Here is a 56394-nt window from a genome sequence, read left to right on the forward strand (position 1 = left end):
TGGATGTAAAAAAAATAAAGTCCTTAAGCTGCTGTCTTGAATCAACTTTTTCAATGGAAATCATAACAACCTTAAAACTGTTTATTCACGAAAAAATACAATAAACGGGCTAATGCTACAGATTAACCCGTTTATTGCCGTATTACCCCGACAAATCTATAAATGAGGAAATAGATAATGGATAAAAACAGAACCCTTTCCTACTCGGTTATTTTTCACTTTCAGCTTAAGCGCTTTTAGCGCTACCCGGAACAATAGCGTGAATATCTCGCAAATAATGCATCATTATTTAAGACAGTGTCATTACCTGGCCATGCCTTATACGACATTCAATATGTTACAGAAATTATCCGAATTGACATGGCTATTTTTACCACTAAATGCGTTTAACGACACACCTATAAAACTAACCATACACATTTAAAAAACTAAGCGTCATAATAATCCCACAATATTAACCGGGAAGACTTTCATGTACAGGGATTATCCGGCCAATCGAGATATTATTATATCAATGGGCCTCTCCCCCACACATCGGTATGCGGTTGCGCACCTGCGGATATAGGTATCCGTGTAAAACTCGCGCGAGGCCTGCGGGAGGTTAACTATTAAAATTACAATTGAATACATATTTTAATCTAAAGTCACTTTAGACACATTATTGCGATTTTTTTACAAAGACCTCTATTCCCCGTAGCTATCTGTACTTTTTGGCGGTTTTTAATCTATGGCTTTATCGTATATATCGGAAACAAGTTCAATCCATTCTCTTCCCATGCGCCATGCTGACTTTTCCACTCTGGTCGAGGCGTTAGACTACGCCGCCGGGGGAAGTACCGGGATGAATTTTTACGACAGGCGTAATCAGCTGGCAGATGTGCTGGAATATCGGCGGCTCAGGCAGCGAGCTATCACTGATGCACGGCGTCTGCTGTCGCTGGGCCTGAAAAAAGGCGATCGCGTCGCGCTGATGGCCGAAACCAGCGCGGGTTTCGTCGAAGCCTTCTTTGCCTGTCAGTATGCGGGCTTAGTGGCAGTGCCGCTGGCTATCCCGATGGGGATGGGCCAGCGTGACTCTTACATTACCAAGCTTCAGGGCTTACTCAAAAACTGCCAGCCCGTCGCGATTATCAGCAGTGAGGAGTGGCTGCCGCTGATCCGTTCTGCCAGTGCGGATACCCCCGGTATCCATACCCTCAGCAATGGTGACCTCGCAGCCCTGCCGGACAGGGATATCGCGCTGCCGCCCCCTTCACCGGAGGATATTGCCTATCTGCAATATACCTCTGGCAGCACGCGCTTTCCGCGTGGCGTGATCATTACCCACCGGGCAGTGATGGCGAATCTGCGGGTCATCAGTCATGACGGCATCAAATTACGCGCGGGTGACCGCTGCGTTTCGTGGCTGCCGTTCTATCACGATATGGGACTGGTGGGCTTTGTGCTGACCCCGGTCGCCACCCAGCTTTCCGTTGATTATCTGCGTACGCAGGATTTTGCCATGCGGCCCATGCAGTGGCTGAAGCTGATCGGTAAAAACCGCTGTAGCGTATCTGTCGCGCCGCCTTTTGGTTACGACCTGTGTTTACGGCGGAGTAGCGACAAGGAGCTGGCCAGTATTGATCTCTCCAGCTGGCGTGTGGCGGGCGTCGGGGCCGAACCCATTCCTGCACTGCTGCTCGACCAGTTTGCGCAACATTTCAGTAAAGTGAACTTCGACCGTCGCGCGTTTATGCCCTGTTACGGGCTGGCGGAAACCACGCTGGCGGTCAGTTTTTCTCCGGCCGATGGCGGGACACAAGTGGATGAAGTCGACCGGGGTATTCTGGAATATCAGAGCAGGGCCGTCGCGCCAGGCGAAAAAACCCGGGCAGTGTCGACCTTTGTTAACTGCGGCAGTGCGCTTCCGGGCCACCGTATCGAAATTCGTGATGAAGCGGGTCAGGCCCTGCCTGAGCGTGAAGTCGGCCATATCTGTATCTCCGGCCCCAGTTTAATGAGTGGCTACTTCCAGGATGCCGCCTCACAGCAACGAATACAGGAGACAGGCTGGATGGATACCGGTGATTTAGGCTATCTGCTGCAGGGCAACCTCTTTGTCACGGGCCGCAAGAAAGACCTGATCATCATTCGCGGTCGCAATATCTGGCCCCAGGATATTGAATATGTCGCCGAACAGGAGCCGGAGATTCATTCCGGCGATGCGATAGCCTTTGTCACCCCGCAGGATCGGGAAGAAGGGGCACGCATTATCTTACAAATCCAGTGCAGGTTCAGTTCCGAAGCGCGCCGGGAACAGATCGTTCACGCGCTCACCGCCCACATTCAAAGCGAATTCGGCGTCGCCGTCGAGATTGAACTTCTGCCGCCGCACAGTCTTCCGCGCACCTCCTCAGGGAAACCTGCCCGTGCCGAAGCCAGAAAACGTTACCTCAGGGCGCTGGGGGCTTCCGTCAGCCCACGGGCAGAGCTGGCAGGCCAGACGCCATGACCTCTACGGTGGCGTTAACCGGAGCAACAGGCTTTATCGGCAGACATATTGCCGACAACCTGCTGGCGCGGGGATTGACTGTCAGGGCACTGACCCGCCGCCCTCAACGCCCCATGGATAATCTGACATGGATTACTGGCACGCTGGAGCAGAGCTGGGCTCTGAATGAGTTAGTGCGCGGTGCTGACTTTGTGGTGCACTGTGCCGGGAACGTGCGCGGACGCCGGGAGGACGCCTTTATGCAAACCAATGCCTGCGGCAGCCAGCGACTGATGCAGGCGGCGAAAGCGAGCGATTCATGTCAGCGTTTTTTGCTGATGTCGTCTCTGGCAGCGCGCCACCCTCACCTCTCCTGGTATGCCCATTCAAAATATGTCGCCGAGCAGCGCTTAACCCGCATGGCAACCGGGATTGCCCTGGGTATATTTCGCCCAACGGCGGTGTACGGACCGGGAGATAAAGAGCTGAAACCGGTTTTTCGCTGGCTGCTGCGCGGGCTGCTCCCGCAAACCGGGCCTGCGGATGCGCGGCTTTCCTTTCTTCATGTCAGCGATCTGGCAAACGCCGTGAGTCAGTGGTTGACGGCCCCCCGACCTCCAGAGGGCCCTTGTGAACTCTGCGATGGCGTTGAGGGAGGCTACAGCTGGTCATCGTTACAGGCAACCGGCGCAAAGGTGCGTCAGGGTTCCGTGCGACGGATCGGCATCCCTCTGCCGCTGCTGAAGGTGATGGCCGATCTCAGCACGCTGGCCAGTTGTTTAACCGGCAAAGCACCGATGCTGACCCGCAGCAAAGTCCATGAGCTGACCCACCAGGACTGGTCTGCAAACAATTTGCGTTTATCTGAATATACCGGTTGGTTACCCACGGTGACGCTGGAGCACGCTCTGCGTGCAGGACTCTTTTGATACTGTGAATAAAGGGAAGTTGAGGATTTTATGCTGAATCAAAACGCGGTAATGGACTATATCCTGGCATGTTTACGCGGCATGGTGGCCAGTGACGTTGACATAGAACCAGACAGCGATCTTGTTGACGAGCTGGGTCTGGAATCGATCAGGGTAATGGATCTGCTGATGATGTTAGAGGACAGGTTTGATATCCCTATCCCTATCAATATATTGCTGGATGTCAGGACTCCGGTACAGCTGCGGGATGCGTTACTCCCCTTCCTGGAGAAAACCTATGGGCCTTTATGATCGCTTTGCCCGTCTTAATCATCACCGGGAACAGTTCCAGTCCAGTGGCCTTAACCCGTTTGGCACTTGCATTGATGAAGTTTACTCGGCAACCGAAGGCCGCATCGGGAATAACCGGGTGGTGCTGGCCGGAACCAATAACTATCTTGGCCTGACATTTAATCCGCAAGCCATTGCACAAGGCCAGGCCGCGCTGGCGGCCCAGGGGACGGGGACCACCGGCTCACGTATGGCAAACGGCAGCTATCATTCGCATCTGGCACTGGAGCGCGAGATTGCCGCCTTTTTTGATCGCCCCACCGCCATCGTTTTTCCAACGGGCTATACCGCTAACCTGGGCATCATCAGCACCCTGGCCGGACATGACGCCGTGGTGTTACTGGATGCCGACAGCCATGCCAGCCTCTATGATGCCTGTGCGCTCGGAGGGGCAACGATCATCCGCTTTCGCCACAACGATGCCCGCGACCTGGAGCGCCGCATGGTGCGCCTGGGTGAGCGTGCGCGCGAGGCGATCATTATCGTTGAGGGCATTTACAGCATGCTGGGAGACGTGGCGCCCCTGGCAGAGATCGTTGACATCAAACGCCGTCTGGGTGGTTATCTTGTGGTGGATGAAGCTCACTCGTTCGGCGTGCTGGGTGCCACTGGCCGCGGGCTGGCTGAAGCTCTGGGCGTTGAGCAGGAGGTGGATATTATCACCGGCACCTTCAGCAAAAGCCTGGCGTCAGTCGGCGGGTTTGCCGTCGGTGCAGAGGCGATGGACGTTCTGCGCTACAGCAGCCGCCCTTATATCTTTACCGCCTCATCCTCGCCCTCGGTTATCGCCTCAGTGCGTTCGTCGTTAAACACCATTGCGCATCATCCTGAGCTGCGGGAAACCCTGTGGAATAATGCCCGCCGTCTTTACAACGGGCTGGAACGCCTGGGTTACGCGCTGGGGGCACATATCAGCCCGGTGGTACCGGTCATTATCAGCTCGAAAGAGGAAGGCCTGCGCCTGTGGCGCGCGCTGATCGAACGCGACGTTTATGTCAACCTGGTTCTGCCGCCCGCCGCACCGGCAGAGATGACGCTGCTGCGCTGCAGCATCAATGCCGCCCACAGCGAAGCGCAAATCGACAAAATTATTCAGGCCTTCGCCGATCTGAAACGCTGAACAATCCGCAGACTCTGCGCGGCGGCTCTCCGCTTTACCGCTGAGCCGCTTGCGCCCTCCTGCTCTCCGTGTCTCAGTGCTGCCGGTCAAACCGGTACACCAGTGCCACCGCCAGCAACAGCAACAGCACGGGCGGACCCAGGGTGGTGAGCACCACATTGAGGGAAAGCAATAGCCCGAGGTTAACGATGATCTGATCGCTGATATAGGTCACCAGCCCCACAATTACGCCGGTGGCCAGACGGCTGCCCATGCCCGGCGAACGGGGAATGCTGAACGTAAACGGGATCGCCAGTAAAATCATCGCCAGCGTTAACACTGACCGTCCCAGCTTCTGCCACAGCGCGATCTGAAATTCCGTGCCGGGCTGGTTAGTATCATGCAGGTAATGAATATAGCGGCGAAGCTGTCCGATCGAGAAGCTGGCCGCTGGCAGGGTCAGCTCTTTCAGGCTGATGCGGGTGAACAGGGATCGCCACGGCAGGGTTGCCCGCACCGTGACCGTCTCTTTCTGGTTCAGCCACTGCTTTTGATTCACGCCGTGCAGCATCCACATGCCGTTGCCCAGCACAGTGGCCTTCTCCGCATAGATATAGGCCGCCAGCGTCAAATCAGGCCGGTAGTAGAAAATTTCCACCCCCACGGGTTGATGGTGCTTGTCCAGCCTTCTGACCGTGGCAAATTCATTTTTATCTCTGGCCCACAGGGCATTATTGACGCCCTCACCGTCATCATCCAGCGCCGCAGCGGCGCTTTTCAGCGTCATCGCTCGCTGCTGTAACGGTGAGGCCACCCACTCATCGAGCACACCAGAAGCGAGTGTTAACATCACCCCGGCGGCCACGATAGCCATGGCAATACGCAGGACAGAAAAACCTGCCGTTCGCATGGCGGTTAACTCCAGGCTTTTCGACAACTGCCCCAACCCGACGATGCCGCCGAGGAGCGCGATAAAAGGCCCGAGGTCGACCAGACTACGGGGTAATGTCATCAGAACCACCGCCACGGCCTGTGTCCAGCGATAACCGCCGGGGCTGACGTCATCAAGCTCATTGATCAGGTTAAACGTGGTAAACAGCGGGATCAGGAGTCCTGCCGCGGCGGCAAAGCCGATAAACACGTTGCGGACGATATAGCGGCTGAATATGTTCATCGGAAGCGTGCCGGCAGCAGCGCCAGATCGCGGGCGATAAGAAGTACGACACCTGCCAGCATCACCAAAGGCACACACCACACGCCAGGAATCAGCGGTAACGCGCCATTGGCTACCAGGGTGCGGGAGAGATTTCCTCCGTAAAAGATCGCGGTAAACACCGCGGTCAACGGTAATAACGTGGTAAAGCGCCCCTGCCGGGGTTTGATGCGACTCAGCGACACCGCTAACAACGCCATCAGCACGGCGCTGACTCCCCGGCTCTGCCGCCACTGGCGCTCAGCCTGATCTGCGGGGTCCTGCGAGCCGGCGAGCGCGGTAAGAGAGGCCGACTTACGCCGGGTATTGTTACTCTGGGGCATCGGCGCCAGCTGCAGATTAAGGTGACGATATATCGTTTCGCTGTCCTCGCTACCCTGATGATCGAGAGTGTATGAGGTGCCGGACTGCAGCAGAACCGAGGGACTGGCGGGTGAAGGATCGGTGACGCTGACCGTCCTGGCGCGGTATACGCTGCTTTTCATCCCGGATGAGGTGTAAATAAGGACATCGGACAGGATATGGGTGATGGGATCAATGCGTGCCGCCAGCACCATTCTGCCACTGTCATTCACATTAAACCGTCTGGCCACCAGCCGTTGCGTATCCAGTTCGGACTGCGACTGCTGTTCAAGCTGATAAATCTGCCCGTAGGCCCAGGGCCTGGCGTACATCGACAGCAACATCACCATCAGACCCAGCGGCACGGCAAGCAGCATCGCCGCCTTATACAGCCGCAGCGGGCTGACACCGGAGGCAAACATCGCAGTGATTTCTGCATCGCTGTAAAGCTGACCCAGCGTAACACCGACCGCGACATACAGTCCGACAGGCAGCAGCATTTCAAGTGCGATCACCACTTTGTAGAAGACAATGTCGAACACAACCGTCAGGGCTAATGTACCGTTGGCCGCATCGGTCAGATAGCGCTGGGCTGAATAGCTGGCAAAAATAAAAATAAGAAAGCCCAGCAGAGTCGCCACTAACCGGTGAGTTTGCATCAGAATGTAGCGTTCAATCAGCAACATAAACCGCACGCCTTTTGTCATTATTGCTGCTGATCGAGCAAATGATGCACCTGCTCAATCACCCGGGTGACCTCATCCTGTGTCAGGGCACCATCCTTCACCCACTGTATACGTCCCTGCGCATCCAGCACCAGGATGGTTGAACTCTGCGGTTGCACCTGCCACGCGCGCCGGGCGAGGCCATCGCTGTCGATAATGAACTGTGCCCAGGGATAACGTCGTTTATTCTTCTCTATCTTTCTGCGCACAAAAAAGCCGGAACCGGGGATAACATCATCCGTATTAACAATGGTCGTCGGCTGGAAGCGGTCGGCCGGAAACATGGCGCCCTTAATGGCCTGGATCAGCAGTGCGTTTTTATTTTTTGCCGACGTGCGTCCGGCAATGTACTGCACCACGCGAATTTTGCCCGCCAGATCTGCACTCTTCCAGGGCACATAGCGGATCTGTCCATGTTCCAGTCGCAGCTCCCCTTTATCTGCAATGAGAACGGCGGGGACACGGTGTCCGATAGCGAAGCTGTGCGCGGCGGCCAGTACCGGCAGTAACAGACCCAGAATGGGCAGAAATCTGCATAACCTCATCGTGCTTCCTTTCTGACGGATATTACTGACCGGCACCAAGCGGATAGCGTTCAATAAAGTGTTCCAGCCGCTGGCGGATACCCGCATCCAGGGGCTCGGGAGCGTTATAATCACGCTGTCCCGCCAGGTTACCGGACACCATTTCATCGTGTCGATCACCCATTAAACCGTTTATCGCGGCTAAGTATCGCGAGATCTGCCGGGCCGCCAGATCATCAGGGTCAAGGGCACGCCGGGTGTCATAATAGGACACCTGCTGACTGACTATTTTTCGCACGGCGTGAAACTCCCGTCCTGTCAGCCTTGGCTTTGCGATGAATGCCTGTAACTTTCGCATCTCCTGTTGGCAACAGGCGATAAAGTCACTTTCACCGGTCAGGGGAAAATGACGCAGCGCGTGATCCACCCACCGCCAGACCGGCGTGCTCAGACAGACGCTCAGTATCCGCCCATAAAAAGTAACATGGCTTATGTTTTCGTTACGGAACGCATCCTGAAAACGTCCGAGGAAGACGGTGGTTTTGCTCAACCCCGCGCTGCACACGTGTTGCTGACCATAGAGCCGCTGAGCAAAGCGCAGATGCTTGTAACGGGAGCGAATATATTTGTACTGCCTGCGCTCCTGCTCTGACAGTGTTTCCCCCTGCACGACGCGGGTGACAAGACTCAGTAGCTCTGCCCGCGTAAAACCTTCCTGCCAGTATTGCAGGCACAGGGCGTAATTATCACGGATGCTCTCTGCGGAACAGGAGAGATCGATTGCCTGTGGCAGGCTGACACTGTCATCAACACAATCGTCCTCGTCCACTGCCGTAAACAGTAAATCGACGGTCTCAGGAGGATACTTACGCCACAGTTGTCTGGTGGTCATGGGGAACGTCTCCGGGCTGGCTAAAATGGAGTAAATGGCGATGGCGGTAAGCACGCAGCGTAGGAATGAATGACAACAGCACGTCCAGGCACTGTCCTCCTGCATAGCCAGATGCGGCCCCGTACACACCAAAGAAGTGCGATAATCCGACCAGCAGCACCATACTGGCGACGGAAGAGATCGCCTGTGCTACGAGAAAAGCACGCTGTTTTCCTGCCATCAGCAGGAGTGACTCCTGGGGAAAGCCCATCATCGACACGACAACGGCAAAGAGCATCACCTGAATTAAGTCACAGGCTGCAAGATACTGTTGGCCAAACACGAGGGTGACTAAGGGTTTACCGACCATCAACACGACCAGCGCCACCACAAGCCCGACGCCCCCTGCTAACAACGCTGATTTCAGCGCCAGCCACCAGGGTCTTTTGGTACGTGGGTCCAGTCGCATAATCTCGGGGTAAAAGCTTTTTTCCATCAGACTTGCTGGCGCGCTGGTGGCCGATAAAAAGGTCATCGCGATTTTAAACAGTCCTGCCGCGGCAGGCCCTGACACAATCCCCACTAACACCGTGCTGCCGGAGTTTCGCGCCGCCCAGATGGAGTGAGCAATATTCGTTGCCCAGACAAATCCCCAAGCCCCGTGCAGATTCCGGGCAGCATGCAGTAAACGGGGCCGGAAAGCGCGATGAATGCCCCGGCGACGCAGTTCGCGGGCAGCAAACCACCAGTAGAGCATCCCCCCCATCAGATCAGAGACATACCAGGTCAGCATAAAACCGGCAAAGCCAAAATCCCCTGTGTAAGAGATCACGCTGCCTGCTGCCCGCAGAAAGGGCCGGATCGCCTGTTGGATCGCAATCAGATCGAAGCGGTCGAGCGCCCGTAAAATGCCGGTGGGCGTGGATGCCGCCATGGAAGGGATCAGCGTGCAATAAACGATTGCCAGCCAGAAGCTGTGCGCATCCAGTCCTAACGCGTGTGCGAGGAAGGGAAGCAGCAGCATACCTCCGACAACGGCAGCAGCACCGCTGGCAATATCCAGTCCCAGCGAAAATGAAATTACCTCGCGAAACTGCGGCACGTTATTGTTCGCTAAAGCGGGCGTGCCGTACTGCACCACTAACTGCCACGTCTGAAATTTCATGACGTCGCTTATCGTTTTCGCATAGGACTGAATAACCACCAGCACACCAAACATCGCCGGTGACATCCCCTTTCCTGCACAGGAAAGGGCCAGCAAGCCCAGCAACGCGCTGGCAACATTACCTGATCCTAAATACGCCGTATTGCGCAGAATAGTGCGAAAAACACCATCCGAAAACCCGTTTTTCATGGTAGTAAACCAGCCATATTCACAAAGCCCGAGAGACCGTGAATGATATTTAACGCATCAATAAAAAGAGTAGCCATTAAATGTCACTAACTGAAACATCAATAAATCGTCGCTTCAGAATGATCGTTAAAATTGGAATGGGAATAAAACACGCCGATCACGCTGAAAATAAAATCGCACTAAAAAACAAACATTATGAATGTTGGTGCTCATGGGCAATTTCCAACACGGCATTCAGCGAAGCTCTTAATATTTCGTCATAAGGTTTTCGTGAGTCCAGTTCCAGAACAGAAGCGTGATTGTAATGAATGTGCTCCATGACAGAAATTTTATCCTGCAGCTCATCATAATCGTGGTCGGGCTTACGGGAAAAAGCGGTATCAATATCAATATCGAGTCGAATAACTAACTGAGGACGATATAACGCCATTTCCTGATATAACCGCTTTTCACGTTCCGCCAGCCGTGTCATCAGCCAGCCCTTTACCCGCTCGACACCAATGCCGGGGCCGTCATAATGAAAACCCGAAATCTCAGCCTGTGGGTAACGATCGCTGATAACCATCACCCCGCTATTTGCCAGGCGCTTAACCTTGCGCAAATTTGCCCGGCGGCGCAGCGAAAAACCGTACATGATCAGGGCGGCCCACAGCGCAGGCGAGCGCGTACTCATACTTTGGGTCCGGGAAGACTTCGCCGCCAGACGCCGCTCAAGCCAGATACCAATGAACGGCAGCCGCTTTATTTTGTCGCCGTCTTCTCCTGAGATGAGCCCTAAATAACGCCGCTCTGTCCTGCAATACTTTTTCATGCTTTTCGCTAAGTCAGCGGTTAATGTTGATTTTCCGGTACCGTCGCAGCCAACGACGGCCACCAGCCCGGCAATATATGTTGGAGGGGTACTGTTTTCGTTCTGCACGTTATCGTCCACCGCTCACATCAGAATTCATCATCATCACATACCCGATGGAATGAGGACGAAAGGGAGCTTTGTACTGCCTGCCGCGAGGCATGAAAGATCTTATCGGCAGGATCACAGCCATTTAAATCCACAATATGCGCTCCATTGAAAGTCAGCTGAGGGATGACCGCCGTTTTTTCACGCAGTACGCTACGTGGATGGTCAGGCTTGCGTTGGTGTGCTGTCTCTGCATCAATATTCAACCTGATTAATAGCACCGGAGGATAAGAGGCCATCCACTGATACATTTTTTCCTCCCGCTTTCGCAGTGCACGCACCCATAAGCTGCCCCCCTCTGTTTTCGCCAGCTGCGGACCGTCAAAGCGAAACCCGGCAACCTCGGTCTGAGGATAACGGTCGGTAAAGAGTAAATACCCCTTTTTACACATACGTAACATCCGGCAAAATTTATAGGTTCGCCAGCATGAAAGTAAATAGATCACCAACGCCGTCACCGCACCGGGGGGGATCGCTGGTTTATCATGAATACGGCGGGCTTTAGATTTTAAATAGCCCCCAAAAGGAGCCCCAATAAGTGGAAGGTGAGTTATCCATTCTGCGATATGGCCTGACGACTGCCCAAGATACAATAATTTTGTGGGTTCATCGGCAGAAAAATATTGGGTCAGACAGGAGGCCAGTGTTGATTTCCCTGCACCATCACAACCGGCGATAGCAATAACTCTTACAGGGGCATGATGGGGAAATGCGGTCTGTTGATTCACACAAAAACCATTAAGAAAAAAATGAATAAGTGAATGATAATTCACTTTCCCCGGGTGACATTTGCGGTAAAGTGCGGTGGCATTGCGCTTTTATGAATTCATGGCATTTAAAAAATTTGGCGTTGAGGAAAAAATAAGATCAGCGTATTTTTGCGCCATGAATTTAAAAAGAGCCTTTGTATGCAATCGAAAACCCCACCGCTCATCGCGATTATTGGCAGCGATGGTTCGGGAAAGTCCACCGTCTGTGAGCATTTAATTCATTATATTAATAAATACGGTCCGGCCGTCAGAGTTCATCTGGGAAAGCAGGCAGGTAACGTTGAGCGTTCGGTCATTAAGCTGCCGCTGCTCGGGCATATCCTGGATAATGCCATCAAGCGTAATAAAGTCATTGCGGCTAAAAAGCTCCCCGGCCCGGTACCCGGCCTGGTTATTATGTGTTTTGTCCTCCGTCGTCTGTGGCGTTTCAGATATATGCTGGCCTGCCGTCAGCGGGGGCTGATCGTATTAACCGACCGCTTTCCCCAGGTACAAATTCCCGGCACTTACGATGGCCCGGTATTTCCGGCACATGTGCCGGGAGGTCGCTTTGTCCGCTGGCTGGCAGATCTGGAGCGGCGTGCTTTTCACTGGATGGCAAAACAAAAACCGGACTTAGTCATCAGGCTTAATGTTGACCTTGATGTCGCCTGTGCCCGTAAGCCCGATCATAATCCTGAATCACTGGCAAGAAAAATTGCCGTCACACCGCAGCTGACATTCGAAGGCGCTCAAATGGTGGATATTAATGCCAATCAACCCCTGGCTGAGGTGCTTAACCTGGCCCGGCAGGCCGTGACTGTACTGATGCACTCGCGTGGATATCCGGCGATCCACGACGAAAAACAATAAACGATGCCCCCGCTCACCCATGGAACAGCAACAAGTAGCGGCCTGTATTGGAGCGCTGATTTATGGCTGCAAACTCTCCCGGCCCCGCTAACGATATAGCTCATTATGATGCAGAAGAGTGAGAGTGGCTTTAAGCGGCATAAACCTGATCAGGGCTAAGTTTTTATGCAGATTACTCAATTTAATTGCCTGCTATTAATTTCATACGGACTTGTTTAGTGGGTTATAACCCTGAAAAATATTCCAGGAAACATCTGAATAATCCACAATACCCCTGTCTTGTTACAAGCTGAAAAATAAATAGCACCCTGCTTACAACAATCCAAAAACACCTTTTTTAACATTATTATCAACAACTTAAAATAACATTAATATTATTAAATTGTTTGTACCTATCAATAAAAATGATGAAACTTGCAGGGACACCCGGCTATATCTGTTGAGATGGTTTATAATTACCCGGCACGCGAAAATAAGTGAGTCTTGAGAAAACTTATCTGGAGGTATTTTTGTCTATTTCTGATGAAGATGATAAACAGCATGTTGTAATCGGTGAGGCTGCCATGAATCTTATCTTCAGCAGGGAGGAAGTCAGTCTTGGATCTCTCATTAATCAGTTACAGAGTATGGCACGAGCAGAAGAGGATGAAGATCGTCTGTTGAGGATCAACGAAGCACGTACATGGTTGCTGGAATACAAAAAAGGCCGGACAACCCCGCTTGCGGGCAACCACTGGCTGGCCTCTCCTGGCCACCAAAACGATCCGGTCAGCAAAGAGTCTGACATCACCATGAACGTTTACAGCGATACCGATAAACCGAAACGCTGAACCGGGCTTTTGCCCTACAGGCCGGTGTCATGACATCGGCCTGACTCGTAAAAAACATCGCAGCCCTACCCACCCGTTCTGAAATTCAGAGTTTTTTACCTTTTACTCCTCACGGAGGCAGGTATTATCTCTGCCTGCCTATCCCGTAACCCGATGATATTAAACATTTAGCATTTTTTGCACAAATCTACGCGGGATCAGAATTCACTATTTCTGTACAAATCATTTATAGATGTATAACTTTAGTGCGGAAATTTTGACTTAATGAACTTTACGACTGAGGGACATTCTTATGCGTCAGGACGGTTCCAACCCGAAGATTGAAAATGACATCAGCCGTTATTTTAGCGAGGCAGTGATGCCTTCTCAGCAGGAAACGCTTGGCCAGATTGTGGTTGAGATCCTGCGTTCAGGCCGTAACCTTAACCGCAAGTCTATCTGTTCAAAGCTGCTGACGCGCCTTGAGCTGGCATCAGGCCCTGAGCAGGAACGGCACTATCAAGAACTGATTGGCTTACTTTTTGGCCGCAGTGACTGAGTTTTAAAGCAATTTTTGCTGATTGAACACTTATAAGTGCGCATTACGTCACGACTCAGTCCGACAATCTGACCATCCCTGCCTCCAGTATTCGCTGTTTGATGGCATCAGGATGCAGGTTTCTGCGGGTATTTAGCTCTGCCCGCATCACTGATTCAGAGAAGTTGGTATGTACAGAAACGAAGACGAAGAACTACTTTCCGATATTATTTTAGGCGAAGCCGTTATGGTATTGCTGAAAGCCGATGCGGCCATCAGCAGTTCAGCCCTGATCCGTCAGTTACAGTCGATGGCAGCAGCAGAAAAAGAGCTGTACCGACAGCGCGCCTGCAGACGGGCAATTGCTGAGGTGAGAAATTACCAGGCGCCCGAGCGTCATAGCGATACCCGGGAAATTCGTGACAGGGATAATGTCACCCATCTTTTTACCAGTGAAGGTCCGGCAGACGGAACAAAAAAACACTGATGGTTCTGACTGGATGTACTACGCTCAATCCAGGGCGTTGTGCTATCGCGTTTATCTGACAATATCGGCGTCACTGGCTGTACCTCAAGAACGTGATTAAACCGCCCGAAGGCACTGCCGATGAACAGTTGTTATACTTTTAGACTCAACGTATACCGCCTTGCCTGCATTGCGGAAAACATATTTTGCTGGCCCAGAGCATTTTTTCTATTTTTTACAAGGTCATTATCATGCAGCAGATGTCATCAGAATCCGAAATCCTGAGTTACTTCCAGGGTGGCGGTGAGAAGTTTTCGCAAGAAGCTCAGGTTCTTGGTGCTGTGATAAAGGAGCTGGCGACCGGGGGCAGACATGTCAACAATAAAGCCATTATTCTCAAGCTTATTGAGAAGCTGGAGACCACGTCGGACGTTATCCAACTCGACGTTTATCGCCAGGTACTCGAAGTGGTGGTTGGCATGACCCCCGATGACGCATAACCCGTTTGTTTAAAGGGAATAGTTTATTTCATGATGACGCACACCTGACTTTGCTGCAGGTGTGCTGTACTTTCCGGCGTTATTTCAAAATATGAAATTGAACTGGCTGGGCAGTAAAAAAATGTGATTTATGTCTGCCAGATGACACGTGCTTTCACTGGCAGCAAAGTTAGAAGAAGATGACGTAATTAGTGAAAGCTTTCCAGCAGATAACGAAATGCCTTCCTGTAAATACCCTGCAGGTCAGCATCAGTTGTTCTTGTGCTGTGAGCCTGAAGCATTATGAGAACGCTCTTCTTGTCGAGAGGCTGGCTCGCAGCAATCAGCTCTGAGACTGCCCGCCCAATAACCGCATAAATCTCTCTCGGATATTCCTCGTTATTATCGTGCACATGCACCCCTTATCTGGCTGTATGTACTTTAATATTAACATTTCACCATGAATAATGCACATCTGTGTGTCAAACCGCCCTACAATATTGTTATTGTGAGACTAAAGTCATTTTCAACGCATTGATTTAAATCAAATTTAAACTTATCAACTGTACAGCAGCGACTTACTTTGCCGTTGTGACAAAGCAGCAGAATAAAAAAGTTAAAAAAAGGCAAGATATAAACTAACTTTTAAGACTAATCTGCCAGCATGTACAACCCAGGTTGAAAAATTGTAAATCCTCCGCGTTGTGAAACATATTTTTGGTGTTTAATAGCAAAAACGAAAACCTGTTCTATAATTGAAGTGAAGGTTTAGTAAAGATATCTATAAGGAAATCCCGATGAAAGTCACCCTGTTTAAGTCAACATTTATTGCCGCATTGTCACTGCTGATGCTGGCAGGTTGCACCTCCAATCAGTCTATACAGACGACGGATGGTAAAACGATTGTTACTGATGGCAAACCGCAAGTCGATGATGAAACCGGACTGGTTTCTTTTAAAGATGCCAGCACGGGTAAAACCCAACAGATTAATCGTGAACAGATTAAAAACATGAGTGAACTCGACAACTAATAAAAAGGAATCCCTATGAAAAAGATTATGGCCGTATCTCTGGCAGCCCTGTTCTGCATCACCGCGCTCTCAGGCTGTACCCGCAGCAGCTATGCTATTCACACTAATGATGGCAGAACCATTATCAGCGATGGCAAACCGAAAGAAGACGCGAAAACGGGTATGATTGGCTATACCGATGCGAACGGCACTGAACAGCAAATTAACAAAAGTGACGTTAAAGAGCTCAGTGAGCTGCCAAATTAATCCTCTGAGCCCCTCCGGGGGCTCTACTGCGTTCCCTCCTCCCGGCTGTTACTGGCCTTGTCGTAACAAAGTGCCCTCTTTTTCCTGCTAAAACATCCTGTTCAACCGCTTCACGCGCTATATTAGCGGCAGTGTAAACCGCTTTCCTCTGTTTCAGGAGCCCCCATGAGTGACCCGCAGCTGACGCCACCCGTGCGTAAGCGCCCGATGAAGCTCAGTACTTCCGTCAGCCTGATGGTCAGCGCCGTGATTGCCACGGTATTACTGATAGTGCATCTGTTCTACTTTTTCCAGATCAGCCACGTCACCCAGGAAAGCGTCAAAGATAAGGCACTGGCGGTGGCGCGCACGCTGGCCGATTCACCGGAGATCCAGCGCGCCCTGCAGCAGCCCCCCACCCAGGGGATTATTCAGCCGATTGCCAGCGCCGTGCAGGAAAGCAATGACCTCCTGTTTGTGGTCATCACCAATATGAACGGCATCCGTTATTCTCATCCCGATGCCAGTCTGATCAACCAGCACTTTATCGGGGATGATCTGCAGCCTGCACTGCGGGGCCAGGAAAATATGGCCGTCAATCACGGCAAACTGGCCGAAGCGCTAAGGTTATTTACGCCGGTATATAACAGCCAGCAGCGGCAGGTCGGCGTAGTGGCAATCGGTATCTCATTAAGTGAAGTGGCCAAACAGATTAACCAGAGCCGCTGGAATATTTTCTGGTCTGCGCTGTTTGGGATTCTGGTGGGCGCGATTGGGACGTTCCTGCTGGTTAACGCTGCCAAGCGCATCCTTTTCGGGCTTGAACCCTATGAAATTTCCACCCTGTTTGAACAGCGTCAGGCTATGTTGCAATCGATGAAAGAGGGGGTGATCGCCGTGGACGATCATACTCAGGTTACGCTGATTAACCGGGCGGCACGTCAGCTGCTGCGTGACGCAGGGATTCAGCAGGCGGTAAACAGTGACATCGGCGAGACGGTCGCCGCCTCCGGTCCGCTGATCGCTAACCTCCGTAACGTCCTGAGCAATGGCCAGCCAAGGCGGGATGAAGAGATTAACCTGAGAGGCCGCATCCTGCTGTGTAATACCATGCCCGTTCGCAGTAACGGGGTCATTATCGGTGCTATCTGCACGTTCAGGGACAAGACTGAGGTCAGCCAACTGATGCAGCGTCTAGACGGTATGGTCAGCTATGTCGATGCCCTGCGCGAGCGCTCCCACGAATTTATGAACAAACTGCATGTGATCCTTGGCCTGCTGCATATGAAAAGTTACGGAAAAGTTGAAGATTATATTCTGAAAACAGCTAATAATTATCAGACTGAAATCGGATCGCTGATGGGAAAAATTAAGTCACCGGTTATTGCCGGCTTCCTGTTAAGCAAGATTAACCGTGCTTCCGACACCGGCAATCATCTGTTGATCAGCGATGACTGCATGCTGCCGGACAGTGGCAGTGAAACGCAGGTAGCGGTGCTTATCACGGTGCTGGGCAATCTGATTGAAAATGCGCTGGATGCTCTCGGGCCCAGCGCTGAAGGCGAAATCAGTGTGCTACTGCACTATCAGAACGGCTTCCTCGCCTGTGAGGTCAGTGATGACGGTCCCGGTATTGCAGCCGACCAGCTGGAGGCGATTTTTGAGAAGGGTTTCTCTTCGAAAGGCGATGAGCGCGGCGTCGGGCTGTTTCTGGTAAAACAACAAACCGAGAGCCTTGGCGGGAAAATTATTGTAGAGTCCGAGCCTGGCGTTTATACGCAATTTTTTGTACAACTGCCCTGGGATGGAGAGAATAAAAACGCATGATCAATGTTTTAGTCGTCGATGATGATGCGATGGTCGCAGAACTGAACCGTTGCTATGTCGCTCAACTGCCGGGGTTCACCTGCTGCGGCGTGGCGTCAACCCTGCAACAGGCAAAAGAGTGGGTGCTGCACAGTGAAATACCGATCGACCTGATTCTGCTGGATGTCTATATGCAACAGGACAACGGACTGGATCTGTTGCCGGAACTTCGCGAGTCCGGACGCCATGTCGATGTGATCGTGATCTCTTCTGCCGCCGACGCGGCAACGATCAAACAGTCCCTGCACTATGGCGTGGTGGATTATCTGATCAAACCCTTCCAGTTCTCCCGCTTCGAAGAGGCGCTGACCGGATGGAAACAGAAAAAGACCCTGATGGACAATCACCCGTTCTACGAGCAGGCGGATGTTGACCAACTGCTGCACGGCAATCCTCCGGCCGTTGAAGATACCAAACGCCTGCCGAAGGGGCTGACCCCGCAGACGCTGCGCACCCTGTGTCTGTGGATCGATGCGCATCCGAATGATGAATTTTCAACGGACGATTTGGCCGTTGCCGTCAATATTTCCCGCGTTTCCTGCCGTAAATACCTTATCTGGCTGGCGCACAGCAATATTCTGTTTACCAGCATTCACTACGGTGCCACCGGCCGCCCGGTCTATCGCTATCGCCTGCAGCCGGAACATACGGCGTTGCTTAAGCAGTATTGTCAGTAAGACAATAGCTATCGTCTAACAGCGTGAAGCGGTAAGCGCGCTGTGAGGAACAGATCACCTGATGATCCCGGGTGACAAAAATGGCCTCGATGTCGGGCGTATCGCGCAGGACACTGAGGCTTTTTTCTACCCCCATGCCATACAGCAGCGTGGTCCAGATATCCCCGTCAATCGAATCCGCAGAGATGATGGTCACACTCAGCAGTTCGTTATCCAGCGGGGTCCCCGTGCGTGGGTCAAGGATATGATGGTAACAGCGTCCGTCGTGTTCAAAGTAACGTTCATAGATACCGGAGGTCACCACGGACTGATGAGTGACGTCGATCACCCCAATCAGAGTATCAGGTTGAGCAAACGGCTTTTTCAGACCAATACCCCAGCCCTGCGCACCCGGATGCCCCAGCGTCTGGACGTTACCGCCCAGGTTGATCAGGGCACAATCGACGTGCTGCTGATGCAGATAGTCCCGCACCACATCTGCAATATAGCCTTTGGCGATTGCCCCCAGATCTATCTCCATACCGGCCTGCTGCAGAAAAACTGAGTGTGCGGCATCATCCAGTACCACCTGATGCGGGTCGGTCAGCGCCAGTAACGTCTTCAGTTCGCTTTCAGGCGGCACCGTATGCCCCTGAAAGCCAATTTTCCAGCGTTTGACCAGCGGACCGATAGCAAAGTTAAAACTGCTGTCAGGCAGCCTGCTGACCTCACTGGCCCGCCTGATCAGCTGATAGACTGGCGGGCTGACGACCACAGGATGCCGCCCTGCCGCATGGTTAATCGCCATCACTTCAGACTGAGCACGGTTAACCGTCAATAAATTTTCCTGGTGCTTAATAAGACGAAACACCCGACCGGCGAGTGCTTCATTGTGTTCAAACAGTTTGAGCAGGATGGGTGACCCCATCAGGACGGCGGAATAGGCGTACACGCCTGTTTCTGAGGACAATGTCATGCAGGGGTTCCTCAATGCGGGACGACAAGAAAACCGGTCGCCCGGGGTGGAAGAGGCCGACTGGCCGGGTCTGTGCCGGGCTGACGTTTTTCCGGTCAGCCCGTTCATACCTCGTGACCGTTAGCGCCGGGCGTAAGCCGCAGCGTTACGGCCGGCCAGGGTACCGAAGATGATGATATCGGCTACGGCATTTCCACCGATGCGGTTAGCACCGTGAATACCGCCGGCCACTTCCCCTGCCGCCCAGGCCCCGGGGATCACCTTTTTCTGCGCATCCAGCACCGATGTATCGGTGTTGATGGTCACGCCGCCCATGGTGTGGTGAACGCCCGGGGCGATGCGGATGGCGTAGTACGGTCCTTTATTCAGCGGATGGCGCAGGGCAGTGGTACGGCCAAAATCTTCATCCTTCTGCTGCGCCACAAAGCCGTTGTAGCGGCCCAGCGTGGTTTGCAGTGTTTCCTGATCCATATTCAGTTTCACCGCCAGCTCGTGCGGTGTGGGTGCGCTGATCACGAAGCCTTTGGCGATATACTCATCGGCCGCTTTGTTATTGCTGCGAACCTGATCGTCGAAGATAATCCAGGCGCTCTTCTCTGGCAGGGCAATAATCTCAGCAGACACTTTGTCGCGGGTTTCCATTTCGTTGTAGAAACGGTGACCAGCCTGGCTGACCAGGATGGCACCGCCGCCGCGAATCGATTCGGAAATCAGGTATGAGGTGGTCTGCTCCACGGTCGGATGGATCTGAATTTCACCCATATCAACGGTATCCGCGCCGATGTTCTGCAGCATGGCAATCCCGCTGCCGGTGGCACCTTTATGGTTGGTGGTCACAAAGCCGTCCAGCTCAGGACGGTATTTCACCACCATTTCGCGGTTGGCGCTGAAGCCCCCGGTGGCGACGATCACGCTTTTCGCATTGAGGATACGGGTGTCATTATACTCATCCACCACTCTCACACCGCTGACCGCCCCATTCTCCATCAGAATTTCAGCGACAGAGGTTTCCAGCAGCACTTCAATATTGCGCTGGTTAATGTTCTTCACCAGTCCGCTGATCAGGAAGCCGCCGACGGCTGAACGGTCTGCAGGACGGTGCGTACGGTCAATGCTCATGCCGCCGGTGATGGTGATATCGTTGAGTTCGATACCGTTGCCCGCCAGCCACTCAATGGCTTCCGGGGCCAGGTTAACGAATTCACGCAGCAGTTCCGGGTTGTTTTTAAACTTGCCGCCTTTCAGCGTCTCGTCATAGAACAGCTCTTTGCTGTCTTCAATGCCTTTCAGTTTCTGGAAGCGGGTTTCTGCGGCATTCATACCGACGGAAGCCTTAATGGTGTTCCCGCCGATGGTCGGCATCTTCTCGATAATCACCACATGCGCCCCGGCATCACTCGCCTCGATCGCCGCGGCCAGACCGCCACCGCCGCTGCCGACCACAACCACATCGTAATTCTGCGGAGCCTGCGGATTACCGCCCTCTTCGATCACGTGCTCCTTGCTGGAGGTAGTCATCGCACGGGAAACGGCTTTTTTCAGCGCCTCACTCTGGGTGGTCGCACCGGTTACCGCGTCCACATGGGGACTGTTGGCCACCAGCATACGGGTACGCAGGCTTTCAAAGGTGGTGGTAAAGTCAACGTCAAGGCTGTCGTCAGGGATCAGCGAGATGTCGGTAATACGGTCGGTATCCAGCGTGACGTTGATTTTCAGCTTCAGCGCTTCGGCTTCCACTTTCTCCTGATACACACCTGCTTTATATTTGCGGCCGCTGGTGCTGACATCGCGGATCATGGCGTCAACCAGCGAGAAACGCCACAGCGGTTCAGGAATATTCAGCGCTTCACGCTGGGTGCTGTCGATAAACAGCTCCAGATGATCGTTTTTAATGATGCGGTCTGCCCAGTCCGGGTAGGCGATACAGGCTTTACCGATCGCCACCAGATCATAACCGGACTCCAGCGCCATCTCGGCATCGGCTTTATTCACCACCCCACCCACGCCAATCACCGGCACTCTGGCCAGGGTTGCTGAACGCGCGGCGAGGTATTTGGTGATCAGCGGGGTCGGATCTTCACGATCGACAATGGAGGAACGCAGCAGCTGCCCCACCGAGAAGTGAACGTAATCCAGTCCGCGTGCGGCCAGTTTTTCCAGCAGGTACAGCGTATCGTCAAAGCGGATGCCCGGGACTTCAATCTCTTCCGGGGAGAAGCGGTAGCCGATGATAAAGGACGAATCGGCGAAACGTTCCACCATCTTATGGGTGATCTCCAGCACTTCCAGCGGGAAGCGGGCACGATTATCGCGGCTGCCGCCCCATTTATCGTCGCGCTGGTTAGAGTTCGGAGAGTAGAACTGCTGGATCAGATAGGTGTTAGCGCCGTGGATCTCCACGCCATCAAAACCGGCTTTAATCGCCCGGTTTACGGCGTCACCAAACTTGGTGATCATCACTTCCACTTCTTCGGCTGTCAGCGCCTGTGGCGTGGTCGCCCCTTCTCGCGGAGCGGCAATGGCACTCGGTGCGACCGGGGTGCGCCCCCCAATCAGTTCCGGCTCGACCATACGGCCACCGTGGTAGATTTGCAGGATGGCCTTAGAGCCTTCGGTCTTGATAGCGTGAGCAATTTTGGCGAGACCCGGGATTTTGTTATCGCTGTCGATAGCGATAGCTCCGGGGAAGGCCGGGCCTTTCGGATCGATGAAGCAGCACTCAACGATCACCGTACCAATGCTGCCCGCACGATCGCGGTAATATTCAACCAGTTCACTGGTGACGGTACCATCATAAAAACCGGTACAGGTGGTCATCGGTGCCATCAGCAGACGGTTTTTCAACACTGCGCCGTTAGGCAAAGTCAGCGGATTGAGAATAGGGGTTAACGTATTCATAAGGTGGACTCCAAATTAAAAGTTCTGAATTCTGTTGCGGACAGCTATTTATTATTTATATGAATGGTCCGATGTCATGGCGTTAATATAGCAATTTCTTTAGCTATATAAGCGATAACTTTAATTATTTAACTTTTGAATAAACAATTGCTTTTTATTACCTTAAAATGATATAAATACTTTCATTAATTGTTAACTAACAAGAACAAAAAATCAACTTATGGTTTACAATAAAATAAAAAACATTAAATTCAGTCACTTGCAAGTCAAAACACCTCTTTTACTGGAAATAAAAATGCCCTTATCAGGCATAATGAGCGGTTAAAGTGAACTTCGCTTATACTAATTCAAACGCATTTGTTAAAAATAAAAGGGTCCTTTAATTTTTCTTGATCTAGATCAAAGTCTATATTTAAGGAAGTCGCATTATATTTATATCAAGCCGATAAATAATGACGTCCCCTGGCAGGGACAGGCGAAAAAAGATTCAGGTATCACGGTAAAAAAGCGCAATAAACAGAAAAGAAAGTAAAAAAAAACCGCTATAACGCACCGGGATACTTAACGCATTCTTATTAACTTGCAGACAAAAACTATGAAACAGACATCGATAGTAAGTGAACCCGCAAAGGCCCCTCCTGCCCCCGCGGCGCAAAAAAAACGCCTGCTTATGTTGTTCCTGCCGGTTCTGGTGGCGGTACTGCTGCTGCTGGTGCCAGTTCCGCAAGGCCTGGAACCTCACGCGTGGCACTTCTTCGCCATCTTCGTTGGGGTCATTGTCGGTTTGATCTTTGAACCACTGCCGGGGGCAGTTATCGGCCTCACCGGCGTGGTGGTGATCGCGCTGTTCAGTCAGTGGCTGCTGTTCAGCCCGGCTGAACTGGCCGATCCGAAATTCAAAACGGCAGCTCAGGCCTTTAAATGGGCGGTGAGCGGGTTTGGTAACTCTACCGTCTGGCTGATCTTCGGGGCCTTTATGTTCGCTGCGGGCTACGACAAAACGCAGTTTGGCCGTCGTCTGGCGCTGATTCTGGTGAAATACCTGGGTCGCCGCAGCCTGACCCTGGGTTACGCTATTACCTTCGCGGACCTGCTGCTGGCCCCTTTCACTCCGTCCAATACCGCGCGCAGCGGAGGCACTATCTACCCGATTATTGCCAACCTGCCGCCGCTGTACGGTTCAAAACCTAATGACCCCAGTGCCCGTAAGATTGGTTCTTACCTGATGTGGGTGGCCATCACCGCAGCCTGTATCACCAGCTCCATGTTCCTTTCCGCGCTGGCCCCAAACCTGCTGGCCCTGGCTCTGGTGAAAAGCGTTGTGGGCTTCGATATCTCCTGGGGTATGTGGTTCCTCGCCTTCCTGCCGCTGGGTCTGATATTGCTGCTGACCATGCCGCTGCTGGCCTACTGGCTCTATCCACCGGAAGTGAAATTCAACGATGAAGTGCCGCGCTGGGCCATCAGTGAACTGGAAAAACTGGGTAAGCTGTCCCGTAATGAAATCCTGCTGCTGGTGTTCGTGGTCTCGGCCCTGCTGATGTGGATCTTCGCTACCGCATGGATTGAACCGGCCATGGCTGCCCTGCTGGTGGTGGTGCTGATGCTGTGGACCGGCGTCCTCAACTGGAACGACATTACCAGCAACAAACCGGCCTGGAACACCTTTGCCTGGTTTGCCACTCTGGTAGCGCTGGCAGACGGCCTGGCTCGCGTCGGCTTTATTGCCTGGCTGGGTAAAGAAGGGGGAATGCTGCTGCAGGGCTATGATCCACAGGTTTCAGCCGTCGTGCTGATGATTGCCTTCTTCCTGCTGCACTACCTGTTCGCCAGTACCACAGCACATACCACCGCGCTACTGCCGGCCATGCTGACCATCGCGGCATCAATTCCGGGCATTAATATGCCGGTATTCTGCCTGATGATGTGTACCTCACTGGGTGTGATGGGCATTATCACCCCTTACGGTACCGGCCCAAGCCCGATTTACTACGGTAGCGGCTACCTGCCCACCAAAGACTACTGGCGTCTGGGCACCATCTTCGGTGCTATCTTCCTCTGCGCACTGATGCTGATTGGCTATCCGTGGATGGTGATGATGTTCTGATGCGGACTTAACGGTTAATTTCGCACTCAGGCATGCAGATGTTGCAACAATGTTATACCATTCCTGACCTGCCGATCCGAGCCCGGGCCGGCAGGACAAAAAAATAAAACAGATATCGCCATTAATGTTGCCGGGCCTCCGCGTCAGAGAAGGATGGCAGCACATCATTAAGTGAGAGCACAATGTCGAAAAAACCTTTCCATTATCAGACCCCGTTCCCTCTTGCCAAAGAGGATACCGAATACTACCTGCTGACCCGCGACCACGTTTCCGTGACCGAATTCGAAGGACAGGAAATCCTCAAGGTCGAGCCACAGGCGCTGACGCTGCTGGCACAGCAGGCCTTCCATGACGCCTCATTTATGCTGCGCCCTGCCCACCAGCGTCAGGTGGCAGCGATCCTTGCCGATCCCGAGGCCAGTGAAAATGATAAGTATGTCGCCCTGCAGTTCCTGAGGAACTCTGAAATCGCCGCCAAAGGCATTCTGCCGACCTGCCAGGACACCGGCACCGCGATAATCATGGGTAAAAAAGGCCAGCGTGTCTGGACCGGCGGCGGCGATGAAGCCGCCCTGGCCCAGGGCGTGTACAACACCTATACAGAAGATAACCTGCGCTATTCGCAAAATGCCCCGCTGGATATGTACAAAGAGGTCAATACCGGCACCAACCTGCCCGCGCAGATCGACCTCTACAGCGTTGACGGCGATGAGTATAAATTCCTGTGCATGGCAAAAGGCGGCGGTTCAGCCAACAAAACTTACCTGTATCAGGAAACCAAAGCGCTGCTCACCCCGGGTAAACTGAAAGATTACCTGACTGAAAAAATGCGCAGCCTCGGCACGGCCGCCTGTCCACCGTACCATATTGCCTTTGTCATCGGCGGCACCTCGGCTGACAGCACGCTGAAAACCGTCAAGCTGGCCTCCACGCACTATTATGACGAGCTGCCGACCGAGGGTAATGAACACGGTCAGGCGTTCCGCGACGTTCAGCTGGAACAGGAACTGCTGCTGGCTGCACAGCAGCTGGGCCTCGGAGCGCAGTTCGGCGGCAAATACTTTGCCCATGATATCCGCGTGATCCGCCTGCCGCGTCACGGCGCATCCTGTCCGCTGGCGATGGCCGTCTCCTGCTCCGCTGACCGTAATATCAAAGCGAAGATCAACCGCGACGGGATCTGGATTGAGAAACTGGAAGAGAATCCGGGCCAGTACATTCCGGTTGAACTGCGCCAGCAGGGTGAAGGCGATGTGGTGCAGGTTGACCTGAATCGTCCCATGAAGGCAATCCTTGCCCAACTGTCGGCATACCCGGTGTCGACCCGCCTGTCGCTGAGTGGCACCATTATCGTTGGCCGCGATATTGCCCATGCCAAACTGAAAGAGCGCATTGACAGCGGTGACGGCCTGCCGCAGTACATCAAGGATCACCCGGTCTACTACGCCGGCCCGGCCAAAACGCCTGAAGGGTATGCGTCCGGCTCTCTCGGCCCGACAACCGCCGGACGTATGGACTCTTACGTTGACCAGTTGCAGGCCAACGGCGGCAGCATGATCATGCTGGCAAAAGGCAACCGCAGCCAGCAGGTTACAGATGCCTGCCACAAGCACGGCGGTTTCTACCTCGGCAGCATTGGCGGCCCGGCTGCCGTGCTGGCGCAGCAGAGCATCAAGAGTCTGGAGTGCATTGAGTACCCTGAACTGGGGATGGAAGCCATCTGGAAGATCGAAGTGGAGAACTTCCCGGCCTTTATTCTGGTCGATGATAAAGGCAACGACTTCTTCCAGCAGATCCAGCAAAACCAATGCGATAAGTGCGTAAAATAATCGCGTAACCCGGTATTCCCCTCCCGCTGCGGAGGGGATGCCATTGTCACGAAAACGTCATAAACCCCCCTTCCTTTTACAGATCAACCTGTTAGTCGCTACTCTCTTCGTTTTCCCCTTTCCTGCCGATTAAAGTCACTGCCGATTGGGTCGATACCACTGGCGTATGTGACCTTATTGATTTTTTTAACCGGGAAATCCTGACGCTATGAAACTGAATCACCTCTCCATCGGACAGCGACTGAGCCTGCTGGCGGCTATCTTACTGCTGGCCACCCTGTTTACCGGCCTGCGTGGTCTGATGATCAACGCTGATGGACTGAGACAGAATCAACATATTTTGGCCACGGAAGCGACCATCGCAGAGAGTATCGATACCGCACGCAACGCGCAGGTACAGTTTAAAATCCAGGTTCAGGAGTGGAAAAATACCCTGCTGCGTGGCACTCAGGGTCAGGAAAAATTCGATCAGTATCGCACGGCCTTTATCGCCCGCAGTCAGAACACCCAGCGCCTGCTCACTCAACTGAGCAGCATGCTGCCACAAATCGGCCTGAGTAATGCGGAGGTGCTGAAAACACGGACACTGCATGCCGCACTGGAAGCGCACTATCTTTCCGCTCTGCAGCAGTATGACCTGCGGGACAGCGGCAGCGCCCACCGTGTCGACCGTCTGGTGACGGGCATCGATCGTGAACCCACCCGGATGATTGATGAAGTGGTCAGCACCACGCTGAAGCAGGCAATGCTGCTGCGTCAGCAGAGTGAAGCGCGCAACCTGCACCAGTACCAGCAAACCCGCCTGATGCTGCTGCTGGCAATGGGCCTGACGCTGCTGGCCGGGACGCTGATCACCTGGTGGTTGATCCGCAGTATTACCCGCCCGCTGGCTCAGGCGGTTTCTGTCGCCCGCGCCGTGGCATCCGGCGATTTGCAGACGACTATTGTAGTCAGCGGTCGTGATGAAACGGCCGGGCTGATGCATGCCCTGCACGACATGAACGGCAATCTGACGCGCATTGTCTCCGGCGTTCGTGCCGGAACGGAGACCATTGCCTCGGCCTCCGCTGAGATCGCCACCGGCAGCCGCGAGCTGTCCACCCGCAATGAAGCCCAGGCCAGCGCGATTGTGCAGACAGCAGCCTCGATGGAAGAACTGACTTCGGTGGTAAAAAATAACGCAGAAAATTCGCGCATCGCCAGCGATATCTCCATTGAAGCCTGCGCCGTCGCCAGCCAGGGCGGTGAAGTGGTTGAACAGGTGGTTCAGACCATGAGTGAGATCCACCAGTTCTCTACCGAAATCAGCAATATTATCGGGGTCATCGACAGCATCGCCTTCCAGACCAATATCCTGGCGCTCAACGCGGCGGTCGAAGCTGCACGCGCCGGCAGCGAGGGACGGGGTTTTGCTGTGGTGGCGGCCGAAGTCCGGGCGCTGGCACACCGTTCTGCCACGGCGGCAAAAGAGATCGGCACGCTGATCGATCGCTCTGTGACGCGCATCAATGCGGGAAATTCGCTGGTGAAGGTAGCAGGCAGCGCCATGGAAGAGATCGTCAGCAGCGTGCAGCGCGTCAGCCAGCTGGTGGAAACCATCTCGATGGCCAGCGGCGAGCAGAGCAGCGGGATTGACCAGGTGAATGTCGCGGTGGTGCAGATGGATGCTGCCACCCAGCAGAACGCCACGCTGTCTCAGGCGTCGGCAGCAGCGGCTCAGGCCATGCAGCGGCAGGCAGAACAGCTGCTGGAGATGGTGCGGGTCTTTAAGCTTCGCGAAGTGTAACCACCAACAGAAGCCTGCCCGCTGGCGTCAGTACACCGTCGGGCAGGTCAGCGGCTCAGGCCTGAGCAGGTTCCGGCACGACGCTTTTTTTGCAGCAGAGAACAATCATGATCACCAGCGGCACCCAGCCGAGCAGCACCGACAGCACCATCTGTCCGTAGATAAAGGTTTCCGGCGTGGCGAAACCGCGCAGGATCGCCGTCAGCAGCTTAAACAGGCCGGAGGTAATGAAGATGGCACCGAACCACCAGCCCGACCGGTTGATATCGTGCATGCGGCGAATACCGACGGCGATAAACGGCAGCAGAAACAGCAGGGAGAACAGCGACTGCGCCATTGAGCCATAAAACATCGCGGCACGCGAACCGGCCAGCGCCAGCAGAGACATCACCAGCACGCCCAGTAGCAGCGACACCAGGATATTAATGCCAAGAAATACCCAGAATTCCTTTCTGCCCGCCCGCCCCTGAAAGTTGACATACCCTTTCCAGCCGCGCAGGTAACACTGCCATACCGTCATGCCTGTTCCCCTGAACTCTTTAATTTTACCGGCATCATAGCGGGATAACGCCTGTCGCGTCATCCTGCAGCAGACGATTAACGACGGCAAAGCCATTGAAGCGTGATCTGCTTTCGGCTTACTATTCGCGGGCTCATCAACGCTCCATTACCTACCGGAAAGGATTATGCGTAAATCAAGGATTGCCCTCACCGTCCTGGCGTCACTGACCGTCAGCGCTCAGGCGTTCGCGTCTTCGGATATTCAGAGCTGCCAGTGGGGCAGCAGCGACTGTTTTATCGTCAGCCCGCCGGTGCTGGACGTGACCAATGACACCCGTGACAATCTGTTGCGCCTGGTGAGTGAAAAGATGCCGCCCTCTCTGCTGGCACAGCCGGTGCCACAGGACATGACGCGTAGCCGTTCGTTCTATTTTGGCTACCATGACGAGGCGACGACTGCCCCCACCAGTCCGGCGGTCATGGACAATCCCCTCTCTGCGACGCTGCTAACGCAGATTGCCGCGCTGGGTCTTAACGACAACATTCTTAAGGTCACGCCGATGGCGCCAGGCGAAGAGGAAAATCGTTTTGTCTCTTACACGCTGAGCACCGTTTCCCAGTTTTTCGCTGCGCTGCTGGCCGATACCACGCTGGACGCAGAACAGCGTAAGGCGCTGGCCACTGCCCGCATGTCACTGTCCGACAGTGCCGAATACCGCCAGCAGACAGCAGCGCTGCCCGGTCCTGAAGGTTCTGCGGCTCAGGCCTTCCGCGACTACCTGCTGGCCGCCAGCTTCTTCTATCAGGGTGACTATCCGGCCGCCGGACAGGCATTCACCTCACTGGAAAAATCCACACAGCCCTGGGTTGCGGAAACGGCCAGCTATATGCTGATGCGCACGGCGTTGAATCAGAGTAGTCAGAACGCCAACGGTGAATATGGCGAGTTCGACGTTAAAAAAATCGACAAACAGGTCGCAGCCACTGCGATGACTGCGGCCCGTGCCTATCTGACAGCCTGGCCAAAAGGCCAGTATGTGGCCTCGGCAGAGGGGATGATGCGCCGTATTAACTGGTATCTGGAAGACTGGGACTCGCTGGCAAAACAATATGAGCACTCCCTGACGCAGGCCACCCGCACGGATGACGTTATCGCGCTGATCGCCGAAAACGATCTGAAGCTGCAAAGCAAAGATCAAAGCGGTGATGCGATATTCACCAGCGCCACCGGCGCTCCGCTGCTGACCTTTACTCAGACGCTGCGTCTGATGCGCAGTCAAGACTGCCCGTCACGCCAGCCCTGCGTCGACGCGGCTTATCTTGAGAGCATTAAGCCGATTTTCGACCAGGCCGGCCGGCTGCCGCTGTGGCACTATCTGACCCGGATGCAGGCATTCCGTCAGGGCGACTACCCGGCCGTGATCGCCGCAATTAAACCGGCAGACACCCTGCCCGCGCACGATATCCTGACATTCAGCGAACAGGTCCTGTACGGCGATGCACTGATGGCCCGCCAGCAGTGGCCGGCTGCCCGTGACCACTGGTCACATCTGTTAACCCTGAGTCAGGATGCAGAACAGCAGCAGTTTCTGCAGGCACGGCTGGCCGCCGCGCTGGTTTCTGGCGATGAAACAGCAAAAATCTTCGCCGCGGACAGTCAGGTAACAAACCTGCGTTACCGTTCGCTGGTGCTGAAGACCCGGGCTACCCCCGCTCTGCTGCGTCAGCAGGCCAGCACGGGGCCCAATGATGAAGAACGCACCATCGCCCTGCACACCCTGCTGGTGCGGGATCTTACCGAAGCGCGCTACAACGACTGGCTGCAGGACCGGACGCTGGCCGGGCATATCACCACGCCGTTGGTGACCGCAGCCTTTGACGATGTGCAGCTCAGCGCCTTCGACTGGAGCGGGGAAAAGACTGAAAAAGGCTATGCCTGCCCGTCGCTGCAGACGGTCGTTACTCAGTTGGCCAGTCAGCGTGACAACAGCCATGCGCTGAACTGTCTGAGCGAGTTCTTCCGTACCACCGGTGTTGCGGTCAGTCTCGCGGCCGACAGCGGCGGTAACGGCACGCTGGATACGACGGTGACGGAAGGCAAACGGCCCGGACGACCGGACCGTCAGCACTACTACCAGCAGGTGATTGGCAACAGCAAAGCGGAGCCGGAAGATAAAAGCTACGCGCTGTACCGCGCCGTGATGTGCTACGCCCCGTCGGGCTACAGCGACTGCGGCGGTGCAGAAGTCGATAAGTCCCAGCGTCAGCGCTGGTTTACGCAGCTGAAAAAACAGTATCCGGGAAGCACGTGGGCCACAAAGCTCAAGTATTACTGGTAAGCCTGGCGCTGGCACTGCTGTCCGCTCTGCCGGTCAGGGCCACGCAGCAGGTTATCGTCAGCGACGCTCAGGCATTCTGGCTGTGGTCCGGCGTCCGGCCGGGCCCTGAGCTGCGCACTGCGCGCACTGTCTATCTGCATCAGGGCGAGGTGATCTCCCGGCAGGGTCAGGCAGTGTTTATCCGTATGGGTCTGCCGGTCAGCCGTTTAACCTTTCCACAGATATGGATCACCGTGCGTATGGAAACGCTGGCGGTGCCGGACGCCATGCTGGAGCGCACGGTTCAGCTGGCGCGGCGCTGGCAGCAGGCCGGTAATCACGTGGCCGGGGTGCAGATTGACTTTGATGCAGCCACCCACCGTCTGGATCAGTACAGCCTGTTTCTGCAGCGGCTGAGAAAAGTCCTGCCGCCAGAGTTCTCTCTGGGGGTGACCGGGCTGCTCGACTGGGCAAAAACCGGCAACGTCGCCACGCTGAATGCACTGCCGGTGGATGAGCTGGTGATCCAGAGCTATCAGGGACGTCAGACGGTCAGCCGTTATGCGGACTATCTTCCGGCGCTGGATGGCCTGCGCATCCCCTTTCGCCTGGGACTGGTACAGCACGGCCAATGGAATCAGCAGGATGAGCAGCGCCTGCTGGCCTCGCCGTGGTATCGCGGCAGCGTGATCTTTTTACTCAATTCCGACAAATGACTTTTTATGCAAATTAATCAGATAATCAGTCATTTTTTATTGTTCTCACGGCCTCCTTCCCGCATACTCTGATACTACTGTTTTTTCACTTATTCAAGGCAAAGGGCTGTAATGAGTCAGAAATATCGCGTGTTTATCGACGGTCAGGCGGGCACCACCGGCTTGCAGATCCAGCAGCGGTTAGCCCGTCATCCCCGGATTGAAATGCTGCACATTGATGAGGCGCAGCGCAAAGAGGCTGGCGCCCGTCAGGCGCTGATGAAACAGGCTGATGTCAGTATTCTTTGCCTGCCCGATGCGGCTGCGCGTGACGCTGTCGCGCTGGCCGATGCTGTAGGTGCGCGCGTACTGGATGCCAGCTCCGCCCACCGCGTTGACGCAGGCTGGGTTTATGGCCTGCCGGAACTGGCTGCCGGCCAGCGTGAAAAAATCCGTGCGGCCAGCCATGTTTCCAATCCGGGTTGCTATGCTACCGGGGCCATTGCCCTGCTGGCCCCGCTCACGCAGTGCGGTCTGCTTAAGGCCGATCAGCCGCTGGCGATCAATGCCGTGTCCGGCTACAGCGGCGGCGGTAAAGCGATGATCGAAAAATACCAGCAGACTGGTACCGGCTTCGCCGCCTACGGTCTGGGGTTTGATCATAAACACCTGAAAGAGATTCAGGCCTGGGGAGGGCTGACCAGCAGACCTATCTTCCAGCCAGCGGTGGGTGATTATGCCCAGGGGATGCTGGTCTTTATCCCGGTGAATAACAGCGACGGCGCGGCTTTCCAGCAGGCGCTGGCCAGCTTCTATGCCGGTCAGCCATTTATTCAGGTGCACGCGCTGAATCACCTGGATGAGGAGACATCGCCGTATCTGCTGCCGGAAGCGCTGAACAATACCAATAATATGGAACTGTTCGTCTTCAGCCATGCGCAGCAGTGTCAGAGTATTCTGGTCGCCAGGCTGGATAATCTGGGTAAAGGTGCGTCCGGCGCGGCGGTACAGAACCTGAACCTGATGCTCGGTCTGCCAGAAGATCTCTGCGTTAACCTGTAAGGTCACTCAACGGGGGCGCATGCCGCCCCCGTCGCTTCCCCGGATCCCTGTTACCAGAACCCTCCATCGCGCTAAAATCCTTACCTGACTCACATTTTATCCCTCCGCTTCCTGATCATTTCGTCAAAATCGACTAAAGTTTTAATCTGCTCAACTACTTACAGATCAAGCACGGTCTGGACATGGAGAATGGCCAATGAGAAGAGTCGAACAACGTCAATGGAACACCCGCCTGTTTACGCCCTTATTACTGACTGCAGCGCTGGCGGCCAGTTTCTCGCTGCAGGCAGAAGAGAGCCAGCGGATGCTGAGTAGCAATCCCCAGCCGCCTGATGTGCGCCTGGGGCCGTTGTTCCACGCGGTACAGGCAGCGAAGTTGTATCCCGACCAGAAAACGTTTGCCGACGCCGTGCCTAAGCAGGATCCAACCGCTATTCTCAGCGACTGGCAGATGCAGAAACAGCAGCGCAACTTCAATCTGAAGCGCTTTGTTGAAACCAACTTCACCCTGCCCGCGGCTGGCGAAAAATATGTTCCTCCGTCCGGGCAGAGCCTGCGGGCACACATTAACGGCCTGTGGCCGGTGCTGACACGGTCGGCCAGCCAGGCGAATCAGTGGGACTCGCTGCTGCCGCTGCCAAAACCCTATGTGGTGCCGGGCGGCCGCTTCCGCGAAGTCTATTACTGGGACAGTTATTTCACCATGCTGGGGCTGGCGGAGAGCGGGCACTGGGATCGCGTGCAGGATATGGTCGACAACTTCGCCTCGGAGCTGGATAAATACGGCCATATCCCTAACGGCAACCGTAGCTATTACCTCAGCCGTTCTCAGCCGCCGTTCTTCAGTATGATGGTCGATCTGCTGGCGAAGCACGACGGCGAAGCCGTTTACAGCAAGTATCTGCCTCAGTTGGAGAAAGAGTACAACTACTGGATGGCCGATGCAGACAGTCCGTCGTTAGCTCCCGGTTCAGCCAGTAAGCGGATTGTTAAGCTGAAGGATGGCACCCTGCTCAACCGCTACTGGGATGCGCGCGACGTACCGCGTACCGAATCTTATATGGATGATATCGCTACCGCGGGGAAAGCGCCGGATCGCGACAAAGCCGGGCTGTACCGTGACCTGCGTTCCGGGGCCGCCTCGGGCTGGGATTTCAGCTCGCGCTGGTTCGACAAGCCGGGCGATCTGGCCACGATTCACACCACGCGCATCGTACCGGTTGACCTCAATGCCCTGATGTTCCATCTGGAAAAAACTCTGGCTCACGCTTATCAGGTGGCGAAAAATGAGGACGCCAGCAAACGGCTGACCGGGCGCGCCGAGCAGCGTCAGGAGGCGATTAACCGCTATCTGTGGGATGAAAAACAGGGCTGGTACGCCGACTATGACTGGCAGAAAGCCCAGGTCCGTCCGCAGCTGACGGCCGCTGCGCTGTTCCCGCTCTATCTCCAGGCAGCCACTGACGATCATGCCAACCGCACCGCTACGGCAGTGAAGGCACAGCTGCTGAAGGAAGGAGGACTGGTGACGACCACGGTGAACAACGGACAGCAGTGGGATGCACCTAACGGCTGGGCTCCCCTGCAGTGGGCCGCTGTCGAAGGGCTGAACCACTACGGCAAACAGGATCTGGCAAAAGAGATTGGCATGCGCTTCCTGCAAAACGTGCAGGCCACCTATGATAAAGAGCATAAGCTGGTGGAGAAATATGTGGTCGAAGGGAAAGGATTGGGCGGCGGTGGCGGCGGTGAATATCCGCTGCAGGATGGCTTTGGCTGGACCAACGGCGTCACACTGAAACTGATGGATCTCTACTGTCCGAAGGACACGACCTGTAATAACGTCGGCGATATCAGCGCCGCCAGACCGGCGAAATAACACCGGTTATACGCAACAAAAAAGGGAGGCCGCAGCCTCCCTTTTTAAACAGGCGGCTTTAGCTCCGCACTTTACGGTAGATCCACAGCACCACAATGGCACCGACCACCGCGACAACGAAGCTGCCGAAGTTAAACCCGTCTACCCTGCCGAAGCCGAACAAGGTGCTAATCCAGCCACCGACAACGGCACCCACCACCCCAAGCACGACGGTGATAATGAAGCCGCCGCCATCTTTACCCGGCATGATCCACTTGGCGATAATACCGGCGATAAGACCAAAGATGATCCATGAAAGAATACCCATTTCTGACTCCTTAATATCTTCTGATTTAACGCTTCACCTAATAAAACGCACTAAGTATAGGCGAGGTTTCTAAGTCTGTGATTTAAATCTAAACTTTCTTAACAACTTTCGTAAGATAATTGTAAAGGGCGCGATACCGGTGCCGATAACCGTTACAGGGCCGCTAACGCGCATGATGTGGTATTCGACTGGAGCTGGATGTGAAAGAGGACGACAAAGAGCAGTATCTGAAACGTGGGCCGCTGGCCGTACTGGCCGTCCTGCGGGATCTTCTGGAAAACCAGACGCCGGTGATGGTGTCCCACGCGCGTGGCCAGTTTATCACGCGACTGCTGTATGCCGACAAAGAAAGCATGGTGCTCGATTTCGGCAGCAATGACTATGACAATCAGCTGGCCAGAGAGGCTGATAACCTGCACATCACGGCTGAAACCCGGGGTGCCAAGGTCGAATTTGCGCTGCACAGGCTGGGGACGGTTGAGCATGACGGGCTGCCGGCTTTTTCTGCCGACCTGCCGGAACTGCTCTGGATGATCCAGCGCCGCGAATTCTTTCGCGTAAACGCCCCGCTCAATCCGGTGTTTTACTGCCATATTCCCTGGCCTGACGGCTCCGGTGAAGGCCGGCTGCGCCTGCAGGACGTATCTCTGGGCGGCGTGGGCGTCCTTTCGGACAGCGCGCTGCCGGAGACACTGAAAACCGGTGACAGCATCAAAAAACTGCGCGTTGAGATGGGGGACTATGGCCGTTTTGAAGTGGATGCGCAGCTGATCACCATCGGTAAACGCAGCGTGGTGGGCAGTAAAAGTGAAACGATTGTCACCCCCCGTCTGAGCTTTCGCTTCCTGTCGCTGAATGCAGCACAGGAGCGGGCGTTACAGCAGGTGATCTTTTCGCTGGAACGGCTGGCGCGCGATAAAGCCAACCGTTTCCAGTAAATATCAGATGGTGCGGTAAGCGGTAGTCACTTTCCACAGGTAGCGCGGCGCCTGAGCCGCCGGATGTTTATTCTGCACATGCTGATAAAACGCTTCCGGAGTCATCGCATTAATCATCGCAATCGCCCGATCGCGATCGCGGGAGAACGTGCGGAGTAACGCCCCGGCCCCGTTGGCATAGGAGACGATGGTGGCATAGCGCAGGGTTTTCGGGTCCCGTATACCCGCCAGCTGCTGCTCCTGCAGAATGCGCAGATACGCGGTGCCAATGTCGATATTCTTCACTGGATCGCGCAGCTCTGATTTCGTCGGCTGCCCGCGCAGGCCCTGAGAACGATACACCTCACGACCGGCCGTTGAAGCCTTTATCTGCATCAATCCAACGGCATTCGACCTGCTGACAACCGTTGGATTGCCGCCCGATTCCACGGCAATGATCGCTTCAACCAGTTTTTGATCGACGCCATTCCGCTGTGCCGCCTGCTCGGTCATCATGGACCAGGCACTGGCCACCTGTGAAGGCGGAGCCTGTGTTAAGGGGGTGTCGGTCTGCCGGACAATGTTTCTGTGGGGTTCACTGGCACAGCCTGCCAGCAATAATGCTGCGATGATCGCCGCTGTTTTCACGCTTTTTCTCACGCTTATATTATCCTCTGAGCCTTAGCTTCATGACTATCATACGGAATTGCCACTTTCAGGAAATTGCCGTCACTCTTAAATTGTGCGGCCTACGGATGACTTCACGGCAGCAATTCGTCATCATCGACGTTATTCGACCGCACTGAATTACCATTAATTCACTGCGCACGCATAAAAAATCATCAAAGTGAGCGTTATGTCAACAATTCCACGTACTATTCATCTGGTTGCCCCTTCTGGCTACTGCCACAATCCTGCTGCAGCGGCGCGCGGCGTCGCCCGGCTGGAAGCGGATGGCCATCGAGTGAATAACAGCGGCATTATTGCCCGTCGTGAACAGCGTTTCGCTGGCAGCGATCGTCAGCGTCTGGCCGATATCAACGGATTAGCAACGCTTGACGTCTTACCCGACATTGTTCTGGCCGTGCGCGGCGGCTATGGTGCCACGCGCTTGCTGCCGTTTATCAATTATTCGGCCCTTCATGAGCGCCTGCTGGACGCGCCCCTCGCCCTCTGCGGTCACAGCGATTTCACCGCGATTCAGCTGGCACTGCTGGCACAAAACGGGCTACCCAGTTTCAGTGCACCGATGCTGGCGGGCAATTTCGGCTCTGAGGTTTTGTCTGATTTTACCGTCGACCACTTCTGGCGGGCGCTCACTTCGCCACAATTAACGGTAAACTGGACGACAGTATCACAACAGGTTCAGGTCGCTGGCACCGTCTGGGGCGGTAACCTGGCGATGATTGCCTCGCTGATTGGCACCCCCTGGATGCCTGATATTCAGGGGGGGATTCTGGTGATCGAGGATGTTAATGAGCACCCTTTTCGCATTGAACGTATGCTGCTGCAACTGCATCAATGCGGCATTCTCTCCCGCCAGAGTGCCATTGTTACCGGCAGTTTTAGCGGAACCACTTCGACGGATTACGACAACGGCTACGATTTCAACAGCGTCTGGAACCTGATACGCGATCTGACCGGCCTGCCAGTGGTCACTGGTCTGAAGTTTGGCCACAGTGCCGATACCGTCACTCTGCCCCTGGGCTCCCCAGGCCTGTTGACGGTGGAGGATACCGCGGCCTCGCTTCAACTATCAGGACATCCCGTGCTGCGCTGATCGTGGGGAGCACAATAATAATGAAACAGTTGTATGAAGATCTCTGGGTATCCACCCCCGAGTTTCCCGCCAGTGAGGATGAACCGGTCCAGGTTATGCACGGTTTTTTATTGCAGCATTTACGCGGGAATTTACTGATTTCGCGGGTGAGCAGCGCGGAAGACCAGCAGGCGATTGCCGATCGCGGCGGCCTCATCCGTCATTATCTGACCCACTGTCATGAGGCCTGCCCTGCCACGCGAACATTACAACAGCGGTTTAATTCAGCGCTGTACTGCCATGCACGGGCGTTAGGCCAGGTCAGCCACTTCGCCGAAGCCGATGCCACCTTTCATACGGCTGAGGTTCACTGCGGCAGTTTTCATGTGGTTCCCACTCCCGGGCACACCCCCGGCAGCACCAGCTATCTTTATGCGTCACCCTATGGCAAGACCTACCTGTTTGTCGGTGACACTGTCACTTTACACCGGGGGCGCTGGGTGACGGTGCTGGTGGAGGAGAGTAATGAAAACGACCTGCGGCAGACACTGGAATTTTATCGGGCGTTACGCCCGGATGTGATACTGATGGGAACCACTCTCGGCCACCAGGCGTGGCAGGAGGTGGATGTGCGCCAGTGGCTGGCACTGCTGGATGAGGCAGAGAATAACGTGCTGGATCTGCGCCATTCCGCGCAGCATACCAGCATCCACTGATCAGGCTTTGGGCCGGGTGACCGCCATAATAAACAGCATTGGCCGCTCCTGTTCTTCTGCCAGCGCAGGTTGCTGCGCGATCTGCTGCGGCGTGGGGCCCCACTCGTTGAGCGAATCAATGGTAAACCCGGCGGCAACAAGGTGATTGATCCAGCTTCCCAGTGTGCGGTGCTGCTTGATAACCCCGTCGGCAAACCAGTTAGTCACCCGCTGCCCTTCGCGCTGATAGTCACTGAGCGGCCAGCATTTCTGCTGTTCTCCGCTACTCAGCCAGCCCGGGTTACGGGGAGCCGTGTAGATCGGATGTTCGGCGGTGAAAATGAACTGCCCGCCGGGTTTCAGGGAGGCAAATACCGTCTGCAACAGCGCCGGCAGCGCTTCCACGTAATGCAGCGCCAGGGCACTCCATGCCAGATCGTAGCGCTGCGGGGGCAGGGTTAATGTTTCCAGATCCGCACGCCGCCAGTCAATCGCCGGGTTATCCCCCAGCGAGACCGCTTTCGCCAGCATTTTTTCCGACACATCGATTGCCAGTACGGCGTCGGCCCCCTGCTGACAGGCATAGCGGCTAAACCAGCCATAACCACAGCCCAGGTCGACCACCTGACGCTGTTTTAACGGGGGCAGGATCGCCTGTACCGCAGGCCACTCCGGGGCGCCTTCCAGGCCCAGTGTTGAGCGATTCAGCGTGGCATAACCGGCGAAAAAATCCGGGTTATCATAAATATTTTGTGTCATTGCTGGTTTCCTTTGCGTCAATGCTTCCGGTACTGAAGCCGTTATTTTAGCCCCGCCAGAAAACCAAAAGAACCCTCTTTTCAGCCCGTTCCCCGTCCCGTCAGGCTGTTTGCTGCCTTTATTGACCTCAGATAAGAAATAATGTTGTACCTGGCCTGAGATACCTGTATTTTTATCCAGCAAAAATGCACAAGGAGAAAAAATGTTTGTTGAACTGATTTATGACAAGCGCAATGTAGCCGGTCTGGCCAATGCCGAGCAGCTTATCCTTAATGAACTGGAAAAACGCGTACAGAAAGTGTTTCCTGACGCCGTGGTCAAAGTGAAACCCATGCAGGCTAATGGTGTGAAGAGTGACGCCAGTAAGAGTGATAAGTCCACGCTGTTGCGCATCATCGAAGAGATGTTTGATGAAGCCGATCAGTGGATGGTATCCGAAGAATTCTGATGCAAATATCGCTGGATGGGTCAAAAAAATTGATGAAAGGGCAGGATGATGAGGATGGTTTACTGGCATTCGCTGGAAATCATCCTATCCTTTAACTCATCAATTTCCCTGGTGTTGGCCCGCACTCAAGCTCTTAGCGGGCTTTTTTTTGTCTGAAATCGCCTTTCCTGTTGTCAGCCACGACTCTACCTTGCCTCTGCGCCTAAAGTTTCCCCGTCAGCTGCCGAAAAATTAACCAGCACAATAATAAGGTAATCATCGGGACAACTATGGCCACTATCTATATACCTTCACTTATGGGATTACTCAGTGATGCTGAGCGGCAGAAAGGGACGAGACTGACACGAGAAGAGGTGGAAACGCTGCGCGATTCTGTTGTCTGTGTAACCATTCCCGATACGATTGCCAGCGCGCTCGATCGCTCACAAAATTTTAGTGATACCGACCCGGAACACTGCTGGGAGGAGTGGTCACGCTACCGTTATCAACGGGAAGCCGCGCAGCGGTAAGTCAGTCAGGTCAGCAGACTTTAACGGCGGGCGTTCGCTGCCAGCTCTTCAGTCAGCAGATCGTGGACTTTTGCGGCAAACGCCGAACTGTCATGCAGCATCTGAATGGCTTCTTCAAGGGTTTGTGGTGGCATCTGCCCCACAATACGCCAGCCCAGGGCAATATTTTTGGCTTCTTCAAGCCGTTCAAATGGGTGTTCGCCAGATACAGACTCAGACACGATCTTCTCCTGATTTAACTTTTGGATCTATTTTACGTAGCCTGATGACGTCATCACAACCCCACCTCAGGATTTAAATTATTATCATGTTGTCTTTCAATAAGTTAATTATAAAAAAAGCGTAAGATCAGGCCATTACAGAAGACGGGCAGTATAAAATACATCCAGTTATTTCCAGAAAACCGCCTGCGCGTCCGGAATGCCCCTGCTTTTTATGGTTCTACTGGTGCGGTAATGACCCGCTCTGCGGCGGGTTTATCTGTCTGCACGCGAAGACGCTGTTCTTTCCCCCTTTCCTTTCAGCGCCGTGGACGCAGCACCTCGAAAACCTGGGCGACATTGCCTTTTGCCCGCCAGACAGCGGCACAAAATATCATGTTAATCGTCACCGCAGCCCAGTGCGTATGGGCATAAACGTCAAACAAAAAGCGGAACGGTACAGAGGCATACGCCAGAATAATCAGGTAAGCCAGCCACGACGCCCAGCGCTGATGCCTGGCTCCTGCCTTATAGAAAAACATCAGCCGCAGCACAATGGCCGAACACACCACCACATTAATGATGACCATAGGATCACTTGTTACCATGATGCCCTCCTTTCCAGCGTGCAAGCCAGCTTGCCGGATCCTGCTGGCTGAAAAATGTCAGCGTTTTTATCGCCAGGGCTGACAGCAGCACCGCCCCCAGACCATCCAGTGGCTTATCGCTGTAACCCAGGAGCTGTGCCAGCTTCGCTCCCACCAGACCTGCCCCATAGATACCCACGATCCACGACACCAAAAAGTATGCAGCGCGACGAATAACCTGGATATCCGCCGCCGTCGCCACATAAAACACCGCACCCGCAAACGCGCCGAACATGACACCGTAATCGGTTGTACCGATAAACCCGACCAGACTGGATCCCGAGGTCACCGCGGCTCCCAGACTCACTGCTGTGAATGTTGCTACCATATAGCCCCCTTTGCTGCACCCTCTTACCGATTCAGGGATAAAAAAAACCCGGCCAAAGCCGGGCTGAAAAACGATTACCGCCGATATGCCAGTAACGCTGTTTTATCAAGTTAACTCAGGTTTTGCGTACGCGTGAGCCGGGCCACAAAAACAGCATCACAAGTTGTGATCGCGATCAAAACAACATTGCTGGCACTGGAACAGCATAAACCCGGTGCTATTAACGGATCGTTAAGGAACAGTATGAACGCCGCATTACTCTTTGCTCTGTTGCTGATGGGGGGGCCACTGGTGGCTTTTCTGGTGATTATCAGCCTTTGTTTGCCTGGCATTGTGCTGGCGCGATGGCATCAACGGGACGCCCGTATCCCTCTGCCCTGACGGTAGCGCCGGCCGGTGGAAATCAGACGCCCTGCTGGCTGGCAAATAGCGCGGAAAACCAGTCGATAAAGACCCTGACCTTAGGCGAAAGGTAGCGCCTGTCCGGGTATAAAATGGACACCGGTTTCGTCACGGTGGCGTATGGCGTCAGCACCTCTTGCAACCGGCCGGTAGCGATAGACGGTTCCAGAGCGGTGCGTAGCGCATGAAGCATTCCTAACCCCGCCAGACCACAGGAAAGCAGGACGTCTGAATTGTTGACCAGCATACTGCTGCCAGGACGTCGCGCCACCGTCTCGCCGTCGACGACAAAATTCCACGCCATCACTTCACGACTGTGTTCGCTGAAAAAGTTAACCGCCTTGTGGTGTATCAGGTCGTCTGGCGTCAGCGGCGTACCGTATTTTTCCAGATACGAGGGCGCGGCGCAGGTGGCCATCCGCACACGGCCTAACCGCCGGGAGATAAAGCTGGAATCATCCAGTTCGCCGAGGCGGATTGCGCAGTCAATCCCCTCAGCGACCAGATCGGCCTTGCGGTCAGAGGCGGTCAGCACCATCTCTATATCAGGGTAAAGGCTCTGAAAATCAGCCAGCGCAGGCACCAGAATGCCATGCGTCAGGGCAAGCGGCGCGTCGATACGTAAACGTCCCCGGGGCGGCTGCGTGGGGGAAAATGACGCCATGAGATCGCTGACCTCAAGCAGCAGCAGCCTGGCCCGCTGATAAAACGCCTCCCCCTCTGCCGTCAGGCTCAGGCTGCGCGTGGTGCGGTGCAGCAGCTTAACGCCCAGATCCGCCTCAATCTGCTGGATCGCCCGGGTGACCGCAGGGCGGTGAAGTTGCAGTGCATCCGCAGCTTTGGTAAAGCTGCGCAATTCGACGACCTGAACAAACACCTTCATTGAATCAAGCATAGTGGGATGCATCATACCTCTTCACCTTCCTGATGAACCGACATCGCGCGACGCCTTTCACACATTATACCCGGGATCGCGTGCCCCGCTGGTGAGCATTGTTTCACTAACAGTAACACTGAAGTATCCGGGCGCCTCTTTTTCCCGCCCCCTGCCGTGACTATCCTGACCGGCAATGGGTGGCTCAGGAGTCTGACCGGGGCTGAATGTTTCAGCCCCCTCCCGACACCGATGATTAAGAGGAAGCACAACGATGAAAGCATGGTTACTGAAAGATTTTGGCCTTAACCACCTCAAGCTGGAAGACGTTCCTGTTCCGACGCCGGGTCCGGGTGAACTGCTGGTGAAGGTAGGTGCAGTGTCACTGAATTTTCGTGATAAAGCCATTGTGGAGGGATTCTACGAGCCTCACCGGGTCCCCGCCTCCCTCATTCCCGTCTCTGACGCCGCCGGTACGGTCGTGTCAACCGGAGAAGGTGTTACCCGCATCGGCATCGGCGATCGCGTGAATTCCCATCTCTACTCACGCTGGCTTGACGGCGAACCCGCCGCGGATGAGCCCGACTGGTGTACAGGAATGCCGCTGCCCGGCGGCCTCGCTGAATACATGATTATTCATGAAGACAGCGCGGTACAGGCCCCGGAGAATATGACGGATGAGGAAGCCTCAACGCTGCCGATCGCCGCACTGACCGCCTGGTATTCGCTGATGGAGGTGGGAAATCTGCAGCCGGGTCAGACCGTGCTGGTCCAGGGGACGGGCGGCGTATCGGTGTTTGCCGCGCAAATCGCCCATGCTTACGGCGCACGGGTGATCGCCACCTCCAGCAACGATGAAAATCTTGCCCGCATTAAAGCGCTGGGCGCTGATGAAGGCATCAACTATAAAACCCATCCCGACTGGGAAAAGAAAGTCCTTGAACTGACCGGCGGTAAAGGGGCTGACATCACGGTTGAAGTGGCTGGCGGTAACGGGATCAACCAGTCCGTTCAGGCAACAAAAGTGGCCGGCACGGTGGCCCAGGTGGGTTTCCTGACGGGCCAGACCGCAGAGCTGGATCTGATGTCAGTGATTTTCCGTCAGACCACCCTGCGGGGCATTGCCGTGGCGCCGCGCGCCGCATTTGACCGCATGAATCCGTTCCTGAACCAGCACAATATCGTGCCGGTGATTGAAAAGGTGTACCCCTTCAGCGAGGCGATTGAAGCATTTGAACATCTGTCGCGCGGCGCATTCGGTAAAATCGTGATCAAAATCGCTGATTAACGCCAGATAAGGGCGCTCATTTCGCCACCGGCAGATCGGCGTAGCGGGTCGTATAAGCGGGCGATAGCATCTCCCGCTTCATCGCCCAGGCTTTTTCAATGCCCTGTCCGGCAAACCACACTTTGCCTTTTCCTGACTGATTCAGTCTGTCAATGACCCCCATCAGCACTTCGCTGTTGAGGGGCGACGGGGAGGCGTCAAACAGGTTCATCTGCGCCACGCCCTGCGAGAAAAAGTCCCCCAGCATCACCCCGGCTTTCATATAACGATGCCCCTCAACCCAAATCCGGTCGAGTGCCTCCGTTGCCACGCGAAGGATATCCCGCGTGTCGTTCGAGGGCGTCAGCAGCGTGCCAGAGGCCTGATTACCATAGAACACTTCGCCTTCCGCATGGGGGCTGGTACGCAGAAAAACGCTGATAAACCGACAGTACTGGCCATCTTCCCGCAGCTTTGCGGCCGCGCGTTCGGCATAGGCGCACACGGCCTGCCGCATCTCGTCGTATTCCGTGATGCGTGAGCCAAACGATCGTGAACACATGATTTGCTGCCTGGCGGGCGCCAGATCCTCCAGCGTCAGGCACGGCTCACCGCGCAGTTCACGCACGGTTCGCTCCAGTACCACATTGAAATGTTTGCGAATGGTGCTGGTACTTTGCTCCGACAAATCTTTCGCCGTGATGATGCCCATCGCATTTAGCCTCTTACTGATGCGCCGCCCCACGCCCCACACATCTTCGACCGCGACTAACCCCATCAGCTTCCGCTGGCGCTCAACATCCGACAGATCCAGCACCCCGCCGGTCTTCGTCCATTTTTTGGCTGCGTGGTTGGCCAGTTTGGCTAAGGTCTTGGTAGGCGCAATGCCCACCCCCACCGTCAGATGCGTATCCCGCTTCACCCGCTCCCGGATTTCCCGGCCGAACTCGTCAAGGATCCGGCACTGGCGGACGCCCGTCAGATCCATAAAGGCCTCATCGATGGAGTAAATTTCGATAGCGGGAGCCATCTGCTCAAGGGTAGTCATCACCCGGTGGCTCATGTCGGCATACAGCGCATAGTTAGAGCTGAAGACGTGGATATTATGCTGTTTTATCTGGTCTTTAAGCTTGAAATAGGGAGCGCCCATCGGGATGTTTAACTTTTTGACTTCGGCACTGCGCGCAATAATACAGCCGTCGTTATTACTCAGTACAACTACCGCTTTGCCACGCAGATCGGGCCGGAATACGGTTTCGCAGCTGGCGTAGAACGAATTGACATCCACCAGGGCAAACATTAGCGGTGTATCGTCTTAATGACGTGCTTCACCACGCCAAAGATCTCAAACTGATCGGGGTCAGCAATGGGAATAACGGAATACGCCGGGTTCATCGGCCTGAGGGAAAGAGAGGGTGTGGTGATCAGCTGCTTGACGGTGAACTCGCCCGATAAGGCAGCGACAATGATGTCTCCATGCACGGCATTCAGTGCGCTGTCAACGACCAGCATATCGCCATCGTTTATCCCCGCGCCAATCATTGAGTCCCCGCTGACCCGGATAAAATAGGTTGAACTTGGGTGAGCAATAAGCAGATGGTTCAGATCCAGACGCTGCTCAACATAATCCTGGGCCGGAGACGGAAATCCGCACGGCACGCGCTCAATAAACAGGGGTAACGCGACAATCGCGTGAATATCGGCAGGCTTAAAAAACATCATGACTGTCTTCTCATTATTTACTGTGTTTATATACAGTATTATTGATCGACCAGCGCAATCAAGTTGATTCATGGACATTTTGGTAAAGCCGTTGGTGGAAAAGAAGATTTAGTTGGCAGCTGCGACATGCTATGAGGTCAACGTGAGTAAGTTATGCCGCCGAAAACCTCCGGGCATACAGGGTATAAGGATATGGCCGCCGTAAACAGCGCAGCCGTAAGGCTGAAAACTACGGGCTGACAGTCTAATGTCGTTACGCGTTGTCGTTATTTTTCGCCCATGCCTCATGTCGCGGTGAAGTGAGTCGTCGCTTGCAGAAGCTGTTCGCGACGACGCTAATGAGCCTGCTTTTCGCTCACAGCAGACGGCTTGTCCCGTTAGTCTGTCTGCCTGGTGCCGAAAGCGGACGTTAACAAGGCGTGTTATAGCGTGAGCTCTCAGGGGAAAATTAAAAACATGATAGCGTGTAAACTCAAGCCGGACTCCAACGTTTATGCAGTCTTTTCGCAAGGATCCCCACATGTTTACTCATATGCGTATTGCCAGACCCGTCACTAATCTTGAGAGATCTTTTCTTATGTACAGTCAGGGGCTGGGTTTGCACAAAATTGCTGAATTCAACGATCATCACGGTTTCAATGGCGTTATGTTAGGGCGGGAAGATTTAGACTGGCATATAGAATTCACTTTTTGCCATCACCATTCCGTTCACCCTTTGCATACTGAGGAGGATTTACTCGTTCTTTATTACCCGGATAAAGATGAATGGATACATGCTTGCGAAAGAGTGAAAAATGCCGGTTTCAGAATGGCAAAGTCATTTAACCCATACTGGGATGTGAACGGAAGGACATTTGTTGATTCCGACAGATACAGGGTGGTTCTGCAAAACAAGGGATGGGCATAAGCTCAAGAAATAAGACTAAGTTGCCACCTTCTTGCTGCAAGCTAAACATCCGCTTCTCGCTCACAGCAGACGGCTTGTCCCACTCCGCCAGGTGTCAGAAGCGGACGTTGCTCCCGTTATATGCATTTTTGGAAAAAGAGCTGTGCAAGGTGGTCAATATTAGCCAAACTCTGGCGCTAAGATAAGGAGAAATAATGATGACACAGCAAGCACCTCAACTTGAAACAGAACGCCTGATTTTAAAGCAATTTACACTTGATGATTTTCCGGCACTCAGAGAATGCTGGGCGACGCCTGAAATGGCGAAGATTAATGGCGGAGAAAATCCAACGGCAGAAATGGTCTGGACCCGCTTATTACGTTATATCGGGCACTGGCAGGCGTTAGGGTATGGCTACTGGGCAGTGTTTGAAAAAACGACAGGCCGTTATGCTGGTGCGTTTGGATTTCAGGATGCGCATCGTGATATCACGCCTGAGTTGCAATACCCTGAAGCTGGATGGACGTTGATTCCAGAAGTTCGTGGCAACGGTTATGCGTCTGAAGCACTGGCCGCAGTTTTACTATGGGCCGACAGGACATTCTCCTCTCCGGTGTGCTGTATTATTGATGAAGAAAACAAACGTTCAAATTATTTAGCTGAACGCTTTGGTTTCCAGTTTCAAAATCATGTTAACTATCGTGGTAAGCAGGTACGCATGCTTGTACGCGAGCAAGCAGCCAGACCATAAACCCCCATTTCAACCTGTTCATTTGATCAGACCGCCTTTGAAAAACTCCGTCGCCTGCCAAAAGTAACTGATTGATTTTAAAAAATAAGAATAAAGAGGCTTCATATCATCACTGCACATCTTGCCAACATCGCTAACCCGACAATACAATCGCATTTTTCATGGATGGGCAGCAAAGCCTGGCCCCGAAGATTCGCTGTGCAGCACACCTTCCATAAGAAGAACAAAACCTCACCTGCTTTACAAGAAAACCAAGCATCACCGGCTGCTCCAGCTTCTGTTGGGCCATAAGAAACCAGAGAGCACAGTCCGTTATCCGGGCATTGCAGTCTACGATTTTTTGGGCTGTAACAGCAGCCCTGCGCCAGAAGCGGACATGACATACTTTACACTATGCTAATCAGGATTGAGCATTCACAGTAGAATGGTATGGTTGTGGCCTGTTCCTTTTCAAAAAGGCCATCGGCATGAGTCATCTGGTAAGAAAAAATTACAGTGCGTTAGGTGAAGTAAAAGCGCCGTACGTCCATTCAGTAAAGCATGGCAACACGCTCTATATTTCCGGCCTGACCGCGTTTGGCACAGCGGCACAGCATGAAGGTATTGTTGAGCAGGCTGAGGAAATATTCAGCCAAATCAGGGAAATTGCCAGCGCAGAAGAGACAGATTTTTCAGCACTAATCAAAGTGACTATATTCATCACCTCTTTTGAGGAGATAGACGGGCTACGCAACGTGCTGTACCGAAATTACGGTGATCACCTGCCCGCCAGCTCGCTTGTAGAAGTCAGCCGCCTCTTTTCACCTGACCTCTCGATAGAAATTGAGGCTATATTCGGCCTTTGATTCATTGCTCATCGCCGGATAATGATAACTGTTCGGATCGAACGCCATTTTATCAAACCTTCTCTAAGACATAATGTCCGCTCTTCGCTCTAAGCGGACATTCCGGCAGGACGGGGGGCAGCTGTATGCAGGTTATAAGCCCGTCACCGGCGCTCCGGAAGCGACAGCAGGGGGTTATTCGTCCTGCTCTGCCAAATCCTCCTCACGCTCTCATCCGTTAAGCCCACAGATCCGTTTTCTGTAAGATCCGGAGGCCACCCGCTACCATGTGGTTATGCTCAGTCCTCTTCAACAACTGCTTTGATCAATGCATCAAGGGATGAAAAAACCTTTGCATCGTCAATGAAAGGATTTCCCGAGTCCTGTAGGTAAAATCGAGGCTCTGCCGTACGCTCCATTAATACTAAGCGACCGCCAGAGTCGTCACCAATCAGCAGGTGATCAGGAAACGACGCCGATATATCGTAGGCCTGTTGGCGTTCAACGATGGAGTCCGTGGAATGAATAATCACAAGGTCTTCGATCATCGCGCCGTCGCACTGCGCCCAGAATCGGATTATCCATGCGTCCGGTTTTATATCGCACTTCTGCATAGCCATAGCGATGTCTTCAGCACTTGCAGGCGGATTTTTGTAGTTGTAAAGCTGGCTCATTGGAGTACACCCGTTAAGTTGAATGAAAAGCCCGGGGCGGCAACGAATACAAGTGGGCAGCCTGTTTCAGGGCAAAAACAATCTGTTCTTCGGTGAATCGTGACTTTTTCACCGGCACCTCCTCCGTTCAGGGGAGTATTTATCATGCCGGGATTCTGTTTCTGAATGGAGCAGGATGTTGGATCAGGGTCAGACTGGTGATCTCCCTGGTTTCGCCCAGGCGGAACTGGGTAAAGCGGTTCTGCATGCCGACAAAGTAAGGGACAAGATACGGATTAAAATGGACGCTGTAGACGCCCCGTGCGGGACTGTGTGCGCTGGATGAACCACGGAAAGGATTCATTTATTGTTAATAGCCTTTTGTATAATGCCGGAGTAGAGGCCGTTTTTATCTTTATCTTTTCTTTCCCAGCATATCGTCTCGGTGAAGGAGATAAAGACCTTGATATGGTAAGTTACTCTCTTGTAAAAACTTTCCCGGATAGCGATCCTCGTTCAACACAACTGCCCCCCTGGGCTCCTAAGAAAGCTTTCAATCGTGTAGCCAGTTTTTTTAAAACTCACTAACTGTATGTATCCTTACTGTTTCTTCAGGAAGATATGTATTGCGACAGCAAAAAAAGAAGTCGTCTGGTTTATATTGTCGTGAGCAGGACTTACTGTTCTGTTTCATCAGGCACATCATTGCTGTTACCTTCAAAGGCATTAAAACCTGACAACGCAGATGCGATGCCTGTTCATACGGTACGTTGTGGCGCACCGGCGCGCAGCCCCGCCATAACAATGTTTATGAGCCAGGTAAGCCGGGGCCGCCAGTCGTCATTAAAATCAAGCTGCCATACCCCGGCAATTGCCAGGAAAAAATCGTCCGTGGTTACGCCTGCGTGGGTGGTTCCCGCTTTCTTATTTGCATCAAGCAGCGTCTGTGCAGCATTAATCACTGGAGCATAACCCGTATTCCCCGAACAGTTCCCGCCAACAGCTAGCGATACCCCCCGAATAGCATCAGCCAGGCCGGCTTTGGTCATAGCATACTCAGCAAGACGGATTATCCATTCACGCAATGCCTGCTCGGGCGTACGCGTTTTGAGCAAAAACTCTGCATACTGAGTGACCTGCAGCATTTCATAGCGGTAAACCTCCATCACCAGTACCTCCCTTGACGGGAAGTGTCGATAAAACGTTGCCTGTCCGACGCCAGCCCTTTTCGCGATCGTCGATAGCGGGACGTCAGCTGAAACAGTCAGTTCCTGGAGCGCAACAGTCAGAATACGTTCGCGATTCTGCTGTGCATCAGCGCGTGCCGGACGCTCCATTTTTTCTTTAGGTGCCACAACTCCCCCCATTCGGATGATTAAAACCTTGCTATACGGACAGTTGTCCGGTAATTTTTCTGAATCGGACAGTTGTCCGTTTATTATTCTACTCTTTTTATCTACTCGGAGAAACACATGAAAACTTCAGGTAATACGATTCTCATCACGGGTGCCACATCGGGTATTGGGCTGGGCCTCGCGGTGCGTTTCCATGAAGCTGGCAATAAAGTCATTGTGGCAGGTCGCCGTAAGGCATTACTTGATAAAATGACAGCCGACTATTCGGGTATGGAAGCAATCAAACTCGATGTTGCTGACGCCGAATCCATTATCCGGGCAAGCAAAATTGCAGCAGAGCGTTACCCTGAACTGAACGTTGTCATCAATAACGCAGGCATCATGTTGAGCGAAAATGTACTGGATCCGGACTCAGTGGATATTGCACAGCAGACCGTTGATATTAACCTGTTGGGCACCATCCGTATGACATATGCGTTCTTACCCCAACTGGTTAAAAATAACGACAGCTTCATCATTAATGTCAGCTCTTCTCTTGCGTTTGTTCCGTTTCCGATAGCCATGACCTATAGTGCCACAAAGTCTGCCGTACATGCGTTCACGGCGGGCTTGCGGGTACAACTTAGCGACACTCCCGTACGCGTTATTGAGTTGGCTCCTCCGGGGGTACGCACTACATTGTTCGGACAGGAAAATGACGAACATGCCATGCCCCTGGATGAATTCCTTGATGAAGCGCTAGGTCTCTTGTATGCCGATCCCACGCCTCATGAAATTATCGTTGAAAATGCCAAATATTTACGCACTGCTGAAGCGACAGGTAACTACGAAAGCGCACTTGAAATGCTTTCTTCATGGAAGGCTCCGGATTGATAATGCCGGGCAGAGCATACTCTGTGTCGTAAAAGCTGAGCGAAATGCTTGATCAGCGTTGGAAAAGCGGTTTCCTGTTATTGTCAGCAATATCCTGGGGGGAAGTGTTGAATCTGCTTTAGCGATAGTAGCGAACCATCGCTATTAGGAATAAGGAAGGGACGAGAAAGCAATATATATCAGGCTGTAAGCGGCTACGTCGAGCTTACGGCGCAGTCAGATACTTTACCCTGCTCTGACATCATCTGGCCCCTGAATGCCCCTTTAGCCATATTCAGGGGCTGCTCGCCTGCCTGGTTTACTTCAGGCCTACAGGGGAGCAACGGCCAGGGCCTTATCCCGAGCTGCTATTGCAGCGGTGATTTCACCGGCGATGGCTGCCGTATCAAACAGCGTGATCCCCATACGCCATTAACGGGTACAGCGATGGCCGGCATCCCGAACACGCTGAGGGTTTTCACGTCAGAGGATAAAGCATTCCCGCCACTGCCATTCTGACCACCGTTGTTTCCATTGCCACCGACAGGCGGGCCATAATTGCCCCCTCCGGGAGCACTCACGTTTATGGTTCCTTCACTGTCACTCATAAAAGCATCCTCGTAAAAATGGGTGATAAGCTCACTTACACAATTTTCACTGGCTTTATAAACAGTAGTGAAAGCCTGAAGTCATTTTTAACAAGGGGCAATTCAGAGGATCACCACACAACAAGGCATGATAACTGAGTGGAGATTACGGTCTGGATCAGACCGTTGTTATGTTCACCGAGATTAAATACATTGGAGCGAGCTATCTGATGTTTCTGGGTGGGAAAATGTTGTTAGGAACATTCATAAGCAAAAAAGGGGTCAGTTGGGAGATCGGAAATTATTGTACGTTAAGGTGGTTTTTTGTACCTCTGAGCTGTAGTAGAGCTTGACCACTTTGACAGGCAGCTTTGAGCGAGGAGCGGACCTTACGCATCCCTGCTAACATTGGCTCTGAACAGTCGGAATTGAACTTAGCGATTCATTGTGAATTCCCGACCGCCTTTTCAGCCAATCTGATTCACCGTAACTTTTGAATTACTGATCCTCATTAGTCTTTCCACTGTTGTCATAGTGGTGAAAAACATGAAATTGGAAACCGGGTTCATGGCCATGAATCACGGCCTTGTTCCCCACACAGTAATCGTATGAGGTCTTTATGCTGATAGCGCAGATTTCAGACATTCACGCCTCACCCGAAAATGATCATCTGTTTCGGTTTGACCAGGTACTAAATTGGCTTACGCATCTGAAACCGGATGTACTGATACTTACTGGTGATATTACGGATGGGCATTGGCAGGAAGGTTATAAACAGATAGCCGACCGCCTGAATCAGCAAAATTATCCTTCGTTGATCCTGGCAGGTAACTCTGACGACCGCAGTATGATGCGTTCTGTTTGGGGTGAGAATAGATGGGCGCACGATGCCCAAGGAGAGGCTCTGCACTTTGTCCATGACACTGGAGGCATTCGCCTGATTGGTCTGGATTCGACGATTGATTATAAGGATTACGGCAGTGTGGCTGACCATCTGGAATGGTTGGATAATCAACTTAGCGACGCAGACAGCCCTCCGTCATTGCTGTTTCTGCACCATCACGTGTTTGCATCTGGCATACCAACGCTAGATGAAACGATGTGCAGAGGTCTACCTGAGATGGAAGATTTGATTAGATGCGCCCCGGGCAGATTACTCGCCATTTCTACAGGCCATGTCCACAGACCAATAGCTGGTAAGTTTGCGGGCATACCTGCCTACATTTGTGGCTCCGTCTGCCCGGCTAATCCTGTCTGGTTTGGAACAGTAAATGTTCCTCCTGCGAATGACCCGCCAGCATTGGTGATTCACCGCTATGTCAGTAACTCTCTTACCAGTCACAACGTTTGCGTTTAACTGGCATTCAGAAAACGTATCGGTCTACTAAAGAACGACCTGATCCCCAGTGATTAACGCATAATGTTGCAAGAGAACAATATCCGCTGTTGGCACACAGTGGACATCGCCCTGCTTGCCAGTCTGCTTCGTGCCAGAAGCGGACGTTACAGCGGTAAAATTACGCTAATTTAGCATCAGTATGTCGCAGGTATTTCACGGCAAGGAATATAAGATTGCAGAGTCAGCCCTGCTGAAAGAATGTGTTTGACGGTATATTCGCGCGCACCGGCTGGGTCGTTCTGCTGACAGGCGCTTAAAATACGCTCATGTTCTACCTGAAATTTAAGGGTATCCGACACTAAACGAAGTTGAAAAACCTCATATCTTTCAATTTGTTGTTGTAACTCATTTATCATCTTCAGCAGACGCTGATTTTTACACTTTCGGTACAGTAATTCATGAAACTCCCGATTATATAAACCTTGCTGTACGGGGTCCGATGTACTCCCCAGAAATTTATGGACAAGCTCTGCTCGTTTAATCGTTTCAGAGTCGATGTACTGCATACTTTGAAAAATAGCCTCACCTTCCATCAAAGCCCGGAGCTGGTAAATTTCATCCACATCGGTGACAGAAAGTGTTTTTACTACCGCTCCACGGTTTCTGTAAACCTCAACTAAACCTTCCCGCTGAAGCTGCTGTATAGCCTCCCTCAACGGAATACGGCTGACAGAAAACCGGCTGGCAAGGTCCCTTTCAACCAGCCGATCTCCATCCTGCAATGAACCGTTGTTAATTAAACGTCTAAGCTCCTGGGCAAGCATGTCAGCGGTTGATAGAGAAACTATGCTCATTGAGTCTACTTTTTATAAAATAAATGGTATACCATTATTCCATAAACTCAGCTTTTATGACAACCTTGTAGGCAGATGCCCGTATCGTTCATTACGAATCAAGAAAAGTGGCCGATGCTTCGCGATTTTGAATGTATAGCTTCATCATTTAGAGAGGTTCGGCAAATTAATGGAACATGTTTATACGTCACATATCTCGTGGACAGGGAATTTGGGCACGGGCACATCGGGCTATAAGTCATATGCACGGACATGGGATATCGCCATAACCGGAAAGGAAACCATTCATTGCTCAAATGACCCACTGCTGGGCGGCGACCCTGGTAAAATGAACCCTGAAGATCTCCTGATATCCTCTCTTTCTGCCTGTCATATGCTGTGGTATCTGCATCTCGCCTCAGATGCTGGCATCACTGTGCTGGATTATGAAGACTCACCGGTAGCCACAGGTGAGGTTTTAAAAGGGGGGGCAGGTCGCTTTATTTCAGCCATACTCAGGCCAAAAATTACGGTTCAGGCCGGTATAAATCTCGATGCTGCAACGGCTATTCACCATGAAATTCATAAAGTCTGTTTTATTGCAAGATCAGTTAATTTTCCTGTTTTTTATGAACCTGAATTTATCATCAGTCATTTACCTTCCAGTTGAACACGATTCCTTAGTGATGCTTATGCCTGCTCAATAAGAGGGAATCAGCAACACTGAGAGGCGTGTAGCTGAATCAACGTGATTAGCGAGGCAAAGACTAATAGTTTTTGTGCCAGCCTGATGTCCGCTCTTCGCGCTAAGCGGACATCCCGCAGGTGTATACCTGCTGTGTGCCAGGAACTGATGTTGCTGAAATTGCGATATGCTAATTTATGAGAAGCCGATTGGCTTCCTTTTATTAGGGTTGATTAAGAATTATATCAAAAACAAGGGGATGATGATGCATATCAAAGCTGGGGCGTTGTTAATCGTAGCACTCATTCCATTGACATCGGTTGCAGCAAAAGGCGATTTTGATTTTTCGATCTCAGGGGAAAAGACGTCCTTCGACTCTGGATGTGTAGAGTCCATTGAATATGTTGAGGCAGATGAAGTGGACAATGAGAATATCATCATGCGATTCACCGATGAATGTGGGAAGAAATTATCGACCATGACCCGGCAGAACATCGGAAAGCAGATGACCATTGCCTATGACGGTAACAAACTTACTTCCGCTATTATTGCCTCGCGCCTGAGCACGACTTTCAGAATTTCCGCAAAGGGAATACCCAGGGTGCTGTTGATGAAAATATTTAATGATTATGGAACAGTTATTCAGTGACTGGGACAGAGTGGAAAATAGTCTGGAACAGACTCATCGTCTAAAGAGCCCCAGGAAATTTAACGTCCACTCTGCGATCAACGCGGGTCAACACGCCTTGATGATCGCTTGTCACCAGTCGCGGCCCCCCTCCCCGCGCATGTCAGCCTGATTGTCAGCCAGTCCGTCGCAATCCGCGAAGTAGCAGGTTCAGCGCGGTAATGCTCTGTGTCAGCTTCGTATTGCTCTCATCACCGTCAGCAATCCAGAATGCCGCTTCTGCCAGACTCCCGTAAATCAGAGAGGCCAATCCCTCTGGGTCGACATCTTCCACCACACCTTGCTGAACCAGATCGTGAATCAGGCCCCGCATGGACGCCAGGCAATGACGCTGTGATTCAGGGGAAGCCCCCCCCAGCACCGCTTTGGCATCACGCAGCACAATACGCTGAAATTCAGGCTCCAGCGCCATCTCGAGGTAAGCCCGGCAGCGGCTGCAAAACCCCTCCCACGGATCGTCTGCAGCACTGGAAATCGCCTGCAGGCGTTGGTCCATCTCGTCATCGATCTGTTCCACAACGGCCGCCAGTAAGCCTTTTTTGTCACCAAAATGATGATAAAGCGCACCACGGGTCAGCCCGGCCTGCGCCGTCAGGTCATCCATTGAAGTATCAGCGTAGCCATATTCACGAAAAACCTTACGGGCAGTGGCTAACAATGTGGCTCTTGTCTCTTCCATTTCAGCGCGGGTCCGGCGAACCATACTTTGCTCCTTACATACGACATGAATGATTATTTACAAACACTCCGTATGAATATACGATTGGATTCATACGCGTTGTATGTATTGTCGCTTTGTCACCGCGTTGTGGCAAGCAAATGCTACCGGAGATGATGATGGCTAATCTGTATCGAGACCTTTTTACTGCGCCTGGCGCGGCACATTTTGCTATGGCGGGTCTGCTCGCACGCATCCCGCTGCCGATGACAGGCATCGGAATTATTACTCTGTTTTCGCAACAGTACGGAGGCTATGCGCTGGCGGGAGCCCTGGCCGCCACCTTTGTTCTGACCTACGCCCTGCTTTCACCGCAGATTTCCCGCTATGTGGATCGTTATGGGCAGCACCGCGTTTTGCCTGCAGCTACGGCGATCAGTGTTGCTGGTTTTGTCATCCTTATCGCCTGTTCCTGGTGGCGTGCTGCCAGCTGGGTCCCGTTTACCGGCGCATTACTGGCGGGGTTTATGCCCAGTATGTCGGCCATGGTACGGGCACGCTGGACGCTGCTATACCGGGGCCAGCCGCGTTTGCAGACAGCCTATTCGCTTGAAACGGTGCTGGATGAACTGACGTTTATTGTTGGCCCGCCCCTCTCGATTGGCCTTTCCCTCACGCTGTTTCCCCAGTCGGGTCTGCTGCTCGCCGCACTTTTGCTGTTTTCAGGGGTGTTTGCCCTGGTGCTACAGCGCGGAACGGAACCCCCGGTAATGACCGTCTCCTGCGGCAAAATGGCCCCGGGTTCGGTCATCAGGATGACCAGCGTACGGCGGCTGGCGCTGCTGATGGTGGCGATGGGCGTCATTGTCGGCACGGTGGATATCGTGAGT

The 56394-nt window shown here is 53.4% G+C and carries 59 protein-coding genes and 2 pseudogenes (2 of these 61 only partly in view); 36 read left to right on the forward strand and 25 right to left on the reverse strand.

From position 1 onward, the window contains the following. Window positions 1–64 carry the 5' portion of a hypothetical protein gene (locus EPE01S_RS05425; RefSeq protein ID WP_062743578.1) on the reverse strand. Its footprint begins 1061 nt before the window's first position, so the window shows 64 of its 1125 coding nt (coding positions 1–64); it begins with the start codon at window positions 62–64; its stop codon lies beyond the left edge, outside the window. Between the two features lie 663 nt (window positions 65–727). Between EPE01S_RS05425 and EPE01S_RS05430 the strand changes: the two genes are divergently transcribed. From EPE01S_RS05430 to spt, 4 genes are read left to right on the forward strand one after another with little or no spacing between them, the layout of a single operon-like run. Continuing rightward, window positions 728–2491, forward strand: coding sequence for a fatty acyl-AMP ligase (locus EPE01S_RS05430; RefSeq protein WP_062743579.1), 1764 nt, complete (start codon window positions 728–730; stop codon window positions 2489–2491). Next, a complete protein-coding gene (locus tag EPE01S_RS05435; protein ID WP_062743580.1) occupies window positions 2488–3399 on the forward strand; it encodes an NAD-dependent epimerase/dehydratase family protein in 912 nt (303 codons plus the stop codon). Before EPE01S_RS05430 ends, EPE01S_RS05435 begins: the two co-directional genes overlap by 4 nt. A gap of 30 nt (window positions 3400–3429) precedes the next feature. After that, on the forward strand, window positions 3430–3690 hold the full coding sequence (locus tag EPE01S_RS05440; protein WP_062743581.1) for an acyl carrier protein: 261 nt from the start codon (window positions 3430–3432) through the stop codon (window positions 3688–3690). Further along, on the forward strand, window positions 3677–4849 hold the full coding sequence (spt, locus tag EPE01S_RS05445) for a serine palmitoyltransferase (RefSeq protein WP_062743582.1): 1173 nt from the start codon (window positions 3677–3679) through the stop codon (window positions 4847–4849). Before EPE01S_RS05440 ends, spt begins: the two co-directional genes overlap by 14 nt. Before the next feature lie 73 nt (window positions 4850–4922). Here the strand turns inward: spt and lptG are convergent, their stop codons facing one another. From lptG to EPE01S_RS05480, 7 genes are all read right to left on the reverse strand, one after another. Continuing rightward, on the reverse strand, window positions 4923–6002 hold the full coding sequence (lptG, locus tag EPE01S_RS05450; RefSeq protein ID WP_062743583.1) for an LPS export ABC transporter permease LptG: 1080 nt from the start codon (window positions 6000–6002) through the stop codon (window positions 4923–4925). Beyond that, a complete protein-coding gene (lptF, locus tag EPE01S_RS05455; protein ID WP_062743657.1) occupies window positions 5999–7069 on the reverse strand; it encodes an LPS export ABC transporter permease LptF in 1071 nt (356 codons plus the stop codon). Before lptF ends, lptG begins: the two co-directional genes overlap by 4 nt. A 20-nt stretch (window positions 7070–7089) precedes the next feature. Continuing rightward, window positions 7090–7653, reverse strand: coding sequence for a YtfJ family protein (locus tag EPE01S_RS05460; RefSeq protein WP_062743584.1), 564 nt, complete (start codon window positions 7651–7653; stop codon window positions 7090–7092). Window positions 7654–7675: 22 nt separating this feature from the next. After that, entirely contained in the window at window positions 7676–8509 is an 834-nt protein-coding gene (locus EPE01S_RS05465; protein ID WP_174522409.1) for a hypothetical protein, read from the reverse strand. After that, entirely contained in the window at window positions 8499–9857 is a 1359-nt protein-coding gene (locus tag EPE01S_RS05470; RefSeq protein WP_062743586.1) for a lipopolysaccharide biosynthesis protein, read from the reverse strand. Before EPE01S_RS05470 ends, EPE01S_RS05465 begins: the two co-directional genes overlap by 11 nt. 193 nt (window positions 9858–10050) lie before the next feature. After that, window positions 10051–10788: a nucleoside/nucleotide kinase family protein gene (locus EPE01S_RS05475; RefSeq protein WP_118664272.1), complete on the reverse strand. Its 738-nt coding sequence runs from the start codon at window positions 10786–10788 to the stop codon at window positions 10051–10053. Window positions 10789–10796: 8 nt separating this feature from the next. After that, window positions 10797–11543 (reverse strand): nucleoside/nucleotide kinase family protein, encoded by a 747-nt coding sequence (locus EPE01S_RS05480; protein ID WP_062743587.1) that lies wholly within the window; start codon window positions 11541–11543, stop codon window positions 10797–10799. Between the two features lie 180 nt (window positions 11544–11723). Here EPE01S_RS05480 and EPE01S_RS05485 point away from each other — a divergent pair, with 180 nt between their 5' ends. The 9 genes from EPE01S_RS05485 (at window position 11724) to dcuR (ending at window position 18528) form a co-directional block, all read left to right on the forward strand. Next, on the forward strand, window positions 11724–12437 hold the full coding sequence (locus EPE01S_RS05485) for a dTMP kinase (RefSeq protein WP_062743588.1): 714 nt from the start codon (window positions 11724–11726) through the stop codon (window positions 12435–12437). Window positions 12438–12946: 509 nt separating this feature from the next. Next, window positions 12947–13267, forward strand: coding sequence for a hypothetical protein (locus tag EPE01S_RS05490; protein ID WP_062743589.1), 321 nt, complete (start codon window positions 12947–12949; stop codon window positions 13265–13267). Window positions 13268–13559: 292 nt separating this feature from the next. Next, window positions 13560–13805, forward strand: coding sequence for a regulatory protein YcgZ (gene ycgZ / locus EPE01S_RS05495; protein WP_062743590.1), 246 nt, complete (start codon window positions 13560–13562; stop codon window positions 13803–13805). Between the two features lie 169 nt (window positions 13806–13974). Continuing rightward, a complete protein-coding gene (locus EPE01S_RS05500) occupies window positions 13975–14271 on the forward strand; it encodes a hypothetical protein (RefSeq protein WP_062743591.1) in 297 nt (98 codons plus the stop codon). Between the two features lie 239 nt (window positions 14272–14510). Beyond that, window positions 14511–14750, forward strand: a complete 240-nt coding sequence (locus EPE01S_RS05505) for a biofilm/acid-resistance regulator YmgB/AriR (protein ID WP_306304609.1) — start codon at window positions 14511–14513, stop codon at window positions 14748–14750. A 776-nt stretch (window positions 14751–15526) separates the two neighbouring features. Next, a complete protein-coding gene (locus EPE01S_RS05515) occupies window positions 15527–15760 on the forward strand; it encodes a YgdI/YgdR family lipoprotein (RefSeq protein WP_062743593.1) in 234 nt (77 codons plus the stop codon). A gap of 15 nt (window positions 15761–15775) precedes the next feature. Beyond that, window positions 15776–16006: a YgdI/YgdR family lipoprotein gene (locus EPE01S_RS05520; protein ID WP_062743594.1), complete on the forward strand. Its 231-nt coding sequence runs from the start codon at window positions 15776–15778 to the stop codon at window positions 16004–16006. Between the two features lie 165 nt (window positions 16007–16171). Further along, complete coding sequence (locus tag EPE01S_RS05525; protein WP_062743595.1) at window positions 16172–17812, forward strand: sensor histidine kinase; 1641 nt, start codon at window positions 16172–16174, stop codon at window positions 17810–17812. Continuing rightward, window positions 17809–18528 carry a two-component system response regulator DcuR gene (dcuR, locus tag EPE01S_RS05530; RefSeq protein ID WP_062743596.1) on the forward strand — a complete coding sequence of 240 codons (720 nt, stop codon included), beginning with the start codon at window positions 17809–17811 and terminating at the stop codon, window positions 18526–18528. The genes EPE01S_RS05525 and dcuR overlap by 4 nt, the downstream gene beginning before the upstream one ends. Here the strand turns inward: dcuR and EPE01S_RS05535 are convergent. Together EPE01S_RS05535 and EPE01S_RS05540 are read right to left on the reverse strand one after the other, a co-directional pair. Next, entirely contained in the window at window positions 18509–19477 is a 969-nt protein-coding gene (locus EPE01S_RS05535) for an FAD:protein FMN transferase (RefSeq protein ID WP_062743660.1), read from the reverse strand. The two genes, dcuR and EPE01S_RS05535, sit on opposite strands and share 20 nt — an antisense overlap. 126 nt (window positions 19478–19603) lie before the next feature. After that, the gene (locus tag EPE01S_RS05540; protein ID WP_062743597.1) at window positions 19604–22381 is read right to left on the reverse strand and encodes a flavocytochrome c; all 2778 of its coding nucleotides are present in this window, start codon (window positions 22379–22381) and stop codon (window positions 19604–19606) included. A gap of 595 nt (window positions 22382–22976) precedes the next feature. Between EPE01S_RS05540 and EPE01S_RS05545 the strand changes: the two genes are divergently transcribed. The 3 genes from EPE01S_RS05545 (at window position 22977) to EPE01S_RS05555 (ending at window position 28103) form a co-directional block, all read left to right on the forward strand. Next, window positions 22977–24488 carry a DASS family sodium-coupled anion symporter gene (locus EPE01S_RS05545; protein ID WP_062743598.1) on the forward strand — a complete coding sequence of 504 codons (1512 nt, stop codon included), beginning with the start codon at window positions 22977–22979 and terminating at the stop codon, window positions 24486–24488. A gap of 182 nt (window positions 24489–24670) precedes the next feature. Then, on the forward strand, window positions 24671–26317 hold the full coding sequence (fumA, locus tag EPE01S_RS05550; RefSeq protein ID WP_062743599.1) for a class I fumarate hydratase FumA: 1647 nt from the start codon (window positions 24671–24673) through the stop codon (window positions 26315–26317). A gap of 208 nt (window positions 26318–26525) precedes the next feature. Beyond that, complete coding sequence (locus EPE01S_RS05555; RefSeq protein ID WP_062743600.1) at window positions 26526–28103, forward strand: methyl-accepting chemotaxis protein; 1578 nt, start codon at window positions 26526–26528, stop codon at window positions 28101–28103. A gap of 55 nt (window positions 28104–28158) precedes the next feature. Here the strand turns inward: EPE01S_RS05555 and EPE01S_RS05560 are convergent, their stop codons facing one another. Continuing rightward, on the reverse strand, window positions 28159–28623 hold the full coding sequence (locus EPE01S_RS05560; RefSeq protein WP_062743601.1) for a DUF805 domain-containing protein: 465 nt from the start codon (window positions 28621–28623) through the stop codon (window positions 28159–28161). Window positions 28624–28789: 166 nt separating this feature from the next. Between EPE01S_RS05560 and EPE01S_RS05565 the strand changes: the two genes are divergently transcribed. The 4 genes from EPE01S_RS05565 to treA all read left to right on the forward strand — a co-directional run bounded on the left by EPE01S_RS05565 (window position 28790) and on the right by treA (window position 34558). Beyond that, on the forward strand, window positions 28790–30943 hold the full coding sequence (locus tag EPE01S_RS05565) for a PA5441 family protein (protein WP_084344161.1): 2154 nt from the start codon (window positions 28790–28792) through the stop codon (window positions 30941–30943). Next, window positions 30913–31638 carry a DUF3142 domain-containing protein gene (locus EPE01S_RS05570; protein WP_062743603.1) on the forward strand — a complete coding sequence of 242 codons (726 nt, stop codon included), beginning with the start codon at window positions 30913–30915 and terminating at the stop codon, window positions 31636–31638. The genes EPE01S_RS05565 and EPE01S_RS05570 overlap by 31 nt, the downstream gene beginning before the upstream one ends. A gap of 111 nt (window positions 31639–31749) precedes the next feature. Then, window positions 31750–32679 carry an N-acetyl-gamma-glutamyl-phosphate reductase gene (gene argC, locus EPE01S_RS05575; RefSeq protein ID WP_062743604.1) on the forward strand — a complete coding sequence of 310 codons (930 nt, stop codon included), beginning with the start codon at window positions 31750–31752 and terminating at the stop codon, window positions 32677–32679. Between the two features lie 196 nt (window positions 32680–32875). Next, window positions 32876–34558, forward strand: a complete 1683-nt coding sequence (gene treA, locus EPE01S_RS05580; protein WP_062743605.1) for an alpha,alpha-trehalase TreA — start codon at window positions 32876–32878, stop codon at window positions 34556–34558. A gap of 58 nt (window positions 34559–34616) precedes the next feature. Here treA and EPE01S_RS05585 read toward each other — a convergent pair whose 3' ends face one another. Continuing rightward, complete coding sequence (locus EPE01S_RS05585) at window positions 34617–34865, reverse strand: GlsB/YeaQ/YmgE family stress response membrane protein (protein ID WP_049851133.1); 249 nt, start codon at window positions 34863–34865, stop codon at window positions 34617–34619. Between the two features lie 200 nt (window positions 34866–35065). On the opposite strand from EPE01S_RS05585, the gene EPE01S_RS05590 reads away from it, so the two are divergent. Next, a complete protein-coding gene (locus EPE01S_RS05590; protein WP_062743606.1) occupies window positions 35066–35803 on the forward strand; it encodes a flagellar brake protein in 738 nt (245 codons plus the stop codon). Window positions 35804–35806: 3 nt separating this feature from the next. Here the strand turns inward: EPE01S_RS05590 and emtA are convergent, their stop codons facing one another. Then, on the reverse strand, window positions 35807–36442 hold the full coding sequence (gene emtA / locus EPE01S_RS05595) for a membrane-bound lytic murein transglycosylase EmtA (RefSeq protein WP_084344162.1): 636 nt from the start codon (window positions 36440–36442) through the stop codon (window positions 35807–35809). 196 nt (window positions 36443–36638) lie between these two features. Between emtA and ldcA the strand changes: the two genes are divergently transcribed. Together ldcA and EPE01S_RS05605 are read left to right on the forward strand one after the other, a co-directional pair. Beyond that, entirely contained in the window at window positions 36639–37562 is a 924-nt protein-coding gene (gene ldcA / locus EPE01S_RS05600; RefSeq protein ID WP_062743607.1) for a muramoyltetrapeptide carboxypeptidase, read from the forward strand. A gap of 20 nt (window positions 37563–37582) precedes the next feature. Continuing rightward, the gene (locus EPE01S_RS05605; RefSeq protein ID WP_062743608.1) at window positions 37583–38257 is read left to right on the forward strand and encodes an MBL fold metallo-hydrolase; all 675 of its coding nucleotides are present in this window, start codon (window positions 37583–37585) and stop codon (window positions 38255–38257) included. On the opposite strand, the gene EPE01S_RS05610 is transcribed toward EPE01S_RS05605, so the two are convergent. Beyond that, the gene (locus tag EPE01S_RS05610) at window positions 38258–38995 is read right to left on the reverse strand and encodes a class I SAM-dependent methyltransferase (protein WP_062743609.1); all 738 of its coding nucleotides are present in this window, start codon (window positions 38993–38995) and stop codon (window positions 38258–38260) included. Between the two features lie 202 nt (window positions 38996–39197). Here EPE01S_RS05610 and EPE01S_RS05615 point away from each other — a divergent pair, with 202 nt between their 5' ends. Beyond that, window positions 39198–39443 carry a DinI-like family protein gene (locus tag EPE01S_RS05615; RefSeq protein WP_062743610.1) on the forward strand — a complete coding sequence of 82 codons (246 nt, stop codon included), beginning with the start codon at window positions 39198–39200 and terminating at the stop codon, window positions 39441–39443. A gap of 269 nt (window positions 39444–39712) precedes the next feature. Beyond that, entirely contained in the window at window positions 39713–39952 is a 240-nt protein-coding gene (locus tag EPE01S_RS05620) for a hypothetical protein (protein ID WP_062743611.1), read from the forward strand. Window positions 39953–39972: 20 nt separating this feature from the next. Here EPE01S_RS05620 and EPE01S_RS05625 read toward each other — a convergent pair whose 3' ends face one another. From EPE01S_RS05625 to EPE01S_RS05635, 3 genes are all read right to left on the reverse strand, one after another. Continuing rightward, entirely contained in the window at window positions 39973–40173 is a 201-nt protein-coding gene (locus EPE01S_RS05625; RefSeq protein WP_062743612.1) for a hypothetical protein, read from the reverse strand. Between the two features lie 299 nt (window positions 40174–40472). Beyond that, window positions 40473–40760, reverse strand: coding sequence for a phage holin family protein (locus EPE01S_RS05630; protein ID WP_062743613.1), 288 nt, complete (start codon window positions 40758–40760; stop codon window positions 40473–40475). Beyond that, a complete protein-coding gene (locus EPE01S_RS05635; RefSeq protein WP_062743614.1) occupies window positions 40747–41127 on the reverse strand; it encodes a putative holin in 381 nt (126 codons plus the stop codon). The genes EPE01S_RS05630 and EPE01S_RS05635 overlap by 14 nt, the downstream gene beginning before the upstream one ends. A gap of 243 nt (window positions 41128–41370) precedes the next feature. On the opposite strand from EPE01S_RS05635, the gene EPE01S_RS23385 reads away from it, so the two are divergent. Beyond that, entirely contained in the window at window positions 41371–41508 is a 138-nt protein-coding gene (locus EPE01S_RS23385) for a hypothetical protein (RefSeq protein WP_157075995.1), read from the forward strand. Window positions 41509–41530: 22 nt separating this feature from the next. On the opposite strand, the gene EPE01S_RS05640 is transcribed toward EPE01S_RS23385, so the two are convergent. After that, on the reverse strand, window positions 41531–42436 hold the full coding sequence (locus EPE01S_RS05640) for a LysR family transcriptional regulator (RefSeq protein WP_062743662.1): 906 nt from the start codon (window positions 42434–42436) through the stop codon (window positions 41531–41533). A 241-nt stretch (window positions 42437–42677) separates the two neighbouring features. On the opposite strand from EPE01S_RS05640, the gene EPE01S_RS05645 reads away from it, so the two are divergent. Continuing rightward, complete coding sequence (locus EPE01S_RS05645) at window positions 42678–43691, forward strand: zinc-dependent alcohol dehydrogenase family protein (RefSeq protein ID WP_062743615.1); 1014 nt, start codon at window positions 42678–42680, stop codon at window positions 43689–43691. A 16-nt stretch (window positions 43692–43707) separates the two neighbouring features. On the opposite strand, the gene umuC is transcribed toward EPE01S_RS05645, so the two are convergent. Together umuC and umuD are read right to left on the reverse strand one after the other, a co-directional pair. Then, on the reverse strand, window positions 43708–44970 hold the full coding sequence (gene umuC / locus EPE01S_RS05650; RefSeq protein WP_062743616.1) for a translesion error-prone DNA polymerase V subunit UmuC: 1263 nt from the start codon (window positions 44968–44970) through the stop codon (window positions 43708–43710). Next, complete coding sequence (umuD, locus tag EPE01S_RS05655) at window positions 44970–45392, reverse strand: translesion error-prone DNA polymerase V autoproteolytic subunit (RefSeq protein ID WP_062743617.1); 423 nt, start codon at window positions 45390–45392, stop codon at window positions 44970–44972. The genes umuC and umuD overlap by 1 nt, the downstream gene beginning before the upstream one ends. Before the next feature lie 520 nt (window positions 45393–45912). Here umuD and EPE01S_RS05660 point away from each other — a divergent pair. From EPE01S_RS05660 to EPE01S_RS05670, 4 genes and pseudogenes are all read left to right on the forward strand, one after another. Next, window positions 45913–46299, forward strand: a complete 387-nt coding sequence (locus EPE01S_RS05660) for a VOC family protein (RefSeq protein ID WP_062743618.1) — start codon at window positions 45913–45915, stop codon at window positions 46297–46299. 194 nt (window positions 46300–46493) lie between these two features. Continuing rightward, window positions 46494–47030 (forward strand): GNAT family N-acetyltransferase, encoded by a 537-nt coding sequence (locus EPE01S_RS05665; protein ID WP_062743619.1) that lies wholly within the window; start codon window positions 46494–46496, stop codon window positions 47028–47030. A 136-nt stretch (window positions 47031–47166) separates the two neighbouring features. Beyond that, window positions 47167–47430, forward strand: a pseudogene (locus tag EPE01S_RS22765) (site-specific integrase); the annotation flags it as partial. Window positions 47431–47497: 67 nt separating this feature from the next. After that, window positions 47498–47875 carry a RidA family protein gene (locus EPE01S_RS05670; protein WP_062743620.1) on the forward strand — a complete coding sequence of 126 codons (378 nt, stop codon included), beginning with the start codon at window positions 47498–47500 and terminating at the stop codon, window positions 47873–47875. A 278-nt stretch (window positions 47876–48153) separates the two neighbouring features. Here EPE01S_RS05670 and EPE01S_RS05675 read toward each other — a convergent pair whose 3' ends face one another. The 3 genes and pseudogenes from EPE01S_RS05675 to EPE01S_RS05680 all read right to left on the reverse strand — a co-directional run bounded on the left by EPE01S_RS05675 (window position 48154) and on the right by EPE01S_RS05680 (window position 49862). Beyond that, window positions 48154–48528 carry a hypothetical protein gene (locus EPE01S_RS05675; protein WP_062743621.1) on the reverse strand — a complete coding sequence of 125 codons (375 nt, stop codon included), beginning with the start codon at window positions 48526–48528 and terminating at the stop codon, window positions 48154–48156. 193 nt (window positions 48529–48721) lie between these two features. Further along, window positions 48722–48869: pseudogene (locus EPE01S_RS24050) on the reverse strand (replication initiation protein RepE); the annotation flags it as partial. A 396-nt stretch (window positions 48870–49265) separates the two neighbouring features. Beyond that, window positions 49266–49862 carry a TetR/AcrR family transcriptional regulator gene (locus EPE01S_RS05680; RefSeq protein WP_157075996.1) on the reverse strand — a complete coding sequence of 199 codons (597 nt, stop codon included), beginning with the start codon at window positions 49860–49862 and terminating at the stop codon, window positions 49266–49268. 117 nt (window positions 49863–49979) lie between these two features. Here EPE01S_RS05680 and EPE01S_RS05685 point away from each other — a divergent pair, with 117 nt between their 5' ends. Both EPE01S_RS05685 and EPE01S_RS05690 read left to right on the forward strand, forming a co-directional pair. Further along, window positions 49980–50735 (forward strand): SDR family oxidoreductase, encoded by a 756-nt coding sequence (locus EPE01S_RS05685; protein WP_062743623.1) that lies wholly within the window; start codon window positions 49980–49982, stop codon window positions 50733–50735. A gap of 1185 nt (window positions 50736–51920) precedes the next feature. Further along, window positions 51921–52658, forward strand: coding sequence for a metallophosphoesterase (locus EPE01S_RS05690; protein ID WP_062743624.1), 738 nt, complete (start codon window positions 51921–51923; stop codon window positions 52656–52658). A gap of 176 nt (window positions 52659–52834) precedes the next feature. On the opposite strand, the gene EPE01S_RS05695 is transcribed toward EPE01S_RS05690, so the two are convergent. After that, the gene (locus EPE01S_RS05695) at window positions 52835–53494 is read right to left on the reverse strand and encodes a GntR family transcriptional regulator (protein WP_062743625.1); all 660 of its coding nucleotides are present in this window, start codon (window positions 53492–53494) and stop codon (window positions 52835–52837) included. A 169-nt stretch (window positions 53495–53663) separates the two neighbouring features. Between EPE01S_RS05695 and EPE01S_RS05700 the strand changes: the two genes are divergently transcribed. Both EPE01S_RS05700 and EPE01S_RS05705 read left to right on the forward strand, forming a co-directional pair. Beyond that, window positions 53664–54143 carry an OsmC family protein gene (locus EPE01S_RS05700; protein WP_033768219.1) on the forward strand — a complete coding sequence of 160 codons (480 nt, stop codon included), beginning with the start codon at window positions 53664–53666 and terminating at the stop codon, window positions 54141–54143. 202 nt (window positions 54144–54345) lie between these two features. After that, window positions 54346–54807, forward strand: a complete 462-nt coding sequence (locus EPE01S_RS05705; RefSeq protein WP_062743626.1) for a SecDF P1 head subdomain-containing protein — start codon at window positions 54346–54348, stop codon at window positions 54805–54807. A gap of 154 nt (window positions 54808–54961) precedes the next feature. Here the strand turns inward: EPE01S_RS05705 and EPE01S_RS05710 are convergent, their stop codons facing one another. Beyond that, a complete protein-coding gene (locus EPE01S_RS05710; protein WP_062743627.1) occupies window positions 54962–55549 on the reverse strand; it encodes a TetR/AcrR family transcriptional regulator in 588 nt (195 codons plus the stop codon). Window positions 55550–55683: 134 nt separating this feature from the next. Here EPE01S_RS05710 and EPE01S_RS05715 point away from each other — a divergent pair, with 134 nt between their 5' ends. Then, a protein-coding gene (locus EPE01S_RS05715) for an MFS transporter (protein ID WP_062743628.1) crosses the window boundary here: on the forward strand, window positions 55684–56394 show its 5' portion. The gene runs 486 nt beyond the window's last position; the window shows 711 of its 1197 coding nt (coding positions 1–711); it begins with the start codon at window positions 55684–55686; the stop codon falls past the right edge of the window.

Source organism: Erwinia persicina NBRC 102418, from assembly GCF_001571305.1.
Classification (GTDB): domain Bacteria; phylum Pseudomonadota; class Gammaproteobacteria; order Enterobacterales; family Enterobacteriaceae; genus Erwinia; species Erwinia persicina.

Bases quoted from the DNA above. Each gene is read 5' to 3' on its own strand.
- EPE01S_RS05440 (WP_062743581.1), top strand. From the start codon at position 3,430: ATGCTGAATCAAAACGCGGTAATGGACTATATCCTGGCATGTTTACGC.
- lptG (WP_062743583.1), bottom strand. From the start codon at position 6,002: ATGAACATATTCAGCCGCTATATCGTCCGCAACGTGTTTATCGGCTTT.
- EPE01S_RS05660 (WP_062743618.1), top strand. From the start codon at position 45,913: ATGTTTACTCATATGCGTATTGCCAGACCCGTCACTAATCTTGAGAGA.
- EPE01S_RS05565 (WP_084344161.1), top strand. From the start codon at position 28,790: ATGCGTAAATCAAGGATTGCCCTCACCGTCCTGGCGTCACTGACCGTC.
- EPE01S_RS05670 (WP_062743620.1), top strand. From the start codon at position 47,498: ATGAGTCATCTGGTAAGAAAAAATTACAGTGCGTTAGGTGAAGTAAAA.
- EPE01S_RS05610 (WP_062743609.1), bottom strand. From the start codon at position 38,995: ATGACACAAAATATTTATGATAACCCGGATTTTTTCGCCGGTTATGCC.
- EPE01S_RS05520 (WP_062743594.1), top strand. From the start codon at position 15,776: ATGAAAAAGATTATGGCCGTATCTCTGGCAGCCCTGTTCTGCATCACC.
- EPE01S_RS05640 (WP_062743662.1), bottom strand. From the start codon at position 42,436: ATGCATCCCACTATGCTTGATTCAATGAAGGTGTTTGTTCAGGTCGTC.
- EPE01S_RS05605 (WP_062743608.1), top strand. From the start codon at position 37,583: ATGAAACAGTTGTATGAAGATCTCTGGGTATCCACCCCCGAGTTTCCC.
- EPE01S_RS05675 (WP_062743621.1), bottom strand. From the start codon at position 48,528: ATGAGCCAGCTTTACAACTACAAAAATCCGCCTGCAAGTGCTGAAGAC.
- EPE01S_RS05710 (WP_062743627.1), bottom strand. From the start codon at position 55,549: ATGGTTCGCCGGACCCGCGCTGAAATGGAAGAGACAAGAGCCACATTG.
- EPE01S_RS05470 (WP_062743586.1), bottom strand. From the start codon at position 9,857: ATGAAAAACGGGTTTTCGGATGGTGTTTTTCGCACTATTCTGCGCAAT.
- umuD (WP_062743617.1), bottom strand. From the start codon at position 45,392: ATGATGTTTTTTAAGCCTGCCGATATTCACGCGATTGTCGCGTTACCC.
- EPE01S_RS05515 (WP_062743593.1), top strand. From the start codon at position 15,527: ATGAAAGTCACCCTGTTTAAGTCAACATTTATTGCCGCATTGTCACTG.
- argC (WP_062743604.1), top strand. From the start codon at position 31,750: ATGAGTCAGAAATATCGCGTGTTTATCGACGGTCAGGCGGGCACCACC.
- treA (WP_062743605.1), top strand. From the start codon at position 32,876: ATGAGAAGAGTCGAACAACGTCAATGGAACACCCGCCTGTTTACGCCC.
- dcuR (WP_062743596.1), top strand. From the start codon at position 17,809: ATGATCAATGTTTTAGTCGTCGATGATGATGCGATGGTCGCAGAACTG.
- ldcA (WP_062743607.1), top strand. From the start codon at position 36,639: ATGTCAACAATTCCACGTACTATTCATCTGGTTGCCCCTTCTGGCTAC.
- EPE01S_RS05585 (WP_049851133.1), bottom strand. From the start codon at position 34,865: ATGGGTATTCTTTCATGGATCATCTTTGGTCTTATCGCCGGTATTATC.
- EPE01S_RS05635 (WP_062743614.1), bottom strand. From the start codon at position 41,127: ATGGTAGCAACATTCACAGCAGTGAGTCTGGGAGCCGCGGTGACCTCG.
- fumA (WP_062743599.1), top strand. From the start codon at position 24,671: ATGTCGAAAAAACCTTTCCATTATCAGACCCCGTTCCCTCTTGCCAAA.
- EPE01S_RS05630 (WP_062743613.1), bottom strand. From the start codon at position 40,760: ATGGTAACAAGTGATCCTATGGTCATCATTAATGTGGTGGTGTGTTCG.
- EPE01S_RS05435 (WP_062743580.1), top strand. From the start codon at position 2,488: ATGACCTCTACGGTGGCGTTAACCGGAGCAACAGGCTTTATCGGCAGA.
- EPE01S_RS05705 (WP_062743626.1), top strand. From the start codon at position 54,346: ATGCTAATTTATGAGAAGCCGATTGGCTTCCTTTTATTAGGGTTGATT.
- EPE01S_RS05620 (WP_062743611.1), top strand. From the start codon at position 39,713: ATGGCCACTATCTATATACCTTCACTTATGGGATTACTCAGTGATGCT.
- EPE01S_RS05700 (WP_033768219.1), top strand. From the start codon at position 53,664: ATGGAACATGTTTATACGTCACATATCTCGTGGACAGGGAATTTGGGC.
- EPE01S_RS05545 (WP_062743598.1), top strand. From the start codon at position 22,977: ATGAAACAGACATCGATAGTAAGTGAACCCGCAAAGGCCCCTCCTGCC.
- EPE01S_RS05500 (WP_062743591.1), top strand. From the start codon at position 13,975: ATGTACAGAAACGAAGACGAAGAACTACTTTCCGATATTATTTTAGGC.
- spt (WP_062743582.1), top strand. From the start codon at position 3,677: ATGGGCCTTTATGATCGCTTTGCCCGTCTTAATCATCACCGGGAACAG.
- EPE01S_RS05430 (WP_062743579.1), top strand. From the start codon at position 728: ATGGCTTTATCGTATATATCGGAAACAAGTTCAATCCATTCTCTTCCC.
- EPE01S_RS05615 (WP_062743610.1), top strand. From the start codon at position 39,198: ATGTTTGTTGAACTGATTTATGACAAGCGCAATGTAGCCGGTCTGGCC.
- EPE01S_RS05525 (WP_062743595.1), top strand. From the start codon at position 16,172: ATGAGTGACCCGCAGCTGACGCCACCCGTGCGTAAGCGCCCGATGAAG.
- EPE01S_RS05485 (WP_062743588.1), top strand. From the start codon at position 11,724: ATGCAATCGAAAACCCCACCGCTCATCGCGATTATTGGCAGCGATGGT.
- EPE01S_RS05505 (WP_306304609.1), top strand. From the start codon at position 14,511: ATGTCATCAGAATCCGAAATCCTGAGTTACTTCCAGGGTGGCGGTGAG.
- umuC (WP_062743616.1), bottom strand. From the start codon at position 44,970: ATGTTTGCCCTGGTGGATGTCAATTCGTTCTACGCCAGCTGCGAAACC.
- EPE01S_RS05560 (WP_062743601.1), bottom strand. From the start codon at position 28,623: ATGACGGTATGGCAGTGTTACCTGCGCGGCTGGAAAGGGTATGTCAAC.
- lptF (WP_062743657.1), bottom strand. From the start codon at position 7,069: ATGTTGCTGATTGAACGCTACATTCTGATGCAAACTCACCGGTTAGTG.
- EPE01S_RS05645 (WP_062743615.1), top strand. From the start codon at position 42,678: ATGAAAGCATGGTTACTGAAAGATTTTGGCCTTAACCACCTCAAGCTG.
- EPE01S_RS05690 (WP_062743624.1), top strand. From the start codon at position 51,921: ATGCTGATAGCGCAGATTTCAGACATTCACGCCTCACCCGAAAATGAT.
- EPE01S_RS23385 (WP_157075995.1), top strand. From the start codon at position 41,371: ATGAACGCCGCATTACTCTTTGCTCTGTTGCTGATGGGGGGGCCACTG.
- EPE01S_RS05665 (WP_062743619.1), top strand. From the start codon at position 46,494: ATGATGACACAGCAAGCACCTCAACTTGAAACAGAACGCCTGATTTTA.
- EPE01S_RS05555 (WP_062743600.1), top strand. From the start codon at position 26,526: ATGAAACTGAATCACCTCTCCATCGGACAGCGACTGAGCCTGCTGGCG.
- ycgZ (WP_062743590.1), top strand. From the start codon at position 13,560: ATGCGTCAGGACGGTTCCAACCCGAAGATTGAAAATGACATCAGCCGT.
- EPE01S_RS05695 (WP_062743625.1), bottom strand. From the start codon at position 53,494: ATGAGCATAGTTTCTCTATCAACCGCTGACATGCTTGCCCAGGAGCTT.
- EPE01S_RS05540 (WP_062743597.1), bottom strand. From the start codon at position 22,381: ATGAATACGTTAACCCCTATTCTCAATCCGCTGACTTTGCCTAACGGC.
- EPE01S_RS05685 (WP_062743623.1), top strand. From the start codon at position 49,980: ATGAAAACTTCAGGTAATACGATTCTCATCACGGGTGCCACATCGGGT.
- EPE01S_RS05460 (WP_062743584.1), bottom strand. From the start codon at position 7,653: ATGAGGTTATGCAGATTTCTGCCCATTCTGGGTCTGTTACTGCCGGTA.